This window comes from Enterobacter sp. 50588862, from assembly GCF_001462935.1.
Taxonomy (GTDB): domain Bacteria; phylum Pseudomonadota; class Gammaproteobacteria; order Enterobacterales; family Enterobacteriaceae; genus Enterobacter; species Enterobacter bugandensis.
The window spans coordinates 1-57,671 of record NZ_LNHM01000018.1 but is presented as its reverse complement, the minus strand read 5'-3'; the positions used below and the strand labels follow the sequence as shown (position 1 = coordinate 57,671).

52 protein-coding genes are annotated in these 57,671 nt (G+C 55.0%); 19 read left to right on the top strand and 33 right to left on the bottom strand.

Annotation, left to right across the window (positions count from 1 at the left end; genetic code table 11):
• The first annotated feature begins 11 nt into the window (after nucleotides 1-11).
• Nucleotides 12-947, top strand: a complete 936-nt coding sequence (locus tag APT89_RS06945) for a LysR family transcriptional regulator (protein ID WP_045630889.1) — start codon at nucleotides 12-14, stop codon at nucleotides 945-947.
• Between the two features lie 34 nt (nucleotides 948-981).
• On the opposite strand, the gene gyrB is transcribed toward APT89_RS06945, so the two are convergent.
• From gyrB to dnaA, 4 genes are read right to left on the bottom strand one after another with little or no spacing between them, the layout of a single operon-like run.
• Nucleotides 982-3,393 carry a DNA topoisomerase (ATP-hydrolyzing) subunit B gene (gyrB, locus tag APT89_RS06940; RefSeq protein ID WP_028014934.1) on the bottom strand — a complete coding sequence of 804 codons (2,412 nt, stop codon included), beginning with the start codon at nucleotides 3,391-3,393 and terminating at the stop codon, nucleotides 982-984.
• Between the two features lie 28 nt (nucleotides 3,394-3,421).
• Complete coding sequence (gene recF, locus APT89_RS06935; protein ID WP_041911734.1) at nucleotides 3,422-4,495, bottom strand: DNA replication/repair protein RecF; 1,074 nt, start codon at nucleotides 4,493-4,495, stop codon at nucleotides 3,422-3,424.
• Nucleotides 4,495-5,595 carry a DNA polymerase III subunit beta gene (gene dnaN / locus APT89_RS06930; protein ID WP_008500170.1) on the bottom strand — a complete coding sequence of 367 codons (1,101 nt, stop codon included), beginning with the start codon at nucleotides 5,593-5,595 and terminating at the stop codon, nucleotides 4,495-4,497. Before dnaN ends, recF begins: the two co-directional genes overlap by 1 nt.
• Nucleotides 5,596-5,599: 4 nt before the next feature.
• Entirely contained in the window at nucleotides 5,600-6,994 is a 1,395-nt protein-coding gene (dnaA, locus tag APT89_RS06925; RefSeq protein WP_032644944.1) for a chromosomal replication initiator protein DnaA, read from the bottom strand.
• A gap of 599 nt (nucleotides 6,995-7,593) precedes the next feature.
• Here dnaA and rpmH point away from each other — a divergent pair.
• The 9 genes from rpmH to APT89_RS06885 all read left to right on the top strand — a co-directional run bounded on the left by rpmH (nucleotide 7,594) and on the right by APT89_RS06885 (nucleotide 15,113).
• Nucleotides 7,594-7,734 carry a 50S ribosomal protein L34 gene (rpmH, locus tag APT89_RS06920; protein WP_000831330.1) on the top strand — a complete coding sequence of 47 codons (141 nt, stop codon included), beginning with the start codon at nucleotides 7,594-7,596 and terminating at the stop codon, nucleotides 7,732-7,734.
• A gap of 16 nt (nucleotides 7,735-7,750) precedes the next feature.
• A complete protein-coding gene (gene rnpA / locus APT89_RS06915) occupies nucleotides 7,751-8,110 on the top strand; it encodes a ribonuclease P protein component (protein ID WP_014072458.1) in 360 nt (119 codons plus the stop codon).
• Nucleotides 8,074-8,331 carry a membrane protein insertion efficiency factor YidD gene (gene yidD / locus APT89_RS23215; protein ID WP_001307474.1) on the top strand — a complete coding sequence of 86 codons (258 nt, stop codon included), beginning with the start codon at nucleotides 8,074-8,076 and terminating at the stop codon, nucleotides 8,329-8,331. Before rnpA ends, yidD begins: the two co-directional genes overlap by 37 nt.
• Before the next feature lie 2 nt (nucleotides 8,332-8,333).
• On the top strand, nucleotides 8,334-9,977 hold the full coding sequence (gene yidC, locus APT89_RS06910) for a membrane protein insertase YidC (protein ID WP_060571964.1): 1,644 nt from the start codon (nucleotides 8,334-8,336) through the stop codon (nucleotides 9,975-9,977).
• Between the two features lie 72 nt (nucleotides 9,978-10,049).
• The gene (mnmE, locus tag APT89_RS06905; protein WP_047363221.1) at nucleotides 10,050-11,414 is read left to right on the top strand and encodes a tRNA uridine-5-carboxymethylaminomethyl(34) synthesis GTPase MnmE; all 1,365 of its coding nucleotides are present in this window, start codon (nucleotides 10,050-10,052) and stop codon (nucleotides 11,412-11,414) included.
• Between the two features lie 111 nt (nucleotides 11,415-11,525).
• Nucleotides 11,526-12,701, top strand: a complete 1,176-nt coding sequence (locus APT89_RS06900; protein ID WP_041911736.1) for an MFS transporter — start codon at nucleotides 11,526-11,528, stop codon at nucleotides 12,699-12,701.
• Nucleotides 12,670-13,641 carry an HTH-type transcriptional regulator YidZ gene (gene yidZ / locus APT89_RS06895; RefSeq protein WP_028014928.1) on the top strand — a complete coding sequence of 324 codons (972 nt, stop codon included), beginning with the start codon at nucleotides 12,670-12,672 and terminating at the stop codon, nucleotides 13,639-13,641. Before APT89_RS06900 ends, yidZ begins: the two co-directional genes overlap by 32 nt.
• 122 nt (nucleotides 13,642-13,763) lie before the next feature.
• Nucleotides 13,764-14,510: a 4'-phosphopantetheinyl transferase family protein gene (locus tag APT89_RS06890; RefSeq protein WP_041911737.1), complete on the top strand. Its 747-nt coding sequence runs from the start codon at nucleotides 13,764-13,766 to the stop codon at nucleotides 14,508-14,510.
• A 36-nt stretch (nucleotides 14,511-14,546) separates the two neighbouring features.
• Entirely contained in the window at nucleotides 14,547-15,113 is a 567-nt protein-coding gene (locus tag APT89_RS06885; RefSeq protein WP_003861147.1) for an NADPH-dependent FMN reductase, read from the top strand.
• Between the two features lie 92 nt (nucleotides 15,114-15,205).
• On the opposite strand, the gene adeP is transcribed toward APT89_RS06885, so the two are convergent.
• Nucleotides 15,206-16,543, bottom strand: a complete 1,338-nt coding sequence (adeP, locus tag APT89_RS06880; protein WP_157846186.1) for an adenine permease AdeP — start codon at nucleotides 16,541-16,543, stop codon at nucleotides 15,206-15,208.
• A 165-nt stretch (nucleotides 16,544-16,708) separates the two neighbouring features.
• Here adeP and yieH point away from each other — a divergent pair, with 165 nt between their 5' ends.
• Nucleotides 16,709-17,374: a 6-phosphogluconate phosphatase gene (yieH, locus tag APT89_RS06875; RefSeq protein ID WP_045630884.1), complete on the top strand. Its 666-nt coding sequence runs from the start codon at nucleotides 16,709-16,711 to the stop codon at nucleotides 17,372-17,374.
• Nucleotides 17,375-17,418: 44 nt separating this feature from the next.
• Here the strand turns inward: yieH and phoU are convergent, their stop codons facing one another.
• The 24 genes from phoU to asnC all read right to left on the bottom strand — a co-directional run bounded on the left by phoU (nucleotide 17,419) and on the right by asnC (nucleotide 42,570).
• Nucleotides 17,419-18,144: a phosphate signaling complex protein PhoU gene (phoU, locus tag APT89_RS06870; RefSeq protein WP_003861153.1), complete on the bottom strand. Its 726-nt coding sequence runs from the start codon at nucleotides 18,142-18,144 to the stop codon at nucleotides 17,419-17,421.
• A 26-nt stretch (nucleotides 18,145-18,170) separates the two neighbouring features.
• Nucleotides 18,171-18,944 carry a phosphate ABC transporter ATP-binding protein PstB gene (gene pstB / locus APT89_RS06865; RefSeq protein ID WP_010426574.1) on the bottom strand — a complete coding sequence of 258 codons (774 nt, stop codon included), beginning with the start codon at nucleotides 18,942-18,944 and terminating at the stop codon, nucleotides 18,171-18,173.
• 47 nt (nucleotides 18,945-18,991) lie between these two features.
• Nucleotides 18,992-19,882 carry a phosphate ABC transporter permease PstA gene (gene pstA / locus APT89_RS06860; RefSeq protein WP_014881893.1) on the bottom strand — a complete coding sequence of 297 codons (891 nt, stop codon included), beginning with the start codon at nucleotides 19,880-19,882 and terminating at the stop codon, nucleotides 18,992-18,994.
• Nucleotides 19,882-20,841: a phosphate ABC transporter permease PstC gene (gene pstC, locus APT89_RS06855; protein ID WP_028014924.1), complete on the bottom strand. Its 960-nt coding sequence runs from the start codon at nucleotides 20,839-20,841 to the stop codon at nucleotides 19,882-19,884. The genes pstA and pstC overlap by 1 nt, the downstream gene beginning before the upstream one ends.
• A gap of 81 nt (nucleotides 20,842-20,922) precedes the next feature.
• Complete coding sequence (gene pstS / locus APT89_RS06850; protein ID WP_041911742.1) at nucleotides 20,923-21,963, bottom strand: phosphate ABC transporter substrate-binding protein PstS; 1,041 nt, start codon at nucleotides 21,961-21,963, stop codon at nucleotides 20,923-20,925.
• A gap of 257 nt (nucleotides 21,964-22,220) precedes the next feature.
• On the bottom strand, nucleotides 22,221-23,297 hold the full coding sequence (gene stgD / locus APT89_RS06845) for a fimbrial protein StgD (protein ID WP_082132709.1): 1,077 nt from the start codon (nucleotides 23,295-23,297) through the stop codon (nucleotides 22,221-22,223).
• 4 nt (nucleotides 23,298-23,301) lie between these two features.
• Entirely contained in the window at nucleotides 23,302-25,830 is a 2,529-nt protein-coding gene (locus tag APT89_RS06840; RefSeq protein ID WP_060571962.1) for a fimbria/pilus outer membrane usher protein, read from the bottom strand.
• A gap of 20 nt (nucleotides 25,831-25,850) precedes the next feature.
• Nucleotides 25,851-26,531: a fimbrial chaperone gene (locus APT89_RS06835; RefSeq protein ID WP_406584991.1), complete on the bottom strand. Its 681-nt coding sequence runs from the start codon at nucleotides 26,529-26,531 to the stop codon at nucleotides 25,851-25,853.
• A 74-nt stretch (nucleotides 26,532-26,605) separates the two neighbouring features.
• Nucleotides 26,606-27,187 carry a chaperone-usher fimbrial major subunit gene (locus APT89_RS06830; RefSeq protein ID WP_041911744.1) on the bottom strand — a complete coding sequence of 194 codons (582 nt, stop codon included), beginning with the start codon at nucleotides 27,185-27,187 and terminating at the stop codon, nucleotides 26,606-26,608.
• A gap of 326 nt (nucleotides 27,188-27,513) precedes the next feature.
• A complete protein-coding gene (gene glmS / locus APT89_RS06825) occupies nucleotides 27,514-29,343 on the bottom strand; it encodes a glutamine--fructose-6-phosphate transaminase (isomerizing) (protein ID WP_041911745.1) in 1,830 nt (609 codons plus the stop codon).
• 224 nt (nucleotides 29,344-29,567) lie between these two features.
• Nucleotides 29,568-30,938, bottom strand: a complete 1,371-nt coding sequence (gene glmU, locus APT89_RS06820) for a bifunctional UDP-N-acetylglucosamine diphosphorylase/glucosamine-1-phosphate N-acetyltransferase GlmU (RefSeq protein ID WP_060571960.1) — start codon at nucleotides 30,936-30,938, stop codon at nucleotides 29,568-29,570.
• Nucleotides 30,939-31,076: 138 nt separating this feature from the next.
• Nucleotides 31,077-31,496, bottom strand: coding sequence for a F0F1 ATP synthase subunit epsilon (locus APT89_RS06815; RefSeq protein ID WP_006177560.1), 420 nt, complete (start codon nucleotides 31,494-31,496; stop codon nucleotides 31,077-31,079).
• A 20-nt stretch (nucleotides 31,497-31,516) separates the two neighbouring features.
• Nucleotides 31,517-32,899 (bottom strand): F0F1 ATP synthase subunit beta, encoded by a 1,383-nt coding sequence (gene atpD / locus APT89_RS06810; protein WP_003862362.1) that lies wholly within the window; start codon nucleotides 32,897-32,899, stop codon nucleotides 31,517-31,519.
• A gap of 31 nt (nucleotides 32,900-32,930) precedes the next feature.
• Nucleotides 32,931-33,794: a F0F1 ATP synthase subunit gamma gene (gene atpG / locus APT89_RS06805; protein ID WP_003862364.1), complete on the bottom strand. Its 864-nt coding sequence runs from the start codon at nucleotides 33,792-33,794 to the stop codon at nucleotides 32,931-32,933.
• Between the two features lie 51 nt (nucleotides 33,795-33,845).
• Nucleotides 33,846-35,387 (bottom strand): F0F1 ATP synthase subunit alpha, encoded by a 1,542-nt coding sequence (gene atpA / locus APT89_RS06800; RefSeq protein WP_003862367.1) that lies wholly within the window; start codon nucleotides 35,385-35,387, stop codon nucleotides 33,846-33,848.
• A gap of 12 nt (nucleotides 35,388-35,399) precedes the next feature.
• Entirely contained in the window at nucleotides 35,400-35,933 is a 534-nt protein-coding gene (gene atpH / locus APT89_RS06795) for a F0F1 ATP synthase subunit delta (protein WP_003862369.1), read from the bottom strand.
• 14 nt (nucleotides 35,934-35,947) lie between these two features.
• Nucleotides 35,948-36,418 carry a F0F1 ATP synthase subunit B gene (gene atpF, locus APT89_RS06790; protein WP_003862370.1) on the bottom strand — a complete coding sequence of 157 codons (471 nt, stop codon included), beginning with the start codon at nucleotides 36,416-36,418 and terminating at the stop codon, nucleotides 35,948-35,950.
• Between the two features lie 48 nt (nucleotides 36,419-36,466).
• Nucleotides 36,467-36,706, bottom strand: a complete 240-nt coding sequence (gene atpE / locus APT89_RS06785) for a F0F1 ATP synthase subunit C (RefSeq protein ID WP_000429386.1) — start codon at nucleotides 36,704-36,706, stop codon at nucleotides 36,467-36,469.
• 49 nt (nucleotides 36,707-36,755) lie between these two features.
• Complete coding sequence (gene atpB, locus APT89_RS06780; protein WP_028014916.1) at nucleotides 36,756-37,571, bottom strand: F0F1 ATP synthase subunit A; 816 nt, start codon at nucleotides 37,569-37,571, stop codon at nucleotides 36,756-36,758.
• 8 nt (nucleotides 37,572-37,579) lie between these two features.
• Entirely contained in the window at nucleotides 37,580-37,960 is a 381-nt protein-coding gene (gene atpI / locus APT89_RS06775) for a F0F1 ATP synthase subunit I (protein WP_008500194.1), read from the bottom strand.
• A 616-nt stretch (nucleotides 37,961-38,576) separates the two neighbouring features.
• Nucleotides 38,577-39,200 carry a 16S rRNA (guanine(527)-N(7))-methyltransferase RsmG gene (gene rsmG, locus APT89_RS06770; protein ID WP_041911747.1) on the bottom strand — a complete coding sequence of 208 codons (624 nt, stop codon included), beginning with the start codon at nucleotides 39,198-39,200 and terminating at the stop codon, nucleotides 38,577-38,579.
• Between the two features lie 107 nt (nucleotides 39,201-39,307).
• Entirely contained in the window at nucleotides 39,308-41,197 is a 1,890-nt protein-coding gene (mnmG, locus tag APT89_RS06765) for a tRNA uridine-5-carboxymethylaminomethyl(34) synthesis enzyme MnmG (protein ID WP_041911748.1), read from the bottom strand.
• A gap of 374 nt (nucleotides 41,198-41,571) precedes the next feature.
• Nucleotides 41,572-42,021: an FMN-binding protein MioC gene (gene mioC, locus APT89_RS06760; protein WP_041911749.1), complete on the bottom strand. Its 450-nt coding sequence runs from the start codon at nucleotides 42,019-42,021 to the stop codon at nucleotides 41,572-41,574.
• Between the two features lie 90 nt (nucleotides 42,022-42,111).
• A complete protein-coding gene (gene asnC / locus APT89_RS06755) occupies nucleotides 42,112-42,570 on the bottom strand; it encodes a transcriptional regulator AsnC (protein WP_008500198.1) in 459 nt (152 codons plus the stop codon).
• Nucleotides 42,571-42,721: 151 nt separating this feature from the next.
• Between asnC and asnA the strand changes: the two genes are divergently transcribed.
• Nucleotides 42,722-43,714, top strand: a complete 993-nt coding sequence (gene asnA, locus APT89_RS06750) for an aspartate--ammonia ligase (RefSeq protein WP_041911750.1) — start codon at nucleotides 42,722-42,724, stop codon at nucleotides 43,712-43,714.
• Here the strand turns inward: asnA and viaA are convergent, their stop codons facing one another.
• Both viaA and ravA read right to left on the bottom strand, forming a co-directional pair.
• Nucleotides 43,715-45,166 carry an ATPase RavA stimulator ViaA gene (gene viaA, locus APT89_RS06745; protein ID WP_041911751.1) on the bottom strand — a complete coding sequence of 484 codons (1,452 nt, stop codon included), beginning with the start codon at nucleotides 45,164-45,166 and terminating at the stop codon, nucleotides 43,715-43,717.
• On the bottom strand, nucleotides 45,160-46,656 hold the full coding sequence (gene ravA, locus APT89_RS06740; RefSeq protein WP_045631286.1) for an ATPase RavA: 1,497 nt from the start codon (nucleotides 46,654-46,656) through the stop codon (nucleotides 45,160-45,162). The genes viaA and ravA overlap by 7 nt, the downstream gene beginning before the upstream one ends.
• 221 nt (nucleotides 46,657-46,877) lie before the next feature.
• On the opposite strand from ravA, the gene kup reads away from it, so the two are divergent.
• From kup to rbsR, 7 genes are all read left to right on the top strand, one after another.
• Nucleotides 46,878-48,746, top strand: coding sequence for a low affinity potassium transporter Kup (gene kup, locus APT89_RS06735; protein WP_041911753.1), 1,869 nt, complete (start codon nucleotides 46,878-46,880; stop codon nucleotides 48,744-48,746).
• Between the two features lie 662 nt (nucleotides 48,747-49,408).
• Complete coding sequence (gene rbsD / locus APT89_RS06730; RefSeq protein ID WP_003862392.1) at nucleotides 49,409-49,828, top strand: D-ribose pyranase; 420 nt, start codon at nucleotides 49,409-49,411, stop codon at nucleotides 49,826-49,828.
• 7 nt (nucleotides 49,829-49,835) lie between these two features.
• Nucleotides 49,836-51,341 carry a ribose ABC transporter ATP-binding protein RbsA gene (gene rbsA, locus APT89_RS06725; RefSeq protein ID WP_041911754.1) on the top strand — a complete coding sequence of 502 codons (1,506 nt, stop codon included), beginning with the start codon at nucleotides 49,836-49,838 and terminating at the stop codon, nucleotides 51,339-51,341.
• A 4-nt stretch (nucleotides 51,342-51,345) separates the two neighbouring features.
• On the top strand, nucleotides 51,346-52,311 hold the full coding sequence (gene rbsC, locus APT89_RS06720; protein ID WP_006808742.1) for a ribose ABC transporter permease: 966 nt from the start codon (nucleotides 51,346-51,348) through the stop codon (nucleotides 52,309-52,311).
• A 27-nt stretch (nucleotides 52,312-52,338) separates the two neighbouring features.
• Nucleotides 52,339-53,229, top strand: coding sequence for a ribose ABC transporter substrate-binding protein RbsB (gene rbsB / locus APT89_RS06715; RefSeq protein ID WP_010426610.1), 891 nt, complete (start codon nucleotides 52,339-52,341; stop codon nucleotides 53,227-53,229).
• Between the two features lie 108 nt (nucleotides 53,230-53,337).
• Entirely contained in the window at nucleotides 53,338-54,267 is a 930-nt protein-coding gene (gene rbsK, locus APT89_RS06710) for a ribokinase (RefSeq protein ID WP_041911755.1), read from the top strand.
• A gap of 3 nt (nucleotides 54,268-54,270) precedes the next feature.
• Entirely contained in the window at nucleotides 54,271-55,263 is a 993-nt protein-coding gene (gene rbsR, locus APT89_RS06705; RefSeq protein ID WP_028014905.1) for a ribose operon transcriptional repressor RbsR, read from the top strand.
• Here rbsR and mdtD read toward each other — a convergent pair.
• Complete coding sequence (mdtD, locus tag APT89_RS06700) at nucleotides 55,229-56,662, bottom strand: multidrug transporter subunit MdtD (RefSeq protein ID WP_028014904.1); 1,434 nt, start codon at nucleotides 56,660-56,662, stop codon at nucleotides 55,229-55,231. The two genes, rbsR and mdtD, sit on opposite strands and share 35 nt — an antisense overlap.
• Nucleotides 56,659-57,366, bottom strand: a complete 708-nt coding sequence (locus APT89_RS06695) for a FadR/GntR family transcriptional regulator (protein WP_060571959.1) — start codon at nucleotides 57,364-57,366, stop codon at nucleotides 56,659-56,661. Before APT89_RS06695 ends, mdtD begins: the two co-directional genes overlap by 4 nt.
• Nucleotides 57,367-57,671 lie beyond the last annotated feature (305 nt).

The following is a 57,671-nucleotide window of genomic DNA, read 5'->3' as shown; positions in this document are numbered from 1 at the left end:
GGATACAAACCGTGACCGATACACTGAAAGATATTCCTGTTTTTGTCGCTGCCGTGGAGGCAGGAAGCTTTGCGCAGGCCGCAGTTCGCCTGCACCTGTCGCGCTCTGCGGTGGGTAAAAGCATTGCTCGACTTGAGGAACGTCTGGGAGTGCGGCTGTTTCAGCGCACCACCCGCAGCCAGAGGCTCACCGATAACGGCGCCCTGTTCTACGAGCGCTGCCTGCGCGCGCTGGAGGAGATCAGGAGCGCGGAATCCCTGCTGGAAACGGGGAAACATCAGATCAACGGTCGGCTTCGTGTTGCCATGCCGGTGCTGTTTGGACGCCAGTGCGTCGCGCCGCTGCTGATTGAACTGGCGCAGGAACACCCTGGGCTTGAGCTTGAAATGTCGTTCAGCGACCGCGTGGTGGATCTGGTCGAGGAAGGCTTCGATATGGCGGTACGTAACGGCACGCTGCAGGACAGCAGCGTGCTGGTGGCCAGAAAGCTGGGAGAACACCGCATGGTCCTGTGCGCCTCGCCCGACTATCTGCAAAAAAGAGGTCATCCAGACGCTGTGGATGATTTATCCCGGCACGCGGCCATTAACTATCTGCGCGCAGGCCGCGTGCTATCCTGGCAGCTTATGGACAGCGACGGAACGCCGCGCACGTTTACGCCGCGGTCATCACTCAATATGGATGATTTGCAGGCCATCTGCGACGCGGCGGTGACCGGGCACGGCATTGCCTGGCTCCCCTGCTGGATGGCCATCAAAGAAATTCATCAGGGAAAGCTTGTCCCGCTCTTTAAGCAGGCGCCGGATGTCCATTTTGACGTCCATGCCGTCTGGCAACAGACGCCGTACCTGCCCCTGAGGGTAAGAATGGCCATAGATGCGCTGGCGAGCCGTTTACCGGCGGCGATGTCGCTGGACATTCCTGCGCCCATAAAAAAGCCGCGCTAAAAACGCGGCCAGTTTTCATGCGGGATAGCGACTGTTAAATATCGATATTCGCCGCTTTCAGCGCGTTCTCTTCAATGAACGCACGACGTGGTTCTACCGCATCGCCCATCAGGGTCGTGAACAGCTGGTCGGCAGCAATCGCGTCTTTAACGGTGACGCGCAGCATGCGACGGCTTTCCGGATCCATGGTGGTTTCCCACAGCTGATCCGGGTTCATTTCGCCCAGACCTTTATAACGCTGGATAGACAGACCGCGACGGGATTCTTTCACCAGCCAGTCCAGCGCCTGCTCGAAGCTTGCTACCGGCTGACGACGCTCGCCACGTTCGATGAAGGCATCGTCTTCGATCAGGCCGCGCAGCTTCTCGCCGAGGGTGCAGATACGGCGGTATTCCGGGCCGGTCACGAATTCGTGCTCCAGCGGGTAGTCGGTGTCGACGCCGTGAGTACGCACGCGAACAATCGGCTCAAACTGCTGTGCCGCATTCTGTTGAACGTCGAACTTCCACTGGCTGCCGTGCTGCTCTTTCTCGTTCAGCTCGCTCACCAGGGTATTCACCCAGCGGGTCACGGCCTGCTCGTTGCTCAGATCGGCTTCGGTCAGGGTTGGCTGATAGACCAGCTCCTTCAGCAGCGCTTTTGGATAGCGGCGTTCCATACGGCCAATCATTTTCTGCGTGGCGTTGAACTCGGAGACCAGACGCTCCAGCGGCTCGCCTGCCAGCGCTGGCGCGCTGGAGTTCGCGTGCAGGGTCGCGCCATCAAGGGCGATCGCGATTTGGTACTGATCCATCGCGTCGTCATCTTTAATGTACTGTTCCTGCTTGCCTTTCTTCACTTTGTACAGCGGCGGCTGCGCAATGTAGACGTGGCCACGCTCAACGATTTCAGGCATCTGACGATAGAAGAAGGTCAACAGCAGCGTACGGATGTGCGAGCCGTCGACGTCCGCATCGGTCATGATGATGATGCTGTGATAGCGCAGCTTGTCCGGGTTGTACTCGTCGCGGCCAATGCCGCAGCCGAGCGCGGTGATGAGCGTCGCCACTTCCTGAGAAGAGAGCATCTTGTCGAAGCGCGCTTTCTCAACGTTGAGGATTTTACCCTTCAGCGGCAGGATCGCCTGGTTCTTACGGTTACGGCCCTGCTTCGCAGAACCGCCCGCGGAGTCCCCTTCCACAAGGTACAGTTCAGACAGTGCCGGGTCGCGTTCCTGACAGTCAGCCAGCTTGCCCGGCAGGCCTGCCAGGTCCAGCGCGCCTTTACGACGGGTCATTTCACGGGCTTTACGCGCCGCTTCACGGGCACGTGCCGCATCGATAATTTTGCCCACCACGATTTTCGCATCGTTCGGGTTTTCCAGCAGGTATTCGCTCAGCAGTTCGTTCATCTGCTGCTCAACTGCCGATTTCACCTCAGAAGAAACCAGCTTGTCTTTGGTCTGTGAGGAGAACTTCGGATCCGGCACCTTCACGGAGACCACGGCAATCAGGCCTTCACGGGCGTCGTCACCGGTGGCGCTGACTTTCGCTTTTTTGCTGTAGCCTTCTTTGTCCATGTAGGCGTTCAGGGTACGGGTCATCGCCGCACGGAAGCCCGCAAGGTGAGTACCGCCGTCGCGCTGTGGAATGTTGTTGGTAAAGCAGTAGATGTTTTCCTGGAAACCGTCGTTCCACTGCAGCGCCACTTCCACGCCGATACCGTCTTTTTCGGTGGAGAAATAGAAGATATTTGGGTGAATTGGCGTTTTGTTCTTGTTCAGATACTCAACAAACGCCTTGATACCGCCTTCGTAGTGGAAGTGGTCTTCTTTATTGTCGCGTTTGTCGCGCAGGCGAATAGAGACGCCGGAGTTCAGGAACGACAGTTCACGCAGGCGCTTCGCCAGGATGTCGTACTCGAATTCAGTGACGTTGGTGAAGGTTTCAAGGCTCGGCCAGAAACGCACCATGGTACCGGTTTTATCGGTATCACCGGTAACGGCCAGCGGGGCTTCAGGCACGCCGTGCTGATAGATCTGACGGTGAATTTTGCCTTCGCGCTGAATAACCAGCTCCAGCTTTTGCGACAGGGCGTTTACTACGGAAACGCCTACGCCGTGCAGGCCGCCTGAAACCTTATAGGAGTTATCGTCGAACTTACCGCCTGCGTGCAGTACGGTCATGATCACTTCCGCAGCAGAGACGCCCTCTTCCGGGTGAATACCGGTCGGGATGCCACGGCCGTCATCGGTAACGGAGACGGAGTTGTCCGCATGGATGGTGACCACGATGTCTTTACAGTGACCCGCGAGCGCTTCGTCGATAGCGTTATCTACCACCTCGAATACCATGTGGTGCAGACCGGTGCCGTCATCCGTGTCGCCGATATACATACCCGGGCGCTTACGCACCGCATCCAGCCCTTTCAGGACTTTGATACTGGAGGAGTCATAAGAATTCGACATCAACGTTTCTCGCTCATTTCAACTTGGGTTAATCCGTTATTTTACCCTTTTCCACGGTAAACATCTTCGAATTTTCGTCCGACATGTCCATAACGTGTTCAGCGCTAATGGCGCTGACGAAAACCTGCGACTGCGTGGCTTTTAAGCGGCTGGCAAGCAGCCCGCGCCGCGCGTCGTCAAGTTCCGAGGCAAAATCATCTATCAGGTACAGGCAGCGTCGTCCGCTCTCGCGGGTGAGGAACTCCCCCTGCGCCAGGCGTAGCGCGCACATCAGGAGCTTGAGCTGCCCGCGCGACAGCGTGTCTTCCACCGGCGCACCGTCGGCACGAATGCGGAAATCCGCCTTGTGCGGGCCGTGCGCGGTGTAGGTCAACATCCGATCGCGCTCGAAGCTTCTCTCTAACACCTCGGCATAATCCGTCTCTTTCTCCCAGCCACGCTGGAAGGAGAAGGTGAGAGAGAACTCGGGTAAAAACTGTTTGCAGGTGTCGGCCATATCTTCGGCGATACCCGCGCTGTATTCGGCACGCCAGCGGCTGATCTGTTCCGCAAGAGGGATGAGTTCCATGTCCCACGGACGCAGCTGGGCGTAGCGCGTGACCTGGCGCAACGCGGCGTTACGCTGTTTAAGCAGACGCTTCAGGTTGCTCCAGGCGTTAAAGAAACCGGCTTCATTGTGAAAGCATCCCCAGTCGAGGAACGCTCTTCTGTATTTGGGGCCGCCGTTGAGTAAAGTAAACCCCTCGGGCGTAATCAGCTGCATTGGCATCAGCAGCGCCAGCTCCGCCACCTTGTGGCCATCGGTGCCGTCGATGCGCACCTTGCTGTCGCCCAGCTTGTCTTTGGTCAGGCCGATGGCGGTTTCCCGCTCTGCGCCCTGCAAACGCCCGTGCAGAACAAAGGATTCCTGCTCGTGGCGAATGACGCGACCAATCTGCAAACTGCGAAACGCCCGGCCATGGCCGAGCGTATAGATGGCTTCCAGCACGCTGGTTTTGCCGCTGCCGTTCGCGCCAACCAGGAAGTTAAAGCCGGGGGATAAAGCGAGATCCGCGCTTTCGATATTGCGAAAGTCGCGGATCAACAGACGGGTGAGCGACATTACAGTCTCATTGGCATGACAACATAAGCCGCGCTTTGGCTGGCCGCATCTTCAATCTGTACGCTCGAAACGGAGTCGGTCAGCAGAATACGCACATTCTCGCATTTCAGTGCATTGAGCACATCCAGCACGTAGCTGACGTTGAAGCCGATTTCCATCTCAGCCCCGGCGTAGGTGACGTCCAGAATCTCTTCTGCCTCTTCCTGCTCCGGGTTGTTGGCGGTGATTTTGATCTGGTTTTCACTCACGTACAGGCGTACGCCGCGGAATTTCTCGTTCGAGAGAATGGCCGCGCGGGCAAACGCCTGCTTGAGGCTATCGCAGCCCGCTTCCAGCGTTTTGTCCGGGTTCTTCGGCAATACGCGGCGATAATCCGGGAAACGGCCATCAACCAGCTTCGAAGTGAAGACAAAATCGCCCACGTGGGCACGGATGTTATTGCTGCCAATCTGCACCCGCAGCGGCGTGTCACCGCCGTCGAGCATACGCATCAGTTCAATCACGCCTTTACGCGGCACGATCACCGAATGGTTCGGCAGCGAGTCGCCAATCGGCATGGAACAGACCGCCAGACGGTGGCCGTCGGTCGCCACGGTACGCAGCTCTTCACCTTCGGTTTCGAACAGCATGCCGTTTAAGTAGTAACGAACGTCCTGATGCGCCATGGAGAACTGCGTGGCTTCAATCAGACGCTTCATCGTCGCCTGCGGAAGAGTGAATTCAACTTCACTCTGCCAGTCGTCCAGGTTCGGGAAGTCCGCAGCGGGTAGCGTGGAAAGGGAGAAACGGCTGCGGCCAGAGCGCACCAGCATGCGGTCGCCCTCCAGCTGCACGGCGATTTCAGCGCCTTCCGGCAACCCGCGGCAAATATCAAAGAATTTACGTGCCGGAACCGTGGTCGCGCCCGCGTCGTGCGGCTGCGTCAACGTAACGCGCGCGATCATTTCCATTTCCAGATCTGTACCGGTCAGCGACAGCGTACCGTCCGCGACCTGAAGCAGCAGGTTTCCGAGAATAGGCAGCGTTGGGCGGCCGCCTAATGGGCCACTCACCTGTTGCAGCGGTTTTAATAAATGTTCACGTTCAACGGTAAATTTCATAGCGTCACGATGATAATGTTCTGATTAGATTGGAAAAATCTTCTTTTATGTCGTGGCTTTCTTCGCGTAACTGCTCAATCTTGCGACAAGCGTGCAGCACGGTCGTATGGTCACGGCCACCAAACGCATCGCCGATTTCCGGCAGACTGTGGTTGGTTAACTCCTTTGCCAGCGCCATCGCCATCTGACGCGGACGCGCCACCGAGCGGGAACGACGTTTAGACAGTAAATCTGCCACTTTGATCTTGTAGTACTCAGCCACCGTCTTTTGAATATTGTCGATGGTGACCAGTTTTTCCTGCAATGCCAATAAATCGCGCAGTGCTTCACGCACAAAATCGATGGTGATCGCACGACCGGTGAAGTTGGCATTGGCAATAACGCGGTTCAGCGCCCCTTCCAGCTCACGCACGTTGGAGCGCAGGCGCTTGGCGATGAAGAACGCCACTTCACCCGGCAGGCGGATGTCGTTCTCATCGGCTTTCTTCATCAGGATCGCGACGCGGGTTTCCAGCTCCGGTGGCTCGATCGCCACGGTCAGGCCCCAGCCGAAGCGGGATTTCAGACGATCTTCAACGCCGTTGATCTCTTTAGGATAACGATCCGAGGTCAAAATGATCTGCTGATTGCCTTCCAGCAGGGCGTTGAAGGTGTGGAAAAATTCTTCCTGCGATCGTTCTTTATTGGCAAAGAACTGGATGTCATCGATCAGCAGCGCGTCAACGGAACGGTAGTAGCGTTTAAACTCTTCGATCGCATTGTTTTGCAGGGCTTTTACCATGTCCTGAACGAAGCGCTCGGAGTGCATATACACCACTTTCGCGTTGGGCTTGCGCGCCATAATGCCGTTACCTACCGCATGCAGCAGGTGGGTTTTACCGAGACCCGTGCCGCCATACAGGAACAGCGGGTTGTAAGCACCGCCGGGGTTATCGGCAACCTGACGGGCTGCCGCGCGCGCCAGTTGGTTCGACTTACCTTCAACGAAGTTATCGAACGTGTGTTTCACGTTAACGTTAGAGCGGTAGGTTGGCTCTGCGGGGGCAGGGACGTTATCCCAGCCCTGACGAGCAGGTGCAACGCGAGGCGCCGGAGCCGGAACAGCCTGAGCGGGCGCGGCTACATTTACGGTTTCACGAACGGTTTGGGTGACCGGCTTTGTGCCCACTTCAAAACGCAGCTGTGGGACATCTGACCCGCAAAAATCGTTCAGCAGGCCATTGATGTTATTAAGGTACTTGTCTCTTACCCAATCGAGCACAAAACGGTTTGGCGCATACAAAGCCAGCGTGTTATCGCTCAGCTCCGCCTGCAACGGGCGGATCCACATACTGAATTCTGTGGCTGGTAACTCATCCTGCAATCGGGCAAGACACTGCTGCCAAAGCGAAAGTGACACGGCGGACTCCACTCGAACAATAAAAGAAAACTATTGAATATTCATGATTGTTGGCGCACATCGACATGACCCTGTGTAAAGGGGGACGTGCGAATTGCTATCTGCAATTTATCCTGACCAGGATCCTGGGATCCCGATCGGGACCGCGGATCATAGCGTAAACTGAGCCAGAGATCTTCTGTTTCTCACAGATTCTTCCCGATTTATCCACAGGAAGATCCGAAACGGGGTAAGTGTAAACGATCCTGGCGCGAGTGCCCCGCGATTTAGCCCGCATATTGGAAAATTTAATGAGCAGCGACAATTTATTGCTTAAATGATCTAACGAAGATCCGGGACGATCCTTGCGCTTTGTTGGCGAGGCCGTATAATCCTCGACCCGGCGCGTGATGCTCATCTTCCTGCGTCGTCCGTTGCTCATTTTCCACGCGAAATCGTGCGGAAATACGCGGGAAATAAGGAAAGAGAATTGACTCCGGAGTGTACAATTATTACAATCCGGCCTCTTTAATCACCCACGGCTTCGGCGTCCGTCATTCGAAACTCGGTCGGGCATCCGCAAAAGTCATGAATTTTTTCAAGTTTAGGTAGAAATCGCCATGAAACGCACTTTTCAACCGTCTGTACTGAAGCGCAACCGTTCTCACGGCTTCCGTGCTCGTATGGCTACTAAAAATGGTCGTCAGGTTCTGGCACGTCGTCGTGCTAAAGGCCGCGCTCGTCTGACCGTTTCCAAGTAATAAAGCTAACCCCTGAGTGGTTAAGCTAGCATTTCCCAGGGAGTTACGTTTGTTAACTCCCACTCATTTCACTTTCGTCTTCCAGCAGCCACAACGGGCTGGCACGCCGCAAATCACCATCCTCGGCCGCCAAAATTCGCTGGGGCATCCCCGCATCGGTCTCACAGTCGCTAAGAAAAACGTTAAGCGTGCGCATGAACGCAACCGGATTAAACGTCTGACGCGTGAAAGCTTCCGTTTACGTCAGCACGAACTGCCTTCTATGGATTTCGTGGTGGTGGCTAAAAAGGGGGTTGCCGACCTCGATAACCGTGCTCTCTCGGAAGCGTTGGAAAAATTATGGCGCCGCCACTGTCGCCTGGCTCACGGGTCCTGATAGCCCTCATTCGGGTCTATCAACGCCTGATTAGTCCGCTACTCGGGCCGCACTGCCGTTTCACACCCACATGCTCAAGCTACGGAATTGAGGCATTGCGCAGGTTTGGAGTGATAAAAGGCAGTTGGTTGACGGTGAAACGCGTATTAAAATGCCACCCTTTACACCCCGGTGGAGACGACCCCGTCCCCCCAGGACCTTTTGATACCAGAGAACACTAACGATGGATTCGCAACGCAATCTTCTTATCATCGCTTTGTTGTTCGTGTCTTTCATGATCTGGCAGGCATGGGAGCAGGATAAAAATCCTCAACCCCAGCAACAGACCACGCAGACCACGACCACCGCAGCGGGTAGCGCCGCCGACCAGGGCGTACCGGCCAGTGGCCAGGGGAAACAGATTACGGTTAAGACCGATGTGCTTGAGCTGACTATCAACACCCGTGGTGGTGATGTTGAGCAGGCGCTGCTGTTGACCTACCCGAAAGAGCTGAAGTCTAACGAACCGTTCCAGTTACTGGAAACCACACCGGAGTTCCTGTATCAGGCGCAGAGCGGCCTGACCGGTCGTGATGGCCCGGACAATCCGGCTAACGGTGCGCGTCCACTGTATAACGTCGAGAACGACACCTTTGTACTGGCCGATGGCCAGAACGAACTCGTTATCCCGATGACCTACACCGACGCGGCAGGCAACACCTTCACCAAAACCTTCACCCTGAAACGCGGTGAGTATGCGGTGAACGTGGGCTACAGCGTACAGAACGCCGGTGCGAAACCGCTGGAACTGTCTACCTTCGGTCAGCTGAAGCAGTCCATCAATCTGCCGTCACACCGTGACACCGGAAGCAGCAACTTTGCGCTGCATACCTTCCGTGGCGCGGCGTACTCCACGCCTGATGCGAAGTACGAGAAATACAAATTCGACACCATTGCCGATAACGAAAACCTGAACGTCAGCTCCAAAGGCGGTTGGGTAGCAATGCTGCAGCAGTATTTCGCGACCGCGTGGATCCCGAATAACGACGGTACGAATAACTTCTACACCGCGAACCTGGGCAACGGTATTGCAGCCATCGGCTACAAATCACAGCCTGTTCTGGTTCAGCCGGGTCAAACCGGTAAGCTGGCAAGCACCCTGTGGGTCGGCCCGGAAATTCAGGACAAAATGGCCGCTGTTGCGCCGCACCTGGATCTGACCGTTGATTACGGCTGGTTGTGGTTCATCTCTCAGCCGCTGTTTAAGCTGCTGAAGTTCATCCACAGCTTCCTGGGTAACTGGGGCTTCTCCATCATCGTTATCACCTTCATCGTGCGTGGCATCATGTACCCGCTGACCAAAGCGCAGTACACCTCCATGGCGAAGATGCGCATGCTGCAGCCGAAGATTCAGGCGATGCGTGAGCGTCTGGGCGATGATAAACAGCGTCAGAGCCAGGAGATGATGGCCCTGTATAAGGCAGAGAAAGTGAACCCACTGGGTGGTTGCTTCCCGCTGCTGATTCAGATGCCAATCTTCCTTGCGCTGTACTACATGCTGATGGGTTCCGTTGAGCTGCGCCACGCGCCGTTCGCTCTGTGGATCCATGACCTGTCCGCACAGGACCCGTACTACATCCTGCCGATCCTGATGGGCATGACGATGTTCTTCATCCAGAAGATGTCGCCAACCACCGTGACCGACCCGATGCAGCAGAAGATCATGACCTTTATGCCGGTCATCTTCACCGTGTTCTTCCTGTGGTTCCCGTCAGGTCTGGTGCTGTACTATATCGTCAGCAACCTGGTGACCATCATCCAGCAGCAGCTGATTTACCGTGGTCTGGAAAAACGTGGCCTGCATAGCCGCGAAAAGAAAAAGTCCTGATTCGGTAAGATAACGCTAAAATAAGGGCGGTCGATTGACCGCCTTTTTTATTTGTATTGAACGAGAGCAACCATGAGCCATAACGACACTATCGTCGCCCAGGCAACCCCACCGGGACGCGGTGGTGTAGGCATTCTGCGTATCTCCGGCCTGAAGGCGCGCGAGGTGGCCGAAGCGGTGCTGGGTAAACTGCCAAAGCCGCGCTACGCTGATTACCTGCCGTTTAAAGATGCCGACGGCACGGCGCTGGACCAGGGCATTGCGCTGTGGTTCCCCGGCCCGAACTCCTTTACCGGCGAAGACGTGCTGGAACTTCAGGGCCACGGCGGCCCGGTTATCCTCGACCTGCTGTTAAAACGTATTCTGACCCTGCCGGGCCTGCGCATTGCGAAGCCGGGCGAATTCTCCGAGCGTGCCTTCCTGAACGACAAACTCGACCTGGCACAGGCCGAGGCGATTGCAGACCTGATCGACGCCAGCTCTGAACAGGCGGCCCGCTCCGCCCTGAACTCGCTGCAGGGCGCGTTTTCCGCACGTGTGAATCACCTTGTGGAAGCACTTACTCACCTGCGAATCTATGTCGAAGCGGCTATCGACTTCCCGGACGAGGAAATCGACTTCCTCTCTGACGGTAAAATCGAAGCCCAGCTGAACCAGGTGATGAGCGATCTGGATGCCGTCCGCGCCGAAGCGCGTCAGGGCAGCCTGCTGCGTGAAGGGATGAAGGTCGTCATTGCTGGTCGCCCTAACGCCGGGAAATCGAGCCTGCTGAACGCCCTGGCGGGCCGTGAAGCGGCAATCGTAACCGACATAGCCGGTACCACCCGCGACGTGCTGCGCGAGCACATCCACATCGACGGCATGCCGCTGCACATTATCGATACCGCGGGTCTGCGCGATGCCAGCGACGAGGTTGAGCGCATCGGTATCGAGCGCGCCTGGCAGGAAATCGAGCAGGCCGACCGCGTGCTGTTTATGGTAGATGGCACCACGACCGACGCCGTTGACCCGGCGGAGATCTGGCCGGACTTTATCGCCCGTCTGCCGGCCAAACTGCCTATCACCGTGGTGCGTAACAAAGCGGACGTGACCGGCGAAACGCTGGGCATCAGTGATGTGAATGGTCACTCACTTATTCGCCTTTCGGCACGTACAGGGGAAGGCGTGGAAGCCCTGCGTAACCATCTCAAGCAGAGCATGGGCTTTGATACCAGCATGGAAGGCGGCTTCCTGGCGCGTCGCCGTCACCTGCAGGCGCTGGAAGAGGCGGCACGCCATCTTGACCAGGGTAAAGCGCAGCTTATCGGCGCGTGGGCAGGTGAACTGCTGGCGGAAGAGCTGCGTCTGGCGCAGCAGAATCTGAGCGAGATCACCGGGGAGTTCACGTCGGACGATCTGTTGGGCAGGATTTTCTCGAGCTTCTGTATTGGTAAGTAATTCCCGCTAATCCATGGTGATTTCCTCCTGGGAAATCACCATTGTCCAAATGGCAACTCGCCTTAACCCTTTTCACCCCCTATTCTGCATGCCTGCATTTATGGGGGGTTTATGGCGCGTTTTCTGTTTTGTAGTTTCGCATTAGTTCTGCTTTATCCGTCGGGTATTGATATGTATCTGGTGGGATTACCGCACATCGCCCGCGATCTGGGTGCCAGCGAAGCGCAGCTGCATATCGCGTTTTCGGCCTACCTCGCAGGAATGGCGTCGTCGATGGTCTTTGCCGGGAAGATCGCGGATAAGGCTGGCCGTCAGCCCGTCGCAATTACCGGAGCCATCATCTTTGCCCTGGCCTCTCTTCTCTGCTCACAGGCACAGAACAGTACCTTGTTCCTGGCAGGACGGTTCATCCAGGGCATTGGTGCCGGCGGCTGTTACGTGGTGGCGTTTGCCATTTTGCGCGACACCTTAAGCGCCCAGCGCCGTGCTAAAGTGCTCTCCATGCTGAACGGGATAACCTGCATCATTCCGGTGCTGGCACCGGTTGTAGGCTATCTGATCATGCTGAAATTCCCGTGGCAGAGCTTGTTCTGGACCATGGCTGCAATGGGCGCCCTGGTCTTTGTGTTGTCGATCGCCGTACTGAAAGAGACCCACCCGGGATCGCAGAATCCCAGCCATACCGCGACCATTCATCCGGCAGAGAAACTTCTCAATCGCTTTTTCCTCAGCCGTCTGGCCGTAACCACGTTAAGCGTGGCGGTGATCCTGACGTATGTAAACGTTTCCCCGGTGTTGCTGATGGAGACCATGGGTTTCGATCGCGGTGAGTATTCCACGGTAATGGCATTAACCGCTATGGTCAGTATGGCCGTCTCATTTTCTACCCCCTTCGCGCTGAATCTCTTCCGCCAGCGCACGCTGATGCTGACCTCGCAGGTACTGTTTCTCGCCGCAGGTGTGGTTCTGGCAACCACCAGCTCGCATGCGCTGATGCTGGTGGGCATTACGCTCATCTGTGCCGGGTTCTCGGTTGGCTTTGGCGTGGCGATGAGTCAGGCGCTCGGCCCGTTCTCGCTGCGGGCAGGCGTGGCAAGCTCGGTGCTGGGGATCGCGCAGGTCTGCGGCTCGTCTCTGTGGATATGGCTGGCGGCAGTCATCGGACTTAACGCGCTCAATATGCTGATCGGGATTCTGATTGGCTGTAGCATAGTCTGCATCACCTTACTTATGGTCATCCAGCCCGCGGCACAGTATGAAGAAGCCCATCAGCAGTCTCGATCTTAACCTGTTGCTTTGCCTGCAGCTTTTGCTGCAGGAGCGCAGCGTCACCAAAGCCGCAAAGCGGATGAACGTGACGCCGTCGGCGGTGAGTAAATCGCTGGCCAGGCTGCGCGACTGGTTTGACGACCCTCTGTTTGTCAAAACGCCGTTAGGGCTGCTGCCTACGCCGCTGACGGTCAGCCTGGAGCAGGATTTGGCCGACTGGATGCAGATCGGCAACCAGATCCTCGATAAATCTCACCATGATTCGCCTGGCGGGCTGACGTTTGTGCTGGCCGCCGAAACGCCGCTGATGCTCATCCGCTTTAACGCCCTGCTTGAGCAGGTGAACCAGCGTTATCCGCAGGCCACGGTGAAGATGCGTCACTGGGATTACGACTCGCTGGACGCCATTACGCGCGGGGAAGTGGACGTTGGCTTCACCGGTCGCGAAACCCACCCGCGCTCGCGTGAACTGCTGAAGCTGATGCCGTGGTTTATCGACTACGAAATCCTGTTTAGCGACCGTCCATACGTCTATTTGCGTGAGGACCACCCCGCTTTGCAGGAGGAGTGGAATCTGGAGACCTTCCTGCGCTATCCCCATATCAGTATCTTCTGGGAACGGAGCGACACCTGGGCGCTGGATGAGGTGCTAAAAGAGATGGGGCGGGAGAGAAACATTGCCATGTGTTTGCCGGGCTTTGAGCAGTCGATGTTTATGGCGGCGCAGCCCGGCCATAACTATATCGCCACGGCTCCCCACTACTGTCGCCACTACAATGAACTCCACCAGCGGAAGCTGATCGCGCTTCCTATTCCCATTGACGAAGCGCAGGCTGAAAAGCTGACCGTTCCCTTCACGCTGATCTGGCATAAACGGAACAGCCATAATCCGAAAATCCTCTGGCTGCGGGAGACCATCAAGGCGTTGTACGGTGGCAGCGATCCAATTTTTGCCTAAGAAAATGTAAAGTTCGGCCTTCAGGCTTCTCTTACTCCGATTTACTGATTAAAACAGGAGCCAAGTTAAGCGATAATCATGTAACCGTTTAACCGATTACGACCATTATCAAGGAGCGAAAAATGGCAACGCACTTTGCAAGAGGGATACTTACAGAAGGACGTCTCGTATCGGCCAGACTCTCTTCAGCCTGTCACAGTGAGGCGCTCAAACTCCCCGAACACCGCAGGACGCGGTTTTTAGCCTCGAGAGCACTTCTCGCAGAACTGCTGTTTATGCTGTACGGCACCAGCGAACTGCCGGAGATCGTCACGCAACCAGAAGGCCGCCCGGTCTTTGCTGACCCGGAACTCCCCCGTTTTTCCATTGCCTATACGGGCAATATCATTGGCGTGGCGCTGACCACCGAAGGGGATTGCGGGCTGGATATGGAGCTTCAGCGTGCGACGCGGAGCTTCCACGGTGCTAACGCGCATAACGACTACCCGCTCTCCAGCAATGAAAAGCTGTGGGTACGCAATCAAAACGATCCTGTTGAAGCCAGAGCCCAACTCATTACCCTGCGTCAGAGCATTCGTAAGCTCTGTGGATGTGCGTCTGACGATGCCAGTCTGTTGCAACTGCTGCCAGGATCAGGACGCCTGCGCGCCACGAGAGCCACGCTGGTTGAAGCGCTCAGCGATGCTGAGGACGTGTTGATCTGGTCCATTGCCGTCACCCCGGCCATCGAACGCATGAAAATCTGGGAATTTGACAGCCAACAGGGATGGCGTAGCCTTCCTGATGTGCCCGAGCGCGCCAACGAGCCCGCCGCGCGTCTGATGCGTTTAACCAGTTTACCGGCAGAAAAAGCATTTACCCATAGCTGATCCAATCAGGGTCATCATGATGAAACAGGAGTAATCATGTCTGATACGTTGAAAGTAGTTACGTTACTGGGAAGCCTGCGCAAAGGTTCATTTAACGGAATGGTTGCCCGCACGCTGCCGCAGCTGGCCCCGGCTGGTATGGAAATTAGCGCCCTGCCATCTATTGGCGATATCCCGCTGTATGATGCTGACGTTCAGCAAGAAGAAGGGTTTCCGCAGAGCGTGGAGGCGATAGCCGAGCAGATCCGCCAGGCCGACGGTGTGGTCATTGTTACGCCGGAGTATAACTACTCGGTTCCGGGTGGCCTGAAGAACGCGATTGACTGGTTATCCCGTTTACCGGAGCAGCCGCTGTCTGGCAAACCGGTGCTGATCCAGACCAGCTCAATGGGCGCGATTGGTGGCGCACGCTGCCAGTACCACCTGCGTCAGATCCTGGTGTTCCTGGATGCGATGGTGATGAACAAGCCGGAATTTATGGGCGGTGTGATTCAAAACAAGGTCGACCCGCAGACGGGTGAAGTGGTGGATCAGAGCACGCGTGACCATCTCTCTGGCCAGCTGACCGCGTTCGGGGATTATATTAAGCGGGTGAAGGCGTAAGATAATTGCGGCCTGATGCCCTCACCCTGACCCTCTCCCACGGGGAGAGGGAACAAACACTAAAGCCCTTTTCGAAGAAAAGGGCTTACTGTTTATTTGGCGTCAATAAACACAATCTTCAACACAAACAGCAGCGCAACGATAATCACGCACGGGCTGAGTTCGCGGAAGCGGCCGGTACCGATCTTCATTACGCAGTAAGAGATAAAGCCCAGCGCGATACCTTCGGTGATCGAGAAGCTGAACGGCATCATCACGGCGGTAATAAAGGCCGGCACCGCTTCGGTTAAATCTTCCCACTTCACGCGCGCCAGGCTCGAGGTCATCAGCACGCCCACGTAAATCAGCGCGCCGGCAGCCGCATACGGTGGAACCATACCCGCCAGCGGAGAGAGGAAGATCACCAGCAGGAACAGGATACCCACCACCACCGCCGTCAGGCCGGTACGGCCACCCACAGAAACGCCGGAAGAGGATTCAATGTAAGCGGTAACAGATGAGGTGCCGATGAAAGAACCCGCGACGGAAGAGATGCTGTCCACATACAGCGCCTGCTTCATGCGCGGGAATTTGCCTTTCTCGTCAGCCAGACCCGCTTTGTCCGTCACGCCGATCAGCGTACCGGAGGAGTCAAACAGGTTGACCAGCATGAAGGAGAAGATCACGCCCGCCAGGCCCAGGTTCAGGGAACCCGCCAGGTCAACGTGACCAACAACGGTAGAGACGCTCGGTGGCGCCGAGACGATTCCCTTGTAGTGAACGTCGCCAAGCATCCAGCCCAGAAGCGTCGTCACAATGATAGAAACCAGCACCGCAGCGTGGATGTTGCGCGACGCCAGGATCGCGATGATGAAGAAGCCCAGCACGCCCAGCAGCACACTGTGCGAGGTCAGGTTACCGATGCTCACCAGCGTTTCCGGGTTCGCCACGATCACACCGGCGTTTTTCAGACCCATCATGCCGATGAACAGACCGATACCGCTGGTGATACCCACGCGCAGGCTCACCGGGATATTGGCAATCATCCAGTAGCGGACGCGGAAGATGGTCAGCAGCAGCAGGCCGACCGCACCCCAGAAGATAGCGCCCATACCAACCTGCCACGGCAGGCCCATCGCCTGAACCACCACGAACGCGAAGAACGCATTCAGGCCCATAGCGGGTGCCAGCGCCACAGGCAGGTTAGCGAAAACGCCCATCAGGATGCTGCCAAGGGCCGCGATCAGACAGGTGGTAACAAAGACGGCGCTGGTGTCCATGCCAGCGACGCCCAGAATTTGCGGGTTCACAAAAACGATATAGACCATCGTCAGGAAGGTGGTGAAACCGGCGATCACTTCGGTGCGTGCCGTTGTGCCGTGCTCGCGCAGTTTGAATACGCGCTCAAGCAGACCCTGACCAGATGTCTGGGTTGTGTGTTGTTGACTCATCATCAATTTCCGAACAAGGAGGGAAAATTCGTCGCTATCCTATACCAAAATGCGACAATAGTGGCGGTTACGGGATACTTTTTTCATTGATTATGCTTATACGGCAACGATTGCGTCTCGTAAATGTGTCGTACGTAAACGTTAAACTTGTTAAAAGGGAAGGGCATGTCCGGAATTGAAGCGGTATTTTTCGACTGTGACGGTACGCTGGTCGACAGTGAGGTCATTTGTTCCCGCGCGTATGTCGCCATGTTCCAGGAATTTGGCATTACGCTCGATCTCGAAGAGGTGTTCAAACGCTTTAAGGGCGTGAAGCTGTACGAGATCATCGACATCATTAACGAAGAGCACGGGGTGGATCTGGCGAAAGCGGAGCTGGAACCGGTGTACCGCGCCGAGGTCGCACGCCTCTTTGACTCAGAACTGGAAGTTATTGCCGGGGCTAACGCGCTGCTGGATGCGATGACGGTGCCAATCTGCGTAGTTTCCAACGGTCCGGTCAGCAAAATGCAGCATTCACTGGGCAAGCTTGAAATGCTGCACCACTTTCCGGAAAAACTGTTCAGCGGCTACGATATCCAGCGCTGGAAGCCCGATCCGGCGCTGATGTTCCACGCGGCGAAGGCGATGAACGTCAACGTGGAGAACTGCATTCTGGTGGATGACTCGCCTGCGGGCGCCCAGTCGGGGATTGATGCGGGGATGGAGGTGTTTTACTTCTGTGCCGATCCGCACAACAAGCCGATCGATCATCCAAAAGTGACGACCTTTACCGATCTGGCGCAATTGCCAGAGTTGTGGAAGGCACGCGGGTGGGATATTACGCGTTAAGCTAACGTAGGGCGGGTAAGCGCCAGCGCCACCCGCCACAAACATCACTCTTTCGGATCTTTACCCGCCAGCAGCTTGTCCAGCTCGTCGCCGCCCACGTGACGGAAGTCCTGACCCTTCACGAAGTAGAAAATATATTCGCAAATGTTCTGGCAGCGGTCGCCGATACGCTCGATAGAGCGCGCGCAGAACAGGGCCGTCAACACGCTTGGGATGGTACGGGAATCTTCCATCATGTAGGTCATCAGCTGACGCACAATGCCTTCATACTCCTGGTCGACTTTCTTGTCTTCACGGTAGATACGAACCGCTTCGTCCAGATCCATACGCGCAAAGGCATCCAGCACGTCGTGCAGCATCTGCACGGTGTGGCGGCCCAGCGACTCCAGGCTCACCAGCAGCGGCTGATGCTGCTGGGAAAACTTCTCCAGCGCGGTGCGGCAGATTTTATCCGCCACGTCACCAATACGTTCCAGCTCGGCGATGGTTTTAATGATCGCCATTACCAGACGCAGGTCGCTCGCGGTCGGCTGACGCTTGGCGATAATACGCACGCAGGCTTCGTCGATCGCCACTTCCATCATGTTGACGTTATGGTCGCCTTCGATGACGCGCTTCGCCAGCTCGCTGTCCTGGTTATGCATTGCCGTAATCGCATCAGAAAGCTGCTGCTCGACCATGCCACCCATGGTCATCACCTGCGTGCGAATACTTTCCAGCTCTGCGTTGAACTGGCCTGAAATGTGTTTATTAAGATTGAGGTTGTCCATGGTTTCTCCACATGCACTAAGGCAAATCAACCGTAGCGGCCAGTAATATAATCTTCGGTTTGTTTCTTCGCGGGCCGGGTGAACAGCGCGTCCGTATCGCTGAACTCGATCAACTCGCCCAGGTACATAAACGCCGTGTGATCTGAGCAACGCGCAGCCTGCTGCATGTTGTGGGTCACGATAACCACGGTGTAATCCTGCTTCAGCTCGGTGATCAGCTCTTCAATACGGCCGGTTGAGATCGGGTCCAGCGCTGAACATGGTTCATCCAGCAGCAACACTTCCGGGCGAATGGCGATACCGCGCGCAATGCACAGACGCTGCTGTTGACCACCGGAGAGAGAGTACCCGCTCTGATGAAGTTTATCTTTGGTTTCGTTCCATAATGCGGCCTTGGTCAATGCCCACTGCACGCGCTCGTCCATGTCCGCACGGGAGAGCTTCTCAAACAGGCGAACGCCAAACGCGATGTTGTCATAGATGGACATCGGGAACGGCGTCGGTTTCTGGAACACCATCCCCACTTTGGCACGCAGCAGGGCGATATCCTGGGCCTGGGTCAGAATGTTTTCGCCATCCAGGATAATTTCACCTTCAGCGCGCTGCTCCGGATAGAGCGAATACATTTTGTTAAAGGTACGCAGCAGCGTGGACTTGCCACAGCCAGACGGACCGATGAATGCCGTGACCTGGTTCTTCGCGATATCCAGGTTGATGTTCTTCAGGGCATGGAATTTGCCGTAGTAGAAGTTCAAATCACGAACCTGAATCTTACCCGGGGCAGTATCAACCATACTCATTGACTCATTTCCTCATTCGACGCCGCGAGCTGCCGCGCCGTAAAAAATTAACCGTGTTTCTTCTTCGCGAAAATGACGCGCGCCAGAATGTTCAGCAACAGTACGCAAAGGGTGATGATCAGCACCCCGGCCCAGGCCAGCTGCTGCCATTCCGCGAATGGGCTCATCGCAAATTTAAAGATCGTCACCGGCAGGTTGGCGATCGGCTGCATCATGTCCGTGCTCCAGAACTGGTTGGAGAGGGCAGTAAACAGCAGCGGTGCCGTTTCACCGGCAATACGGGCGATAGCCAGCAGGATACCGGTCATGATCCCGGAGACCGACGCTTTGAGGGTGATCGCAGAAATCATTTTCCATTTCGGCGTACCCAGCGCGTAAGCTGCTTCACGCAGGCTATCCGGCACCAGTTTCAGCATGTTTTCGGTGGTACGAATGACGATAGGCACCTGCAGCAGCGCCAGCGCAATTACGCCTGCCCAGCCGGAGAAGTGTTCCATTTGCGCGACTACAATGGTGTAAACAAACAGGCCCACGACAATCGACGGAGCGGAAAGCAGGATGTCGTTAATGAAGCGAATCACCTCTGCCAGCCAGGATTTACGCCCGTACTCGGCCAGGTAGATGCCGGCCATGATGCCCAGCGGCGTACCGAAAACGGTCGCCCACAGGATCAGCAGGCCGCTGCCCGCCAGGGCGTTCGCCAGACCACCACCCGCCGTATTTGGCGGCGGCGTCATCTCGGTGAACAGCGCCAGAGACATTCCATCAATACCACGGGTGATGGTGGACATCAGGATCCAGATCAGCCAGAACAGGCCGAATGCCATCGTTGCCATGGAAAGCGTCAGCGCAATGCGGTTTTTAAAACGACGCTTCGCCTGCATTTTGCGGCGGGATTCGGCAAGCTGAGCGGTGCTTTGCATTTCGAGAGTTGCCATCAGCGTGCCCCCTCATTTTTCGCGAGACGCAAGATCATCAGCTTGGAAATCGCCAGAACAATGAAGGTGATAACGAACAGAATCAGACCCAGTTCCATCAGCGCTGCGACGTGAAGCCCGGATTCCGCTTCGGCAAATTCGTTTGCCAGCGCGGAGGTAATACTGTTACCCGGCATATAGAGTGAAGCGCTGTCGAGCTGGTAGGTGTTACCGATGATAAAGGTGACCGCCATCGTTTCACCCAGCGCGCGACCTAAGCCCAGCATTACGCCGCCGATCACCCCATTTTTGGTGAACGGAAGGACAATGCGCCAGATAACTTCCCAGGTGGTACAGCCGATGCCGTAGGCCGACTCTTTCATCATCACCGGGGTTTGTTCGAAGACATCGCGCATTACCGCCGCAATGTACGGAATAATCATGATGGCGAGGATCACACCTGCCGCCAGAATACCGATACCGAATGCCGGGCCAGAGAACAGGGCTCCCACAAACGGAACGGCGGAGAGAACATTACCTACCGGCTCCTGGAAGTACGTGGCAAACAGCGGCGCAAAGATAAACAGGCCCCACATGCCGTATACGATACTTGGGATGGCCGCCAGCAGTTCAATGGCAATACCCAGCGGGCGACGCAGCCAGCCCGGCGCCAGTTCCGTCAGGAACAGCGCAATACCGAAGCTTACCGGAACCGCAATCAGCAGGGCGATGAACGAGGTCACCAGCGTACCGTAAATCGGCACCAGCGCACCGTAGATATCGTTCGGCGCGTCCCACTCTTTGGTCCACAGGAAGGAGAAACCGAATTTCTGAATGCTCGGCCAGGAGGAGAAAATCAGAGACACGATAATGCCGCCCAGCAGCAATAGCACAATCAGCGCAGCCAGTTTGACCAGCGCGCCGAAAATCATGTCACCTTTTTTACCCGGAGGGTTAAATGCAGGCTTGGTTGCAGCCATAAATCACTCTTCTGTTAAACGCGTTTACGAAATCGGCGGGTAAGCGCAAGCGCCACCCGCCATTTTCGTCAGAATGCTAAATTAATACAATGCTTTACCGCTGCTGTCTTTCACGTTGGTTTTCCATGCAGCACGAATCTGCTCAACCACGCTGTCTGGCAGGCTGGCGTAATCCAGGTCGTTAGCCTGTTTGCCGCCGTTTTTGTATGCCCAGTCAAAGAACTTCAGCACTTCAGTACCTTGCTCTGGTTTCTTCTGATCTTTGTGAATCAGAATGAACGTTGTAGAAGTGATTGGCCACGCGTTGTCGCCTTTCTGGTTAGTCAGATCCTGTGCGAAGGATTTGCTCCAGTCAGCGCCTTTCGCTGCGTTAGCGAAGTTCTCTTCAGTTGGGCTAACCGGTTTGCCGTCAGCAGAAACCAGTTTGGTGTAAGCCAGGTTGTTCTGCTTAGCGTAAGCGTATTCTACGTAACCGATAGAGCCAGGCAGACGCTGTACGAAGGCAGCGATGCCGTCGTTACCTTTACCGCCCAGACCGGTTGGCCAGTTAACGGTAGAGCCGGAGCCGACTTTCGATTTCCACTCTTCGTTCACTTTTGCCAGGTAGCTGGTGAACACGAAGGAGGTACCGGAACCATCAGCACGACGAACCACAGCAATGTTCTGCGAAGGCAGCTTAACGCCCGGGTTCAGTTTGGTGATGGCTTCGTCATCCCATTTTTTGATTTTGCCCAGGTAGATGTCACCCAGGGTTTTGCCGTCCAGCACCAGCTCGCCTGATTTCAGGCCAGGGATGTTAACGGCCAGCACAACGCCGCCGATCACGGTCGGGAACTGGAACAGGCCTTCCTGATTCAGTTTCTCATCTGACAGCGGAGCGTCAGATGCGCCGAAATCAACGGTATTCGCGGTAATTTGTTTAACGCCACCGGAGGAGCCGATACCCTGATAGTTAACCTTGTTGCCGGTTTCCTTCTGGTAGGTATCCGCCCATTTGGCATACACCGGCGCAGGGAAGGTTGCACCGGCACCTGTCAGGCTTGCTGCTGCGAATACAGAGAAAGCGCTCATGGATAAGGTCGCGGCGACAACAGTTGCGACAGTGGTACGCATAACTTTCATAATGTCTCCTGCAAGGATTTCGTAAATCATTGTTTAAGTGGCTACGATGAGCAAAATAGGACAAACAGGTGACAGATAAATGTACGAAATATGACAGTTTTATGACAATGCATGCCTGCACGTTAACCTCATGAATAAACACATGATTTTATTTTTCACTAAAGCATCATGATGAAAGGAAGTGTGGTTCAGAATGGAAAAAATGACAATGACTGTAATATGTAACAGGGGCGGAAACATTTCGCCCCTGTGTTTATTCAGTTGGCGATCTCCAGCGTGATGGTGGCGTAGGCGTCAAAGGTCCCCGGCCTGGGCTGAGCGCCTGTCGCACTGGCTGGCGCCGCGGAAAACGTCAGCGAGTTGGTTTCTGCCCCCTGATTGTTCGGCCCCCTGTCCATACTCATGCTGCCGCCGTTCACATTCACCGCGCGGTCGGCCTTGTCATAAATGACAATCCCGACATCATCATTACCGTTGACTTTCATCATTGTCGCGCTGGAGTCAACCGGATCGGCATGAAGGGAAGAGTAGACGATATTTTCATCCCTAATTCCGGTGCACTGGACGAGGATGGTTTTGGTCACCTTGTGGCTGGAAACGGGCGTGCCCTGCACCGCAGAAAACGCCGTAGAAGGAATTTTACCAAAATCGATTTCCAGCGACTGCCCCGACGCAATCTCACAGCTTTGCGGTGCGACGATATCACCCGAAATACGGATTTCTGCCAGCTTTTCGGTACTCGCCAAAGAGGATTGTGTGTTTATTCCGCCGTACAGATCCGCGACGATCGTGCCGGGTACCGTGACCTTGCCGATAAAAGGTTTGTTAACCAGAAATGACAGCTTGATCTCCGATCCCGTATCCAGTATCGCCTGGTTGCCTTCTTCGCCATCCGCATAGCAGTACATACCGGAGGTTACGCGATTTGGTTCCGCAGAAAAGGGTACGGGAATAAAGTTACGTCCCAATACATGAATCGAGGAGGCAATACTCAAGTTGTCATTCAGTCTGTAGTAGGTATAACCGTTTCTCGTCGTATCGACGTTCAGAGGCGAAGTGGCCGTATAGTAAATCTCTCGAAAGACGGTGGTATAGCGCGTCAGGCAATTACATTCAACTTTATAGGTCGTGGGGGACGTTAGGGTCTCCAGATCTCTTATCTCCATACCCGCTTTATTTTTATCAGCCGGTATTTGCTGATTATTCACATTCAGATTGTAGAGATAGGTTCCACCTACTGCATGGCAGATCCCATCCCCCGCAAGCGCAGCATTGCTCCATGTACTGAACAAAAGCGTCATTACAACAAACAGCCTTTTCGAACCGAATTTCATTGCGCTATCCCTGTTGGCAAACTGCCGTTGTCTGAACCAGCTCGACACCTGTCGGCTTGTTAATGTGGTAATTCACCGTGCAGCGACTGGCATTTCCCTTTCCCCAGTTCAGTGAAAACGTACCTTCTTCCGGCATACCGGAAAGGTAGACATCGCCGTTATCTCCGACAATGCCGGTCACGCTGCCGGACTCAAGCTCCGCGGACGCCATCGCGCCAAAGGGGACGGGTTGTCCATTCGCCTGACGAACGTTAAACAAGATGCGATAGCCTACGTGCGTAACAAATTCAGCCTTCACCACGGCGCCACGCGTGGGCACCAGGGTAAGGACGCTGTTATCAAGCTCGACGTTGGCTTTGGCGAAGTAATCGCTGTCGAAAGCGACACGGTTTTCATCGTAGGGGTTGAGCTGCGTCTGGACGGTGTAGCCCCGCCAGTCAGTGGCGATGCCACCGGCGTTTTCCAGCTCAAGACCGGCGGCTCCGGGGGCTTTAATCAGCGCGACGGTCTCACCCAGTTCCTGAGAAAAAGTGATCCCTTCGCTGTGCGCCAGAATGCCACCTTTCACACCATAGTTAAGGCGCTCTGATTCCCGGCTATAGTCATAGCTGGCATTCACCGAGCCGTATGTTCCGTCATACCCAAGTCCTGCACTGCCGTTGCTCTCTCGTTCATCAGCATCCCAGGATTGGTGAATGTTATAAGAGAGGTTATGTCCTTCGAGCGCCGTACCGTTTACGCCAACCTGATGCATCCCTTTACCGTGGTTATTTTGCGTCGCGCTATACGAGACGTAGCTGTTGCTGAGCGAGCCGGATAGCGGAACCGATACGGAAAACATGAAGATCTGCTCGCTTTCAGAGGAGGCGTTATCGGCATCCTGGCGGCCGCTGGAAGTGGTGGCAGAATCCGAATAGTTCCAGGAGAGGTTCCAGGAGATAGATCGCCAGCTGTTGCTGTAGCCGAATTGCACCAGTCGTTCGACAGCGTCCGTCTTCCAGTACTGCTGGCGGCTCAACGTCAGATAGAGGTTGCCCATACCTTCGCCGAAAGTTTGGGTCCACGTACCTTCCAGCCTGCTGCGCCGGTTACCGGTTACCCAGAAATCGCTTTGCTTATTCTGGCGTGAAGCCCACTCATTCAGCGTGTAGTACCCTTCCGTCGAGTACCGATAACCCACCAGCCGGAGCGTCGTGTCGGTATCATCAAAGCGTTTTGAATAGAGGAAACGATAGGACTGTCCCTGTTCATTGTCGTTCTCGTCGAACCAGGCGGCTGCGTGGGTGACGTCAAAGGAGAGTGCGCCCAGCGACCCCATATCCTTGCCGACCCCGAGCGCAGCGGCGCGATAATCCTGCGCCAGCTGCATGCCGCCATACAGCGTTAATCCCCACGGCAGACCGCGCAGCAGCTGAGCCTGAAACACGTCCGGCGTGAAGGCATGTTGGTCACGCAACTCACCTGCGCTGATATCCACATCGGTCTGTCCCTCGCGCTTCAGTATGGCTAACGACGCATAGGGCTGCGTGAAGCGTTGTTCGCTGCCGTCCTCTTCTTTGATGGTGACATCCAGATCGCCGCCTGAGTGGGTAGTATTAAGATCGGTCAGCGAAAAGGCGCCCGGCGGAACGGCAGATTGATAAATAACGTATCCATTCTGCCTGACGATGACGGTGGCGTTACTTTTCGCCACGCCGCGAACCACCGGAGCAAACCCGTTCTGGCTGGCGGGAAGCATGTCGTTATCGGTGTAGAGCCGCACGCCGCGAAGCTGCGTGCTGTCAAACACATCGCTGGCGGTAAACGTATCTCCAATCATCACCTGGCTACGAAGCGCGGCAATATTCCGCTCGGCGTAGGTGCTTATAGTGTCATAGGCTGACTGCCCGTTGCTGATATTGAGGATGCTGTAGTTGCGAAGGCGCCATGCCCCCACGTTTATCCCGTTGCGCAGGTTGAGGTAGTAAAACGCCTCGTCATCACCGTCATCGTCGCGAAGCGTTTCAGAGCCTGAAAAATCATAATTCACCATCAATGCGTTAATGCCTTCATCCCAGCGGGAAGGGCTTATCGCATCATGGGCAGCGGCATCAATATAAATCTGCGGGATGGTCAGATTGAGGGCCAGTTCATCCGTATTAAACGTCGAGGTCGCCCCCTCTATCACCGCCGCAGGACGGATACACTGCTTCTCGTCGATCTCTGCCAGCGCCTTTACCGCTTCAACTTTTACGCCAAAGGAGGCCAGGACGCTTTTCGCATCCACAAAACAGGGGGTGATTTCCGCCTTTGCATTATCCTGAACAAACGTCACGACGCGTTGTTCAATACGCTTACCGTTAACAAAAATATCGACCTTGTAATCCCCGGCAGGCAGGCTGTTTGCCCGGTTGAACTGGCTGATGTCCACATCAACGGGGTGATCGATCTCCAGCAAGGCGGGATTAAACAGATCGTTTGCCGCAGACATTTTCGCAGCAGAAAAGAATATCCCTGAGATCATCAGGAGTTTTACGAGCGGTGAGGAGGCCATTTGCCAGGATATCCCGATGATCAGAGGGTAAGCGCAATAGTGTTACTGATGCCGCCGTAGTCATTGACGTAGCGCCAGACCATGTTATGACCGGACGTTCCCGCAGGCAGCGGAAGACGCAGGGTTTCAAACGGGCGGATAATATTCAAAGGCACATCCTTCCCGTCGACCGTCACATTCATAACGTTGATGTGAATGGCGCTGGGGTTATGCACAACCAAAAAACCGCCTTCGGTATGCCAGGTGACTTTTGGCGCGGCGGCTTCCGGTGTGACCTTGAGCGCAGCCGGACGCCAGAAGAGTTTGATGCGCGTTTTGATGGCGATTTCCAGCCGGTTTGGGCTGTTACCCGAAGGCGGAATATTTTTTACGTTCAGCCAAAAGACGGATTCGCGATCGTCAGGCAGTGCCCCTTTGACTTTCATAATCCGCAGAATTTTTTCCTGCTGTGGCTCAAGCCGGGAAACCGGAGGAATAACGGTGAAAGGCGGTGAAGAGCGATCGCGACTTTCGAAGGGATCAACCCATGTCTGAATCAAATAGGGCAGCGTATTATCATTGTTACGAACCGAAATGGTCGCATCGGATTTATCACTGGAATATATAATACGCGTTCCACCAATAATGATGCCCGCGGTTGAAAAACATGAAAAAAAGACCAGCCACAGCGTCATGAGTACGCCGAATAACACTCTTATCACGAAATAATCCTTTATATAAAGAGCCTGGCAGAAAAAGGGCAACCATCAGGCTCAACAGAGTGTGCGGGGTGATATTATTTCAAATATTCAATAGTAAATTGAGAATCAGCGTTAGCCGTACCCGGCGTGACCGTAGCCAGGGTCTGCACATATTTCGCTTTAAACCCTAAATCGGCTTTGCCTGCGGTGATGGGGCTATAAGCAGAATTGCCGTACAGCGGGACAGCAGTATCGTCCTTCAGGTTGTACAGTTTAATCGCTACCCCCGTTGCTGTGACAGCGGTATCCCCACCGGTGAAGGTACCGTCGGTCCCCGTTTCACCTGCAACAGGCGTACCGATGGCAAGATAGCCCTTGCCGATAGTGTCCTTATCTTCCGTACCATCAAAGCGAACGGCAGCCTGAGTGTATGTGGTTGGGCATTTATCCAGTCGGATATGAAAATCTTTTACCGATGCCGTAGAGTCAATACCCGTGAAAGCAGTTTTACCCACCTTACCGATATTCACCGTCTGCCCAGCCGTATCTGAAGTGACTTCACATGTGGTATCCACCACTTCGCCACGGAAGTGTACAATACCGTCAGATGCGATAACCTGATTCGCTAAAAACAGTGAAGATAACGCCAAAATCCCTGTAAAAATATTACGTTTCATAGTACTCCGCCATTAAATTAATAAATCCATCTATTACATTCATGATTTAAATAAATCATGGAACCTGCGTTCGGCCGATATAATACAAATAAAATTAAACTCAGCAAGAAATAAAATTATATTTTTAAAGGAGTTATTATGTAAGGAGGAATAATATAATAAACGAATAAAACACCAGGCCCGAATCAATATTATTTCGTATAAATTTAAGTTTACAATAAGCGTGTATGAGAAGAAAAAACGGGGTTTGTTTTTCAGATTATATTTATATATAAATAAAAAAGCCTTAGCATGGCGCTAAGGCTTTATCGAAAATAAACGGACTATTATTCCACCGTAACCGATTTCGCCAGGTTACGCGGCTGGTCAACGTCGGTGCCTTTGATCAGCGCCACGTGATAGGCCAGCAGTTGCAGCGGAACGGTGTAGAAGATCGGTGCAATCACCTCTTCCACATGTGGCATCTCAATGATGTGCATGTTGTCGTTGCTGACAAAACCGGCATCCTTGTCGGCGAAGACGTACAGGACACCGCCGCGGGCGCGTACTTCTTCGATGTTGGATTTCAGTTTTTCCAGCAGTTCGTTGTTAGGTGCCACAACGATGACCGGCATATCCGCATCAATCAGCGCCAGTGGGCCGTGTTTCAGCTCGCCTGCCGCGTAGGCTTCAGCGTGGATGTAGGAGATCTCTTTCAGCTTCAGTGCGCCTTCCAGCGCGATCGGATACTGATCGCCACGCCCCAGGAACAGCGCGTGATGTTTGTCAGAGAAGTCTTCCGCCAGCGCTTCAATGCGTTTGTCCTGAGACAGCATCTGCTCAATACGGCTCGGCAGCGCCTGGAGACCGTGAACGATGTCGTGCTCAACGGAAGCATCTTCGCCTTTCAGACGCGCCAGCTTCGCCACCAGCATCAGCAGAACGGTCAGCTGAGTGGTAAACGCTTTGGTGGAGGCCACGCCGATTTCGGTACCCGCTTTGGTCATCAGCGCCAGATCGGACTCACGCACCAGGGATGAGCCCGGGACGTTACAGATGGCCAGCGAGCCCAGATAACCCAATTCCTTAGACAGACGCAGCGCTGCCAGCGTATCCGCCGTTTCGCCGGACTGGGAAAGGGTGATCATCAGGCTGTTACGACGCACCGCAGACTTGCGATAGCGGAACTCAGATGCGATTTCCACGTCGCACGGCACACCCGCCAGGGATTCAAACCAGTAGCGAGAGACCATACCGGAGTTATATGAGGTACCGCAGGCTACGATCTGAATATGTTCAACCTTGCCGAGCAGTTCGTTGGCGTTTGCCCCCAGCTCGCTCAGATCCACCTCGCCGTGGCTGATGCGCCCGGTCAGAGTGTTTTTGATAGCGTTCGGCTGCTCGTAGATCTCTTTCTGCATGTAGTGACGGTAAGCGCCTTTGTCGCCCGCGTCGTACTGCAGGTTAGATTCGATCTCCTGACGCTTCACCTGCTCGCCTTTGGTGTCGAAGACGGTCACGCTGCGGCGCGTCACTTCCGCGATATCGCCCTCTTCCAGGAAGATAAAGCGACGGGTGACCGGCAGGAGCGCCAGCTGATCGGAGGCGATAAAATTTTCACCCATGCCCAGACCGATAACCATCGGGCTACCGGAACGCGCGGCCAGCAGGGTAGATGGATCGCGGGAGTCCATGATCACCGTACCATACGCACCGCGCAGCTGAGGGATAGCGCGCAGCACCGCATCACGCAGCGTACCGCCCTTTGCCAGCTCCCAGTGCACCAGGTGAGCAATCACTTCGGTGTCGGTTTCAGAGACGAAGGTATAGCCGCGCGCTTTCAGTTCTTCGCGCAGCGGTTCGTGGTTTTCGATAATGCCGTTATGCACCACCACGATGTGTTCAGACACATGCGGGTGCGCGTTACCTTCAGACGGTTCGCCGTGCGTCGCCCAGCGGGTGTGCGCGATACCGGTACCACCGTGCAGCGGATGTTCTTCCGCAGCCTGGGCCAGCATCTGCACTTTACCGAGACGACGCAGACGGGTCATATGCCCTTCTGCATCCACGACAGCCAGACCGGCAGAGTCGTAACCACGGTATTCCAGACGACGTAAACCTTCGAGAAGGATTTCAGCAATATCACGCTGCGCAACTGCGCCAACAATTCCACACATATTTTAGATTCCGAATTTAGGCATTATGCCTGCGTTGTCGCTGACCTGTATTTACCCTTTCCGGGCGCCCCGAGCCTTGTAGAGAGTGGGGTTATTTTTATGGGTACTGCTTGTGGGGGGAGATATATATTTATCTCCTCTCCCGGGTTTGCCTGATGACGGCTACGCCTTATCAGGCCTACTCCATCGTAGGGCGGGTAAGCGTAGCGCCACCCGCCTTGTTGTTACTTTTTCTTCACCGGGCGTTTCCAGCCCTGCTTGTGTACCTGCGGCACGCGGCTTAACACCAGCTCGTTATCCGCTACGTCGCGCGTGACGGTCGTGCCGGCGGCAATGGTCACGCCGTTACCCACGGTAACCGGTGCCACCAGCTGCGTGTCCGAGCCCACGAACACGTCATCGCCGATGATGGTTTTAAACTTATTGGCGCCGTCATAGTTACAGGTAATGGTTCCTGCACCAATGTTCACGTTATCGCCAATCTCCGCGTCGCCCAGATAGGTTAAATGACCCGCTTTGGAGCCTTTACCCAGACGCGCTTTTTTCATTTCCACGAAGTTGCCCACGTGCGCGCCTTCCAGCAGCTCAGCACCCGGGCGCAGACGCGCAAACGGGCCGATGGTACACGCGGCTTCAAGATGAGCATCTTCCACCACGCTGTACGGGCTGATTTCGCAGTCGTCACCGATGACGCTGTTTTTAATCACGCAGCCGGCGCCAATTTTGACGCGGTTGCCCAGCGTGACGTTGCCTTCAAGAATAACGTTAGTATCGATCTCAACATCGCGCCCGTGAGACACGGTGCCGCGCAAATCGAAACGCGCCGGATCGCGCAGCATGACGCCAGCAAGCAGCAGCTTCTCTGCCTGCTCGGACTGATAAATACGCTCAAGACGGGAAAGCTGCAGGCGGTTATTCACACCGTCCGTTTCGCTGATGCGCGCCGGATGAACGGCGGCGATCTCACGCCCTTCGTGATACGCCATCGCAATGATGTCGGTGATGTAGTACTCACCTTGCGCGTTATTGTTGTCGAGCTGAGAGAGCCAGCGCTTCATGTCCGCACCATTGGCAATCAGGATGCCGGTGTTGATCTCCTGAATTTTGCGCTGTTCATCACTGGCATCTTTATGTTCAACGATACCCGTAACGTTGCCGTTTTCACGCGTGATACGGCCATAGCCCGTTGGATCGTCCAGCACAACGGTCAATAAACCGATGCCGCCCTGCGGCTTGGCTGCACGCAGGCTAGTCAGCGTTTCAACGGAGATCAGTGGAACGTCGCCGTAAAGCATCAGAATATCTTCGTCATCGGCAAAGAACGGCGCAGCCTGTTGCATCGCATGACCGGTACCCAGCTGTTCAGCCTGAAGCACCCAGTTGAGCGCATCATCGCTCAGCGTCTTTTTAAGCAGATCGCCGCCGTGGCCGTAGACCAGGTGAACCTGACGGGCACCCAGTTCATTCGCTGCATCAATGACATGCTGCACCATTGGCTTTCCTGCCAGCGTGTGGAGCACTTTAGGCAGATCGGAATACATGCGGGTACCTTTGCCAGCGGCAAGGATCACCACGCTCATCGCACTGTTTGACATACGCATCCTGACGGTAGTTTGAGTGAGAAGTAAAAACGTTTGATGCCTAAAATTCTACATCTTTTTCATCATGAATTAAGGATGAAAAAAAAAGCCAGCCTGGTATCCAGACTGGCTTTTGTGCTTTTCAAGCCGGTGTTACATCGCTTTTTTGGTCAACTCGATAACGCGCAGTTTCGCGATCGCTTTGGCCAGCTCCGCAGACGCCTGAGCGTAATCCACGTCACCATGAGAGCTGCTAATGTGCTCTTCAGCCTTACGCTTCGATTCCAGGGCTCGCGCTTCGTCGAGATCCTGGCCACGAATAGCGGTATCGGCCAGAACGGTCACACTGCCAGGCTGCACTTCAAGAATGCCGCCGGACAGATAGATAAACTCTTCGTGACCGAACTGTTTAACGATGCGGATCATACCAGGCTTAATGGCGGTGAGCAGCGGTGCGTGACCCGGGAAAATACCCAGTTCACCTTCACTGCCCGTTACCTGGATTTTCTCGACCAGACCAGAGAACATTTGTTGCTCTGCGCTGACGACGTCCAGGTGGTAAGTCATTGCCATATCACCCTCCGATTAAGGCGTTAAAGTTTTTTGGCTTTTTCCACGGCTTCTTCGATGGAACCAACCATGTAGAACGCCTGCTCTGGCAGGTGATCGTATTCGCCTTCCATGATGCCTTTAAAGCCACGGATGGTGTCTTTCAGGGAAACGTATTTACCCGGAGAACCGGTGAATACTTCCGCAACGAAGAACGGCTGGGACAGGAAGCGCTGGATCTTACGCGCACGTGCTACCACCAGTTTGTCTTCTTCAGACAGTTCATCCATACCCAGGATGGCGATGATGTCTTTCAGTTCCTGGTAACGCTGCAGCAGGGACTGTACGCCACGCGCGGTGTCGTAGTGTTCCTGACCAACAACCAGTGGATCCAGCTGACGGCTGGTGGAGTCCAGCGGGTCAACAGCCGGGTAGATACCCAGAGACGCGATCTGACGGCTCAGTACCACGGTTGCGTCTAAGTGCGCAAAGGTGGTTGCTGGAGATGGGTCAGTCAAGTCATCCGCAGGTACGTATACCGCCTGAACGGAGGTGATAGAACCGGTTTTGGTAGAGGTGATACGTTCCTGAAGAACACCCATCTCTTCCGCAAGCGTAGGCTGATAACCTACCGCTGAAGGCATACGACCCAGCAGTGCAGATACTTCAGTACCGGCCAGGGTGTAACGGTAGATGTTATCAACGAACAGCAGAACGTCACGACCTTCGTCACGGAATTTCTCAGCCATTGTCAAGCCGGTCAGCGCAACGCGCAGACGGTTTCCTGGTGGCTCGTTCATCTGGCCGTAAACCAGGGATACTTTGTCCAGAACGTTGGAGTCGGTCATTTCGTGGTAGAAGTCGTTACCCTCACGAGTACGTTCACCTACGCCCGCAAACACGGAGTAACCGGAGTGCTCGATCGCGATGTTACGGATCAGCTCCATCATGTTTACGGTTTTACCTACACCCGCACCACCGAACAGACCAACTTTACCGCCCTTCGCAAACGGACACATCAGGTCGATAACTTTGATGCCGGTTTCCAGCAGTTCCTGAGAGCTGGACAGCTCTTCGTAGGAAGGTGCCGCGCGGTGGATAGCCCAACGCTCTTCTTCACCGATGTCGCCTTTCATGTCGATTGGCTGACCCAATACGTTCATGATACGACCCAGCGTTGCTTTACCTACCGGGACTTCGATCGGGTGCTCAAGGTCTTTGACTTCCAGACCACGACGCAGACCGTCGGAAGAACCCATGGCGATGGTACGCACGATACCGCCGCCGAGCTGCTGCTGAACTTCCAGCACCAGGCTCTCGTTACCATTCTGTACCTCAAGCGCGTCGTACACGCGTGGTACGGCGTCCTGAGGGAACTCGACGTCCACCACGGCGCCGATTACCTGGACAATCTTTCCAGTAGCCATCTTGAATCCTCTACGTAATTCGTAAACCTGGTTAAACCGCGGCGGCCCCCGAGACGATCTCGGTGAGTTCCTGAGTAATGCTGGCCTGACGAGCTTTGTTGTAAACCAACTGCAGCTCTTTAATCAGGCTGCCGCCATTATCGGTCGCGGCTTTCATCGCCACCATTCGTGCGGCCTGCTCGCTGGCCAGGTTTTCTACAACGCCCTGATAAACCTGAGATTCAACGTAACGACGCAGCAGGGTATCCAGCAGCGGTTTCGGATCGGGTTCATACAGGTAATCCCAGGCTTTCTGCTTCAGCTCGTCATCTTCTGATGCCGGTAACGGCAGCATCTGAGTGAGCGTTGGAACCTGAGACATGGTGTTAATGAATTTGTTGCTGACAACGTACAGTCTGTCCAGACGGCCTTCATCGTAGGCCTGCAACATCACTTTAACCGGGCCGATCAGTTCGGACAGGGACGGGTTATCACCCATACCGGTCACCTGAGCGACAATGTTGCCACCAACGGAGTTAAAGAAAGAGACGCCTTTAGAGCCAATCAGTGCCAGATCGCACTGAACGCCTTTATCAGACCAGCCTTTCATATCCGCCAGCAGTTTTTTGAACAGGTTAATGTTCAAGCCGCCACACAGACCACGGTCAGTCGACACCACCAGGTAGCCCACGCGCTTAACGTCGCGTTCTTCCAGGTAAGGGTGCTTATATTCCAGATTACCGTTTGCAAGGTGACCAATCACTTTGCGCATGGTCTCTGCATAAGGACGGCTGGCCGCCATGCGATCCTGCGATTTACGCATTTTGGAAGCGGCGACCATCTCCATCGCTTTAGTGATCTTTTGCGTGTTCTGGACGCTTGCGATCTTACTACGTATCTCTTTTGCGCCGGCCATGAGCTTCTCCTCAATGCCAGGCGGCTTGCCCTGAGACAAGCCGCCGGACGATTACCAGGATTGGGTTGCTTTGAAGGAATCGAGGATAGCTTTCAGCTTGCCTTCGATTTCGTCGTTATAGCCACCGGTCTGGTTGATCTCTTGCATCAGCGGAGCGTGATCACGGTCGACGTAAGCCAGCAGAGCGGCTTCAAAGCTACCGATTTTCGCCAGTTCCACATCTTCGAGGTAACCGCGTTCAGCCGCGAACAGTACCAGGCCCTGCTGAGCAACAGACATTGGAGCGTACTGTTTCTGCTTCAGCAGCTCGGTCACTTTCTGACCGTGGCTCAGCTGTTTACGGGTTGCTTCGTCCAGATCGGATGCGAACTGAGAGAACGCAGCCAGTTCACGATACTGTGCCAGCGCGGTACGGATACCACCGGACAGTTTCTTGATGATCTTGGTCTGAGCAGCACCACCCACACGGGATACAGAGATACCCGGGTTAACCGCCGGACGAATACCGGAGTTAAACAGGTTGGTTTCCAGGAAGATCTGACCATCGGTAATGGAGATTACGTTGGTCGGAACGAACGCAGAAACGTCACCCGCCTGGGTTTCAATGATCGGCAGCGCGGTCAGAGAACCTGTTTTGCCCTTCACTTCACCTTTGGTGAAGTTCTCGACGTATTCCGCGTTAACGCGGGAAGCACGCTCCAGCAGACGAGAGTGGAGGTAGAATACGTCGCCCGGGAATGCTTCACGTCCTGGTGGACGACGGAGCAGCAGGGAAACCTGACGATAAGCAACAGCCTGTTTAGACAGGTCATCGTATACGATCAGCGCATCTTCACCGCGGTCACGGAAGTATTCGCCCATTGCGCAACCGGCGTATGGCGCCAGGTATTGCAGTGCAGCAGATTCAGACGCGGTTGCTACCACAACGATGGTGTTAGACAGTGCGCCGTGCTCTTCCAGTTTACGAACCACGTTAGAAATGGTGGACGCTTTCTGGCCGATAGCCACGTACACACATTTGATGCCGGAGTCACGCTGGTTGATGATGGCGTCGATTGCCATCGCGGTTTTACCGGTCTGACGGTCACCGATGATCAGTTCACGCTGACCACGACCGATTGGGATCATGGCGTCAACGGACTTATAACCAGTCTGCACTGGCTGATCAACGGACTGACGGTCGATAACGCCTGGTGCGATAACTTCGATTGGGGAGAAGCCATCGTGCTCAACCGGACCTTTACCGTCGATTGGCGCACCCAGGGTGTTAACAACGCGACCCAGCAGGCCACGGCCAACCGGCACTTCCAGAATACGGCCAGTACACTTAACCTTCATGCCTTCGGCGAGGTCAGCGTATGGACCCATCACAACTGCACCTACGGAGTCGCGCTCCAGGTTCAGTGCGATAGCGTAACGGTTACCCGGCAGGGAAATCATCTCACCCTGCATACAATCGGCCAGGCCGTGGATGCGGATAACACCGTCACTTACAGAAACAATAGTACCTTCGTTGTGAGCTTCACTCACAACATTGAACTGAGCAATGCGCTGCTTGATCAGTTCGCTGATTTCGGTGGAATTCAGTTGCATGCTCCAGTCCCCTTAAGACTGCAAGACGTCTGCAAGGCGCTCAAGACGGCCGCGTACGCTGCCATCAATGACCATATCACCCGAGCGGATGATTACGCCTGCCATTACAGACTTATCGATTTTGCAATTCAGCTTAACTTTGCGTGACAGACGTTTTTCCATCGCGGCGGTGATTTTCGCAAGCTGTTCGTCACTCAGTTCAGTCGCGGAAGTCACTTCGACTTCTGCAGTTGCTTCACTAAGGGCACGTAAGTGCTCAAACTGCTCGAGAACATCCGGGAGCACACGGAGACGACCATTTTCTGCCATGACCTTAATCAGGTTCTGGCCGTTGGCATCCAGTTGCTCTCCGCACACGGCGATAAACGACGCGGCGAGGGTTTCAGGCGCTAACGCACCGGAAAGCAACTCGGCCATTTGTTCGTTTTTCGTCACCTCAGCGGCAAACGCCAGCATATTCTGCCAGCGATCGACATTTTGGTGTTCGACAGCAAAGTCAAAAGCTGCTTTGGCGTAGGGGCGAGCTACCGTAACAAATTCAGACATCAGCCCCTCCCTCCTTACAGTTCAGCGACAAGTTTGTCCACGATGTCGCTGTTAGCAGCTTCATCCACGGAACGTTCGATGATCTTCTCGGCGCCAGCAACAGCCAGAATCGCAACCTGCTTACGCAGTTCTTCACGAGCACGTTTACGCTCAGCTTCAATTTCAGCCTGAGCCTGTGTCACGATCTTAGTACGTTCCTGTTCTGCTTCAGCTTTGGCTTCGTCCAGGATCTGAGAACGGCGCTTGTTAGCCTGTTCAATGATTACCTGAGCTTCAGCTTTCGCTTTTTTCAGCTGGTCTGTCGCGTTGGCCTGTGCAAGGTCCAAATCTTTCTTAGCGCGTTCTGCGGAAGCCAGACCGTCAGCAATTTCTTTCTGACGTTTTTCGATGGCAGCCATTAAAGGCGGCCATACATACTTCATGCAGAACCAGACAAAGAGAATAAACGCGATGGCCTGGCCGAGGATTGTTGCGTTCATGTTCACAGCACAATACCTCTTAAATTTCTGTGGCTTGGGGTTTTAAAACAACTACTACGCGACAGCAAACATCACGTACAGACCCAGACCTACAGCGATCATTGGGATAGCATCCACCAGACCCATAACGATAAAGAACTGAGTACGCAGCAGAGGAATCAGATCAGGTTGACGCGCTGCGCCTTCCAGGAATTTACCTCCGAGGATGCCGATACCGATCGCAGCACCGATAGCCGCCAGACCCATCATCACAGCGGCAGCCATGTACAGCAGATCCATATTCAGGTTTTCCATGACAGTCTCCAGTTTGTTTCAATTAAAACGTAGTAGTGTTGGTAAAAAATCAGTGCTCTTCAGACGCCATCGACAGATAGACGATCGTCAGAACCATGAAGATAAAGGCTTGCAGCGTAATGATCAGGATGTGGAAAATGGCCCATGGCACATTCAGAACCCACTGTGACCACCACGGCAGAAGACCCGCGATCAGAATGAAAATCAGCTCACCCGCATACATGTTGCCGAACAGTCGCAGACCCAGTGAAACAGGTTTGGACAGCAGGCTAACGCCTTCCAGGATCAGGTTGACCGGAATAAACGCCCAGTGGTTGAACGGCTGCAAGGTAAGCTCTTTCACAAAGCCGCTTACGCCTTTCATTTTGATGCTGTAGAAAAGAATCAGGATAAACACGCCCAGCGCCATAGACAGGGTGATGTTCACGTCCGCAGACGGTACAACACGCAGCGCAGGCAGGCCGAAGATGTGCTCGCCGATGAACGGCAGCAGGTCAATTGGCAGCAGGTCCATCAGGTTCATCAGGAAGACCCAAACGAACACGGTCAGGGCCAGCGGAGCAATCAGCTTGCTCTTACCATGGTACATGTCTTTCACGCTGCCATGGACGAAGCCGATGATCATCTCAACGAACGTCTGGAATTTCCCTGGAACACCGCTGGTCGCTTTTTTAGCAACGCTGCGGAACATGGCCAGGAACAGAAGACCCAAAACCACCGAGAAGAACATGGAGTCGATGTTGATCGTCCAGAAGGTGGCCGGGGGGTTATGTGGATCCACCAGCGAGAATGTACGCAGGTCCAGCTGAAGGTTATTCAGATGGTGACCTATGTAATCCTGCGGCGTCATATTTTCTGAAGCCATGATGCCTTTTACCCTTTGTTATTGATTACAGCTGGAGCCAGAACTTGTACCACCAGCACCAAAACCCACGTTGCTATCAGCGGCATGAATACCACTTTCAAAACCGCCAGCGCCATCACCAGTAGAGCAAAGGTCAGCAACACCTTACACACTTCGCCGAGGGCGAAGGACCAGGCCACGCGGCCTTTGGCGGGTGTATGCGCCTGATGACGCCAGGCAAAAATCATAAACAACACGTTTGGCAGCACGACCGCCAAACCCCCGCACACGGCGGAGATGCCCCAGAAGGGGTCTTTGAGGCTAAACAGCAGTCCACTTGCTATCACAGCCAGAAACTGAATGAACAGAAGCTTACGAGCAACGTTTCTACTCAAGAGCGACACAGACATCACGTTTTTACTCCTGCTCCCTTCGAGGTATGCCGCGTGTCGTATAAAACGTCCTTTAAGGCTCAGAGTCAAGCATCAAAAAGCGGACAAATTATACGGTGCGTACCCGTGATTTCAAACATTAAGTAGCGAAAAGGTGAATAAATGTTTAAATATTTTTCCCCAGCGCTATTTTTTAACTTTCGTAGAAAGCACCGACCTTCGAGCAAAACTGCAAACAGCGCGAAAACGTTGACTACAAAGCGTGCACGAGATCACAAAACACACATTTGCGATAAGGTTGTATTTATCAAAGCCGTAAATCGCCCAAGATTATCCTTCTGAAATTAAACACAAAATATCGCAACTATTTTCAAAACAGCCCCGTACACAATAAAAACCTTTTATTGACATTCTTAATAAATAATTAACATTGCGTTCTGGTTACAGCCTTCCACTTTTAGCAGGCTGATATTTTCATTGTTGACTATCTTCGCGGTGAATAATCGACGTGAGGTTAACCGCAAGAAAATCCCTGGTAAAAAAGCGGTTAAACGCTCTCTGGTAAATCCCGGGTAGTTGTGCTGTTTTTTAACATACTCAGAACAGCACAAATTCCATATTTTTTATTATTTTTTTAAAAATTGTTTGGCTTAATTATCACCAGATGACGTTCACCGTCGAGCTGCGGAACGTTTAATTTCTCGATGGTTTCAACGCTAAAACCGTCCGGAAGCTGTTCAATTTCATCACCGGGCAACTGTCCTTTCAGCGCATAAAAACGGCCATCTTCTGCTGGCAGATGCTTACACCAGCTCACCATGTCATTGAGCGAAGCAAACGCACGGCTGATAACGCCGTCAAACGGCGGCTCTGCCGGAAACTCTTCTACCCTGCTCTGTACGGGCGTGATGTTATCGAGCTTCAGTTCATGCTGAACCTGGCGTAAAAAGCGCACGCGCTTGCCCAGGCTGTCCAGCAGCGTGAAATGGCTCTCGGGTCGGACAATCGACAGCGGAACGCCCGGCAAACCCGGCCCCGTCCCCACGTCGATAAAACGTCCACCTTTCAGGTACGGCGCCACCACGATACTATCGAGAATATGGCGAACCAGCATCTCGTTGGGATCGCGCACAGACGTCAGGTTGTACGCTTTATTCCATTTGTTCAGCATATCGACATACGCCACCAGCTGGTTTTTCTGGTGATCGGTGAGCGAAATACCTGCCTGATCCAGCAGATGAGAGAGTTTGTTGAGCACGGTGAATACCTGTTGAGAGTTTTTTTGCCCGGTGGCTCTGCCGCTTACCGGGCCTACGAATAAGTAGGGCGGGTCAGCGAAGCGCCACCCGCCAAAAGCAATGTCAATTACGCGCTACGGCGCAGCATGCCTTGCTTTTTCAGCCACACCAGCAGGATCGAAATCGCTGCCGGCGTAACGCCCGAGATACGGGAGGCCTGGCCAATCGATACCGGTTTGTGATCGTTCAGCTTAGCGATCACTTCGTTGGAAAGGCCCGTCACCTGACGGTAATCCAGCATTTCCGGCAGCAGCGTGTTTTCGTTGCGCTGCTGTTTTTCGATCTCATCCTGCTGACGCGCGATGTAGCCTTCGTACTTCACCTGAATTTCGACCTGCTCGGCAGCTTCAGCGTCTTCAAGGCCCGGTGCGAACGCGGTCAGTTTGACCAGATTCTCGTAGGTGACTTCAGGACGACGCAGCAGATCTTCGCCGCTGGCTTCACGCGACAGCGGCGCTGTTAAGTGAGCGTTCACTTCGGCAGCGGTTTCCGCCTGTGGGTTTACCCACGTAGTTTTCAGGCGCTGACGTTCCTGTTCAATACGTTCCAGCTTCTCGTTGAAGCGCGCCCAGCGTTCGTCATCCACCAGACCCAGCTCGCGGCCTATCTCGGTCAGACGCAGGTCGGCGTTGTCCTCGCGCAGCATCAGACGATATTCCGCGCGAGAGGTAAACATACGGTACGGTTCTTTGGTGCCCAGCGTGCAGAGATCGTCGACCAAAACGCCCAGATAGGCCTGAGAACGCGCCGGTGCCCAGCCCTCTTTCTCGGTAGAGAAGCGGGCAGCGTTCAGACCGGCAAGCAACCCCTGCGCTGCGGCTTCTTCGTAGCCGGTGGTGCCGTTAATCTGCCCCGCGAAGAACAGGCCGTGGATGAATTTGCTCTCCAGCGTCGGCTTCAGGTCACGTGGGTCGAAGAAATCGTACTCAATAGCGTAGCCAGGGCGAACGATTTTCGCATTCTCCATCCCCTGCATTGAGCGAACAATTTGCATCTGCACGTCGAATGGCAGGCTGGTGGAGATGCCGTTCGGGTAAATTTCGTTCGAGGTCAGTCCTTCCGGCTCCAGGAAGATCTGGTGCTGGTTACGATCGGCAAAGCGCATCACTTTGTCTTCGATCGACGGGCAGTAACGTGGGCCGATCCCTTCGATCACGCCAGCGTACATTGGGCTGCGATCGAGGTTATTGCGGATCACGTCATGGGTTTTTTCGTTGGTATGCGTGATGTAGCACGGTACCTGCTGCGGGTGTTGCGCCGCGTTGCCCATGAACGAGAAAACCGGCATCGGGTTATCGCCGTGCTGTTGGGCCAGTACGCTGAAATCAATGGTGCGCGCATCGATACGCGGCGGCGTGCCGGTTTTCAGACGGCTGACGCGCAGCGGCAGTTCACGCAGACGACGAGACAGCGGAATGGACGGCGGATCGCCAGCACGGCCACCGCTGTAGTTGTCCAGACCTATATGGATTTTGCCGTCCAGGAATGTCCCAACCGTCAGCACCACGGCTTTGGCGCGGAACTTGAGGCCCATCTGGGTCACGGCGCCCACGACGCGATCGTTCTCAACGATAAGATCTTCTACCGCCTGCTGGAAGATCATCAGGTTCGGCTGGTTCTCCAGCGCGGTGCGCACGGCCTGGCGGTAAAGCACGCGGTCTGCCTGCGCACGAGTGGCGCGAACAGCAGGGCCTTTACTCGCGTTTAGTATCCTAAACTGAATGCCCGCATGATCGATCGCTTTCGCCATCAGGCCGCCAAGTGCATCCACTTCTTTTACCAGGTGTCCTTTCCCAATGCCGCCAATCGCCGGATTACAGGACATTTGTCCCAGCGTGTCGATATTGTGTGTCAAAAGCAGGGTCTGCTGACCCATTCGCGCTGCGGCCATTGCGGCCTCAGTGCCTGCATGACCCCCGCCAATGATGATGACGTCAAAAGGATCCTGATAAAACATGGTGGTCTGCCTCGCGTAAAGCGGTATGAAAATGGATTGAAGCCCGGGCCGTGGATTCTACTCAACTTTAGTCTTTCGAGAAAGCATTGGGATCCTGGGCTATTAAAAAGAAGATCTTTTTATTTAGAGATCTGTTCTATTGTGATCTCTTATTAGGATCGCGGACACGTGTGGATAAGTCCGATCCTGCAAATAAGATCATGCAGTTAGGAAGGATCGTTTGCTGTGAATGATCGGTGATCCAGGACCGTATAAGCTGGGATCAGATCGCGACTTTATACACAGGCCAAAAACGACGCTACGGTTGTTCTTTGGATAACTACGGGTTAATACGAGCTTTTAACCAGAGTTATCCACATCTGTTCGCGCGATCTTTAATCGTTTTTGAGTAAATTTTTCCATTCCGCGAGCCAGATCTCGGCTGGATCTTCCGGAATGTCATGATCGAGGATGTTGATCTTGAGCGTTTCACCCAGCTGTTTTGCTCCGCAAGCGGTAACAGCGGCTTCGACCTTCTCTATTGCCCCGCAAAAGGTGTCATATTCACGACTGCCGATCCCCACTGCGCCAAAACGGACGTTTGACAGGTCGGGCTGCTGTTCCAGCAGTTCGTCATATAAAGGTTGCAGGTTATCCGGCAGATCGCCCGCGCCGTGCGTGGAGGTGATCAGCAGCCAGACCCCGTCAGCCGGGAGATCTTCAAGCAGCGGCCCGTGCAGCGTTTGTGTAGAAAAGCCTGCATCTTCCAGCTTTTCAGCCAGATGTTCCGCTACGTATTCCGCACCGCCAAGAGTGCTGCCGCTGATAAGGGTAATGTCCGCCATTGATCGCTCGCTCAGATAAAGAGGGGATCATTGTACGCTGTGAACGAGCTGGGATCTACCTGTGGAAAATGTGGGAATGAATTTGCCCGATCACGGGCGGATGGTACGCATGATCGGGTTTTGCAGGGAGATCAGTGTCTCGGTGGACTGAATTTCATCGATTGTTTGGATCTTGTTGATAAGTACCTGCTGGAGGGCATCGATGGAGCGGCACATTACTTTAATAAAGATGCTGTAATGCCCGGTGGTGTAGTACGCCTCAGTGACTTCATCGAGCGCGTTCAGCTTTGCCAGCGCGGAGGGGTAGTCTTTTGCGCTTTTAAGAATAATGCCGATGAAGCAGCAGACGTCATAACCCAGCTGCTTCGGGCTGACGTCGATGCGCGCACCGGTAATGATCCCTGCCTGCTTCATCTTCTCTACGCGAACGTGAATGGTTCCCGGGCTGACGCCAAACTGTTTCGCCAGTTCGGCATAGGCTGTACGGGCATTGGCCATTAAGGCCTCAAGGATGCCGCGGTCCAGATTGTCGATCTGATAATTTTCCATAGCTTTTTCTTATGAAGATTAATGAATACGTCTATTCTAGCGTCTTATTTTAACGAATCAAAAGTGAAGGTGGCTTTTTGTTGATGGGTTATTGAATTAAGTGTCGGTTCTGTTGCTTAATCATTATCAACAGGACGCAGGAGTAAAAATAATGAAAACCGCTTACATCGCAAAACAACGCCAGATCAGTTTCGTAAAATCCCATTTTTCCCGCCAACTGGAAGAGAAGCTTGGTCTTATTGAAGTTCAGGCGCCGATTCTGAGCCGCGTGGGTGACGGGACGCAGGATAACCTGTCTGGATGCGAAAAAGCGGTACAGGTGAAAGTGAAAACACTGCCAGATGCACAGTTCGAAGTGGTGCATTCCCTGGCGAAGTGGAAGCGTCAAACCCTGGGACAACACGACTTCAGCGCGGGCGAAGGGCTCTACACGCACATGAAAGCCCTTCGCCCCGATGAAGACCGCCTCTCCCCGATTCACTCTGTCTACGTTGACCAGTGGGACTGGGAGCGCGTAATGGGTGACGGCGAGCGTCATGTCGGTACGCTGAAATCCACCGTTGAGGCGATCTACGCCGGAATCAAAGCGACCGAAGCGGCCGTGAGCAAAGAGTTTGGTCTGGTACCGTTCCTGCCGGATACGATCCACTTTGTCCACAGCCAGGAACTGCTGAGCCGCTTCCCGGATCTGGATGCCAAAGGCCGCGAGCGGGCGATCGCCAAAGAGCTGGGCGCGGTATTTCTGATTGGCATCGGCGGCAAACTGTCTGATGGCAAACGTCACGACGTTCGTGCGCCGGATTATGATGACTGGAGCACCGCGGGCGAAAGCGAATATGCCGGTCTGAACGGCGATATTCTGGTCTGGAACCCGGTTCTGGAAGATGCGTTTGAGCTCTCTTCGATGGGGATCCGCGTGGATGCAGAGGCGCTGAAGCGCCAGCTGGCGGTGACCGGTGACGAAGATCGCCTTAAATTAGAGTGGCATCAGGCGCTGTTGCGCGGTGAAATGCCGCAGACCATCGGCGGCGGTATCGGGCAGTCCCGTCTGACCATGCTGCTGCTGCAACTGTCTCACATTGGTCAGGTGCAGTGTGGGGTCTGGCCGCAGCAGGTACGTGAAAGCGTCGATTCTCTTCTTTAATTAACGCCGCCAGCGTCTGAGCAGACGGCTACGCAACCCGGTATCAAAGCGCCAGATATGATCGAAGATGCGCATGATGCCGGGTTTTCCATGTGCGGACATCGCCACGGCATGAAAACGATGCTGGTGCACGCGCTGCAGCTCCTTCACTTTATTTACCACATCTTCCGGCAGCCGCTGGGCAATGAAATCGGAAATCACCACCGCGTCAGCGTCGTACCAGTCGCCGCCCTGCATCCGTTCTACAATGCTGCGAAAACAGCTGGCCAGATCGGTGCCGCCGCGAAAACGCTGGCTTAAAAAGCGGATGGCCTGCTCAATGCCCTGCTGGTTCGTCAGCTCGTAGCCCACGACTTCGCTGGAGAAGAGCATGATAAAGCAGCGACGGCGGTCAGCGAGCGCCACGCGCATCAGCGCCAGACAGAACGCCTTCGCACACTGCTCGTTAAAGCCGCCCATTGAGCCAGACGTATCCACGCAGACAATAAACGGCCCGCGCGGCTGCTCATCAAAGTCCTGATGCACGACCGGGCGCTGGCTGAGCTTCTCTCGCCAGGCTTCGCCGTGCAGCCGATAGGTGAGAAGCTGTTTTTCCACCAGCCGACGGTAAAACTCATACTCCAGTTCGGTCATTCCCAGCGTGCTTAGCTCGGTCGGCAGCAGGCGCAGGATGTCATCGCTTTGCTGGAGTCCGTCGACCTGCTCCGGCACGGTAGCCGGTTCGCGTACAAGGGTGCGGAAGGTTTCCATCGGGGCATCTTTCTTTGGGACCGATTTGGCCTCTCGCGAGCGGCCGAGCTGTTCCGCGAGCTTCATCAGCTCCGGCTGCTGGGTAAGAAAGTCGCCGTACTTCACGATCAGCTGATAATCCCCGCGCCGCAGCTGCCCGGCGCTCATATCCCAGAGGCGACCAGCGGCGTTTTCATTTTCTACCAGCACCTCTTCGAGCTGGCCACTCAGCGTCATGCGTTCCTGGACTTCGCTGAGCAGCTGTTCCCGCTCTTCATCCAGAAGCTGTTGGTTCAGCGTGGTAGCCTGGACGACCAGGCTCAGGCGCCAGCGCTGTAAAAAGAGCGTGTGCAGCGCCGGGGTAAAGGTGGCGTTTTCTGTGACCAGCGTTCTGGCCTGGCTGGCAAACGGAGAGTGGACTTTATCGAGCAGGGTAAGGGTTTGCGGGATCTGGACGATAAACTGTGGCGTCGATAGCCGCTGACACTGCTGATAGGCCGCGACTTCCTCCGTCAGTTCGGGCGGGACTTCTGTCTCCTTAAACCGCTGCCGCAGATTGTCGCGCCAGCGCGGGAGATCGTCCGTCATCGCTTTTTTGAGTTTCGGGAATTTTTCAAAGAAGGCCGCCAGCTGCGGCGATGCCAGAAGGGTAATCACCACCTCCTCGATCAACCCTTCCTCGCTGACGGCCAGCATCATATTGAGCGTGTCCAGCGTTAGCATTGACGCGCCTGTTTGATCTGCGCGCTGACGTCCTGCAGGCTGGCTTCAATGCGACCTAGCCAGTCGCTATGAATAAAGAGGCATTTTTGCTGCTCGCTGAAGCGGGTGTGCTGCTGATGCCATTCGGTATCCAGCGCTTCCAGCTGCTGTTTAATCTCTTCCGGCACGCTGTCCGAGGCGGTGCCGGGAAGCGCAAGACGCGATCCCTGAAGGCTCACGTCGCGGATCACAAGGTGCTGACTGCTGTCCACTTCCATATTCAGCGGCTGCGCGAAACCGATGCCGTTGAGCTTTCCGCGGATCTCCCCGCCCTTATCCAGCCACTGCGCCAGCGGCTCGCGCTCAATCGTAATGTGCACCACCTGCATATCATGCAGCTTGAGGGGCTGCTGGAGCAGCAGTGTCAGCGTCGTGCCGGTCAGATCGGCGGGTAGCTCGTAATGCGGTTTGCGGGCGAACATGCCGCCCAGTCGGTTCACTTTTAGCGCGGTTTTATCGCTTTGCTGCTGCTGGAGCTGAATGCGCCGTTGGGCAATCGCCCCCAGCTGGTTGAGCATCGCCTGCTGCCCCCAGGCGTGCCCGGTCATCAAAACGTCCAGCTGCTGCTGCATCAGGTTCATGCCTTCTGCGTCGTGCCAGAGGCAGTCTTTTAGCAGGATCAGATCGATAGGGGCGACCGCGTCGCGACCGCTGAACAACGCGCTGGCCTGGAGCAGACGGATCGCTTTTTTCCAGCGACGATCCGAGACGTACGGGGCGGAAGGCAGGGAATCAAGCTGCTGGCGCAGCATGAAGATCAGCTCAAAGACGGCGTCGGGCAGCTTAATTTTGCCGATCTCGTCCTGCCACTGATGGTACTCCTCGTCCGTCACCTGCAGTGAAGGTGCCACCGGGTTTTCGTTTTCGTCCTGCTGGCTCACCAGCATTGAACGGAAGTTTGATTTATCCTGGACTTTATCCAGCCACAGGCGGATCAGCATGCGGTCATACAGCGCTTCCAGGCTGCTGTCGGCTTCGGGCAGTTCGTTTGACGCGGCCACCAGCAGGCGCATGGGGATCTTCTCTTCGCTCGCGCCGTTGCGGAAGCGGCGTTCGTTGATTGCCGTCAGCAGGGTATTCAGAATGGCCGGGCCGGCTTTCCAGATCTCATCAAGAAAGACGATTTCCGCTTCCGGGAGATAGCCCGCCGTCAGACGCTCATAGCGCCCTTCATCTTTCAGGGCCTGAATAGAAAGCGGGCCGAAAACTTCTTCTGGCGTGGAGAAGCGCGTCATCAAATATTCAAATGCGCGAGCGTTCTGGAAAGCGAACTTTAGGCGGCGTGCAATCAAACTTTTGGCAATGCCCGGCGGTCCCAGCAGAAATACGCTTTCACCGCTCAATGCCGCCAGCAGGCAAAGGCGAATGGCGTGGCTACGCTCGTAAAGGCCTTTCTCCAGCGCGCTGCTGAGGCGGGAAATTCTTTCTGCTAATAAATGTGAGTGAGCCATAATAGTTTTGCATCCTTTCGCCGTTGTGGCGGCCAATTGAAGCGAGTATAGACGTTTCAGTCAGGGCTGGTAATAGGCTGAAGTGCGGCGCAATTTTCTTTGCGCTACATTAATGCGGTTGCATTTAGGGGTACGATTTTGCAATGAATCGTGCATACTGTGCGCTTTTTGTGGACCAAGGGACAGGAACACATTTGTTATTTAAACGAAAAGACTAGTCTATGAGCACTGATAATAAGCAATCATTACCCGCAATAACGCTTGCGGCGATCGGGGTTGTCTACGGTGATATCGGCACCAGCCCACTTTATACGCTTCGTGAATGTTTGTCCGGCCAGTTTGGCTTTGGTGTTGAGCGCGATGCCGTGTTTGGCTTCCTGTCCCTCATCTTCTGGCTGCTGATCCTGGTCGTTTCCGTTAAATACCTCTCCTTCGTTATGCGTGCAGACAATGCGGGCGAAGGCGGGATCCTGACCCTGATGTCCCTTGCCGGTCGTAATACCTCGGCCAGAATGACGTCTGTGCTGGTGATTATCGGCCTGATAGGTGGCAGCTTCTTCTACGGGGAAGTGGTGATAACACCGGCTATCTCGGTGCTCTCGGCGATTGAAGGGCTGGAGATTATTGCCCCGCAGCTTGATGCCTGGGTTGTCCCGCTGGCAATCATCGTGTTGACGCTGCTGTTCATGATCCAGAAACACGGTACCGGGCTGGTGGGCAAACTGTTTGCGCCGATTATGCTGGCCTGGTTCCTGATCCTGGCGGCGCTCGGTTTGCGCAGCATTATTGCGAACCCGGACGTGCTGCATGCGCTGAACCCTTACTGGGCGGTGCATTTCTTCCTTGAATACAAAGTGGTTTCCTTCGTGGCGCTGGGTGCGGTCGTGCTCTCCATCACCGGTGTGGAGGCGCTCTATGCTGACATGGGGCATTTCGGGAAGCTGCCTATCCGCGTGGCATGGTTTATTGTGGTGCTCCCGTCGCTGGTGCTGAACTACTTCGGTCAGGGCGCGCTGTTGCTCAAGAACCCGGAAGCGATTAAGAACCCATTCTTCCTGCTGGCACCTGACTGGGCGCTGGTGCCTATGCTGATCCTCGCAACGCTGGCGACCGTGATTGCCTCTCAGGCGGTGATTTCCGGGGTGTTCTCTCTGACCCGTCAGGCCGTTCGTCTGGGATATCTCTCGCCAATGCGCATCATCCATACCTCAGAGATGGAGTCGGGCCAGATCTACATCCCGTTCGTTAACTGGCTGCTCTACTTCGCTGTTGTGATCGTGATTGTTAGCTTCGAACACTCCAGTAATCTGGCGGCGGCCTACGGTATTGCCGTGACCGGTACGATGGTGCTGACATCGCTTCTCTCCACCACGGTGGCGTACCGCAACTGGCACTGGAATAAGTTCCTCGTGGGGATGATTCTGGTGGGCTTCCTGTGTATTGACGTTCCGCTGTTCTCTGCGAACCTCGACAAAATTGTCTCCGGTGGCTGGCTGCCGCTGACGCTGGGCCTGTTGATGTTCATTGTCATGACCACATGGAAAAGCGAGCGCTTCCGCCTGCTGCGCCGCATGCATGAGCACGGTAATTCTCTGGAGGCGATGATCGCGTCGCTTGAGAAATCCCCGCCGGTGCGCGTGCCGGGTACCGCGGTTTACATGTCTCGTGCCCTGAATGTAATCCCGTTTGCGCTGATGCATAACCTTAAGCACAACAAAGTGCTGCACGAGCGCGTGATCCTGCTGACGCTGCGCACCGAAGATGCGCCGTACGTTCACAACGTGCGCCGCGTACAGATTGAGCAGCTGTCCCCGACCTTCTGGCGCGTGGTGGCGAGCTACGGCTGGCGCGAAACGCCGAACGTGGAAGAGGTGTTCCACCGCTGCGGTCTGGAAGGGTTAAGCTGCCGGATGATGGAGACGTCGTTCTTTATGTCGCACGAGTCGCTGATCATCGGCAAGCGCCCTTGGTACCTGCGTCTGCGCGGTAAGCTGTATCTGATTCTGCAGCGTAACGCCCTGCGCGCGCCTGACCAGTTTGAGATCCCGCCTAACCGCGTCATTGAGCTGGGGACGCAGGTCGAGATTTAAGTCTCCGTGCGGCCTGATGCCCTCACCCCGTCCCTCTCCCACAGGGCTGAGGAATCCCCACAAAATAATACCTGCACGGACAACCCCCTCTCCCTTGAGGGAGAGGGCTGGGGTGAGGGGGAACATACGGCTGAAGTGGTCATTCCGTTCACTTTATGTTCCTTGCTACTCTGTAAGGACATGGCCGGTGAACGTGCCAGGGCGGCTCAATCGCCGCCGCCCTGGCGACCCGGGCTCCCGGCGGTAAATCGCCGCTTCGCGGTGCCTTCGGCTTATTCCTTCCGGCTTGTCGGGGACGGGCGGAGGTAACATCCCTGTAAAGCCCGCCCTCTCGGCGCATCCATGCGCCTCGCCCCGGCCGGAAGGCAAACGCCTCAGCGATTTACAGCCGGACCAGGACATCGCTGTAAGTTATTCATTTCTCTGAAGCAATGTTCATCGCTTCAGGAAAAAAATTACTGGGGATTCCTCAGCCCACAGGGAGAGGGCGCAAACATCTAAAACGGTAACCTGACGGTTACCGTTTTGCATTTACCTCCCCTCCATTTCACTTAGCGAAACGTTTCGACGTTGATCACAAATCCGTTACGTCATGATGGTTTTCTGAACATTTATGCGGCTACACTATTTTTAGCGAAACGTTTCGCTAGTGGAGCAAGAAAATGAAGAAAGGCACGGTTCTCAACTCAGAAATCTCATCGGTTATTTCCCGTCTTGGGCATACCGATACGCTGGTGGTTTGCGATGCAGGCTTACCGGTTCCGCGCAGCACAACCCGTATCGATATGGCGTTAACGCAGGGCGTGCCCTCGTTTATGCAGGTACTGGAGGTGGTGACGGCGGAGATGCAGGTTGAGGCGGCCATTCTCGCGGCGGAAATCAAACAACATAATCCGCAACTCCACGAAACGTTGCTCAGCCACATTGAGCAACTGCAACAACACCAGGGAAACACCATAGAAATTCGTTACACAACGCACGAACAGTTCAAACAACAAACCGCAGACAGTCAGGCGGTGATTCGCAGCGGGGAGTGTTCCCCGTATGCGAATATCATTCTCTGTGCTGGCGTCACCTTCTGAGGCCATCATGGACGCATTACTGCAACTCAAAGGGATCGATAAGTCGTTCCCGGGCGTAAAAGCCCTCTCCGGTGCGGCGCTTAACGTCTACCCAGGACGCGTGATGGCGCTGGTGGGCGAAAACGGTGCCGGCAAATCCACCATGATGAAAGTGCTGACCGGGATCTACCAGCGCGATGCCGGTTCACTCGTTTGGCTGGGTAAAGAAACCACCTTTAACGGCCCGAAATCCTCTCAGGAAGCGGGCATCGGCATTATTCACCAGGAGCTGAACCTGATCCCGCAGCTGACCATTGCGGAGAACATCTTCCTGGGCCGCGAGTTCGTGAACCGGTTCGGCAAAATCGACTGGAAAACCATGTACGCCGAAGCGGACAAGCTGCTGGCGAAGCTGAACCTGCGCTTTAAGAGCGACCGCCTGGTGGGCGACCTCTCCATCGGCGATCAGCAGATGGTGGAAATCGCGAAGGTGCTGAGCTTCGAGTCGAAGGTCATCATTATGGATGAACCGACCGACGCCCTGACCGATACCGAAACCGAATCCCTGTTCCGCGTGATCCGCGAGCTGAAAGCGCAGGGACGCGGCATTGTCTATATCTCTCACCGCATGAAAGAGATCTTCGAAATTTGCGACGACGTTACCGTCTTCCGCGACGGCCAGTTTATCGCCGAGCGCGAAGTGGCAACGCTGACCGAAGATACGCTGATCGAAATGATGGTGGGACGTAAGCTCGAAGACCAATATCCGCATCTGGACAAAGCGCCGGGCGAGATCCGCCTGAAGGTAGATAACCTTTGCGGCCCAGGCGTAAACGATGTGACCTTTACCCTGCGTCAGGGCGAGATCCTGGGCGTGGCGGGCCTGATGGGCGCGGGCCGTACCGAGCTGATGAAAGTGCTGTACGGCGCACTGCCGCGCACCAGCGGTTACGTTACTCTTGACGGCCATGAAGTGGTGACCCGCTCGCCGCAGGACGGGCTGGCGAACGGCATTGTCTATATCTCCGAAGACCGCAAGCGCGACGGCTTAGTGCTGGGCATGTCGGTGAAAGAGAATATGTCCCTCACCGCGCTGCGCTATTTCAGCCATAGCGGCGGCAGCCTGAAACACAAAGATGAACAGCAGGCGGTCAGCGATTTTATCCGTCTCTTTAATGTTAAAACGCCGTCGATGGAGCAGGCGATTGGCCTGTTGTCCGGCGGGAATCAGCAGAAAGTGGCGATTGCGCGCGGGCTGATGACGCGCCCGAAAGTGTTGATCCTCGATGAGCCAACCCGCGGCGTAGACGTGGGGGCGAAGAAAGAGATCTATCAGCTGATTAACCAGTTTAAGGCCGACGGTCTGAGCATCATTCTGGTCTCTTCCGAGATGCCAGAGGTATTAGGCATGAGCGATCGCATTATCGTCATGCATGAAGGGCATCTCGGCGGTGAATTCACTCGCGAGCAGGCCACCCAGGAAGTTCTGATGGCTGCCGCTGTGGGCAAGCTTAATCGCGTGAATCAGGAGTAAGAAGATGACTACCCAGGCTGTTTCTGGTCGCCGCTATTTCACAAAGGCATGGCTGATGGAACAAAAATCGCTGATTGCCCTGCTGGTGCTGATCGCGATTGTTTCGACCATGAGCCCGAACTTTTTTACCGTCAATAATCTGTTCAACATTCTGCAGCAGACGTCGGTGAACGCCATTATGGCGGTCGGCATGACGCTGGTGATTTTGACCTCGGGTATCGATCTGTCCGTCGGTTCCCTGCTGGCGCTCACCGGTGCGATCGCCGCTTCAATTGTGGGAATTGAGGTCAACGCGCTGGTGGCCGTTGCGGCTGCACTGGCGGCTGGCGCGGCGATTGGTGCCGTTACCGGTGTGATTGTGGCAAAAGGCCGCGTTCAGGCGTTTATCGCCACACTGGTAATGATGCTGCTGCTGCGCGGTGTGACCATGGTTTACACCAACGGTAGCCCGGTGAATACCGGGTTTACGGATAACGCGGATCTGTTTGGCTGGTTCGGTATCGGTCGCCCGCTGGGTGTCCCGACCCCGGTCTGGATCATGGCTATCGTCTTCCTGGCGGCGTGGTACATGCTGCACCATACCCGCCTGGGACGTTATATCTATGCCCTGGGCGGTAACGAAGCGGCCACGCGCCTGTCCGGTATCAGCGTTAATAAAGTCAAAATTATCGTGTACTCCCTGTGCGGCCTGCTGGCGTCACTGGCGGGCATCATCGAAGTGGCGCGCCTCTCTTCCGCGCAGCCGACGGCGGGGACGGGGTACGAGCTGGATGCCATCGCGGCGGTGGTTCTGGGCGGTACGAGCCTTGCGGGCGGTAAAGGTCGCATTGTTGGGACATTGATCGGCGCACTGATCCTCGGTTTCCTGAATAATGGTTTGAATTTGTTAGGTGTTTCCTCCTATTACCAGATGATCGTTAAGGCAGTGGTGATTTTGCTGGCGGTACTGGTAGACAACAAAAAACAGTAACTGACGACACTACAGGACATCTTAGATATGAACATGAAAAAACTGGCTACCCTGGTTTCTGCTGTCGCGCTGAGCGCAACCGTAAGTGCTAACGCCATGGCGAAAGATACCATCGCGCTGGTTGTCTCTACCCTGAACAACCCGTTCTTCGTCTCCCTGAAGGACGGTGCGCAGAAAGAAGCGGACAAACTGGGCTACAACCTGGTGGTGCTGGATTCACAGAACAACCCGGCGAAAGAGCTGGCTAACGTTCAGGACTTAACCGTTCGTGGCACCAAAATTCTGCTGATCAACCCAACCGATTCTGATGCCGTAGGCAACGCCGTGAAGATGGCAAACCAGGCGAAAATTCCGGTGATCACTCTGGACCGTCAGGCAACGAAAGGCGAAGTTGTGAGCCACATTGCGTCTGATAACGTGCTGGGCGGTAAAATTGCTGGTGACTACATCGCGAAGAAAGCCGGTGAAGGCGCGAAAGTTATCGAACTGCAGGGCATTGCCGGGACTTCCGCGGCCCGTGAACGTGGTGAAGGCTTCCAGCAGGCCGTGGCTGCACACAAATTCAACGTGCTGGCCAGCCAGCCGGCAGACTTCGACCGTACTAAGGGTCTGAACGTCATGCAGAACCTGCTGACCGCGCATCCAGATGTGCAGGCGGTATTTGCACAGAACGATGAGATGGCGCTCGGTGCGCTGCGTGCGCTCCAGACCGCAGGTAAATCAGATGTGATGGTTGTCGGATTTGACGGCACGCCGGATGGTGAAAAAGCAGTAAATGATGGCAAACTGGCTGCGACCATCGCTCAGCTGCCTGAGCAGATTGGCGCGACTGGCGTTGAAACTGCCGACAAAGTGCTGAAGGGCGAAAAAGTTCAGGCCAAATACCCTGTTGACCTGAAGCTGGTCATTAAGCAGTAAAGGCGATTCAGGCAGTCGCTGGCTGCCTGAGGGACACCAAATAAAAGAAAAGTGTGGCATACGCCACCGGGTAATACCGGTGGCGCTCTCAGATGGACACCTCAATACATGAAAACCGCAGGCAACCTCGTCGTCCTTGGCAGTATCAATGCCGATCACATTCTTAACCTTGAAACGTTCCCCACTCCGGGCGAAACCGTCACCGGCAATCAGTATCAGGTCGCGTTCGGCGGTAAGGGCGCAAACCAGGCAGTTGCCGCCGGGCGCAGCGGGGCGAATATCGCGTTTATCGCCTGTACGGGTGATGACGATACCGGCGAGCGCGTACGCAAGCAGCTGGCGAGCGACAACATCGATACTGCACCCGTCAGCGTTGTTGAAGGGGAATCTACCGGTGTGGCGCTGATCTTCGTCAATGCGGAAGGTGAGAATGTCATCGGTATTCATGCGGGGGCTAACGCCGCGTTAACGACTGAACGCGTCGAAGCGCAGCGTGGGATCATCGCCGGAGCGGAAGCCCTGCTGATGCAGCTGGAGTCCCCGGTTGAAAGTGTGCTGACCGCCGCGAAAATTGCGCATGAAAATCATACCACTGTCGTACTTAACCCTGCGCCTGCCCGTGTATTATCAGATGAACTGCTGGCGCTGGTAGACATCATTACGCCGAACGAAACCGAAGCGGAAAAGCTGACGGGCATTCGCGTTGAAAATGACAATGATGCCGCGCGTGCGGCGAAAGTGCTGCATGCAAAAGGCATCGGGACCGTTATCATTACTCTTGGTAGCCGCGGGGTGTGGGCTAGCGTCAATGGCGAAGGCCGTCGCGTGCCGGGCTTTAAGGTCAAAGCCATCGATACCATCGCCGCTGGAGACACCTTCAACGGTGCGCTGGCGACGGCATTGCTGGAAGGAAAAGCGATGGATGACGCGATCCGCTTTGCACATGCCGCCGCCGCGATTGCGGTGACGCGCAAAGGCGCACAGCCTTCCGTTCCGTGGCGTAAAGAGATCGATGAATTCTTAAGTCAGCAGGGGTAACGCTTGGCTACGATGAAAGATGTCGCCCGCATGGCGGGCGTTTCTACTTCGACCGTCTCTCACGTTATTAATAACGACCGCTTCGTCAGCGAGGCGATTCGGGAGAAAGTCGAAGCCGCAGTAAAAGATCTCAACTATGCGCCGTCGGCGCTGGCGCGCAGTCTGAAGCTTAACCAGACGCGCACCATCGGCATGCTGATCACGGCCAGTACCAATCCTTTCTATTCTGAACTTGTTCGTGGCGTAGAGCGCAGCTGCTTCGAGCGTGGCTACAGTCTGGTGCTGTGCAATACTGAAGGCGACGAGCAGCGCATGAACCGCAACCTGGAAACGCTGATGCAAAAACGCGTCGACGGGCTGCTGCTGCTCTGTACCGAAACGCATCAACCTTCAAAAGAGATCATTCAGCGCTATCCTTCTATTCCCACGGTAATGATGGACTGGGCGCCGTTCGACGGGACCAGCGATCTGATTCAGGATAACTCGCTGCTGGGTGGCGATATGGCGACGCAGCACCTGATTGATAAAGGCCATACCCGCATTGCCTGCATTACCGGCCCGCTGGATAAAACCCCGGCGCGCTTGCGTCTGGAAGGCTATCTTTCGGCAATGGAGCGGGCAGGGCTTGCCATTCCTGATGGCTATCGCATCACCGGCGATTTCGAGTTTAACGGCGGTTTCGAGGCAATGCAGACGCTGCTGGCGCAAGAGCCTCGCCCGCAGGCGGTGTTTATCGGCAACGATGCGATGGCGTTTGGTGCCTATCAGGCGCTGTATCAGGCGGGACTGCGCGTTCCGGACGATATGGCGATCGTCGGTTACGATGATATCGAACTGGCGCGCTACATGACGCCGCCGCTGACCACGATCCATCAGCCGAAGGATGAACTAGGTGAGCTGGCCATCGACGTATTGATCCACCGTATGGCGCAGCCCACGCTGCAACAGCAACGTTTGCAGCTTACTCCTGTTCTGATGGAACGCGGTTCGGTTTAGCTTTCTCTTTGTGACGCTCTTTAATCAGGTTCCGGCCATCTTTCGGTTTTAACAACATAAAGACCAGCGCCGACACCACGGTAAGCGCGCCCATGGTGATAAAGGTATAGTGGAACTGCTCAACGGTATTCGTGCCGTCAAACCCTTCATAAAACCGCAGCACCGCCGCGCTCACGGCTACCCCGAGGCTGATCGACAGCTGTTGGGTCACCGCCAGGACGCTGTTGCCGCTGCTCGCGTTCTCGTCGGTCAGGTCCGCAAGGGTGATGGTGTTCATCGACGTGAACTGCGTTGACATCGCCATTCCCAGCACAAACAGCGGCAGGATCAACATCCAGACCGGTAACGCCGCGGATTGCAGTGAGAACTGCGCAATCATCAGACCGATAAAGACCGTCACGCCAACCAGCGTTTTACGATAGCCAAACCAGCGTAGTACCTGCGTGACCGTTGATTTCGCCAGAATGGAACCCATTGCCGTGGGCGCCATCATGCAGCCGGCAATCAGCGCCGGGTAGCCGAACCCCACCTGCAGCATCAATGGCATCAGGAACGGTACGCAGCCCGTGCCCAGACGTGAGGCAATATTGCCCGCGATCCCGACGGAAAAGGTTCGGGTGTTAAAGAGAGATAAAGAGATAAGCGGTGTCGGGTGACGACGCGCATGGCGTATATAAAGAAGGAACAGCAGAATACCACTGAGGATGACGGCGAGCGCCAGCCACGTTTCAACGAGCTTCTCGCCAATGAGCTCCATGCCACTGGAGAACAGCACCAGGCTCAGTCCAAACAAGAAAAAGCCGCCCATATCGAAGCTGCGCCTTGGCGTGGTGAAGTTCGGCATATATTTGCGGGCATAGATCAGCCCTGCCACGCCAATCGGAATATTAATCAGGAAAATCCAGTGCCAGCTTGCCCAGGTAACCAGCACACCCCCGAGGACCGGGCCAAGTATTGGGCCGACCAGCCCTGGCATGGTGACAAAGTTGAGTACGGGGAGCAGTTCGCTGCGTGGGTAGGCACGCAGCAAAGCGAGGCGCGCCACCGGCATCATCATCGCGCCGCCTATTCCCTGCAGTACGCGAAAGATAACCAGCTCCGTTAATGAAGTGGAGAGCGCGCAGGCCAGTGAACCGAGCGTAAACAGCGTTACGGCCAGCATGAAAACTCTGCGGGTACCGAAGCGATCGGCCAGCCAGCCACTTACCGGGATCAACATCGCCACCGTGAGGGTGTAGCTGATGATGGCGGACTGCATTGCCAGCGGGGAGCGGTTAAGGCTTTGCGCAATGGCGGGAAGCGCCGTATTGAGGATGGTGGCATCCAGTGCCTGCATAAAGAACGCCATGGCTGCAATCCACGGCAATCCGGCCATGCTGCGCGCTTTTTTCTCTGTCATTTATTTACCTGCTGGTGGGTTGGTGCGGTCAGCAATGCCTGACATGCAGTCAGGGCTCGCTGCCCGTCGCTCTCCTGAATGGCATCTACTATCGCCTGATGCAAATCCAGCTTTACCACTTCGTCTTGTGTAATAGAGGTAAAGTAGGTGTGGTACACCGAATGGAATAACGAAGCAAAGGAAGTGAGGAACGGATTGGCGCTCATCATATAGATATGTTCATGCCAGGCCATATCGACCTCAATCCATCGTTCCCGGTTGAAGTGTTTTTTCAGGAACACCATCTCTTCCATGAGTGCGTTAAGCTGCGCTTTCTGCTCTGCTGTCCCGAGCGTGGCGGAAAGCAGGCATGCCTGAGGTTCAAGGCTGCTGCGCATTACAAGAAAGTGATCGACGACCTGATGGAAGTTGTCTTCGGTCATCCACCAGGAGAGCAGCTCCTGATCGAGAAAATTCCAGTTATTCTGTGGCATCACGCGCGTGCCAATACGAGGGCGTGGAAGCACCATGCCTTTTGCCGTCAGGGTTTTCACCGCCTCGCGAACCGCGGTACGGCTTACTCCAAACTGCTCACCCAGCTCCAATTCACCCGGCAGGATGCTCCCCGGGGCATATTTACCCGCTAAAATCCGCTGCGCCAGCTTTTCTGCCAGCACATAGGACAGATTTTTTTGGGCGGCCAGCTGTTGTGCGCTTAATGGCATCGCTTTTATTCCTTAATGTTTCATGCTGTTAATTATGCCACCTCGAATGTGATTGTGGTTGCAGATACATCAAATAGAACAATTTGTAGCTTGATATCACCTCTGTTGGTGAAAAAAAACACGGTCAGAAACTTTTTTTGAATTTCCTCTTGTCACTTAAGAATAACGCCCTATAATGCGCCTCCACTGACACGGAACAACGGCACACACGCCGCCGGGTCAGCAGAGAAAAGCGAAACAAACGCTTGACTCTGAAGCGGGAAAGCGTAATATGCACACCCCGCGCCGCAGCGAAAACGAAGCGG

Coding starts and splice junctions, on each gene's coding strand:
- gyrB (WP_028014934.1), bottom strand. CDS start 3,393: ATGTCGAATTCTTATGACTCCTCCAGTATCAAAGTCCTGAAAGGGCTG.
- recF (WP_041911734.1), bottom strand. CDS start 4,495: ATGTCGCTCACCCGTCTGTTGATCCGCGACTTTCGCAATATCGAAAGC.
- dnaN (WP_008500170.1), bottom strand. CDS start 5,595: ATGAAATTTACCGTTGAACGTGAACATTTATTAAAACCGCTGCAACAG.
- rpmH (WP_000831330.1), top strand. CDS start 7,594: ATGAAACGCACTTTTCAACCGTCTGTACTGAAGCGCAACCGTTCTCAC.
- yidD (WP_001307474.1), top strand. CDS start 8,074: ATGGCGCCGCCACTGTCGCCTGGCTCACGGGTCCTGATAGCCCTCATT.
- yidC (WP_060571964.1), top strand. CDS start 8,334: ATGGATTCGCAACGCAATCTTCTTATCATCGCTTTGTTGTTCGTGTCT.
- mnmE (WP_047363221.1), top strand. CDS start 10,050: ATGAGCCATAACGACACTATCGTCGCCCAGGCAACCCCACCGGGACGC.
- APT89_RS06900 (WP_041911736.1), top strand. CDS start 11,526: ATGGCGCGTTTTCTGTTTTGTAGTTTCGCATTAGTTCTGCTTTATCCG.
- yidZ (WP_028014928.1), top strand. CDS start 12,670: ATGAAGAAGCCCATCAGCAGTCTCGATCTTAACCTGTTGCTTTGCCTG.
- APT89_RS06890 (WP_041911737.1), top strand. CDS start 13,764: ATGGCAACGCACTTTGCAAGAGGGATACTTACAGAAGGACGTCTCGTA.
- APT89_RS06885 (WP_003861147.1), top strand. CDS start 14,547: ATGTCTGATACGTTGAAAGTAGTTACGTTACTGGGAAGCCTGCGCAAA.
- adeP (WP_157846186.1), bottom strand. CDS start 16,543: ATGAGTCAACAACACACAACCCAGACATCTGGTCAGGGTCTGCTTGAG.
- yieH (WP_045630884.1), top strand. CDS start 16,709: ATGTCCGGAATTGAAGCGGTATTTTTCGACTGTGACGGTACGCTGGTC.
- phoU (WP_003861153.1), bottom strand. CDS start 18,144: ATGGACAACCTCAATCTTAATAAACACATTTCAGGCCAGTTCAACGCA.
- pstB (WP_010426574.1), bottom strand. CDS start 18,944: ATGAGTATGGTTGATACTGCCCCGGGTAAGATTCAGGTTCGTGATTTG.
- pstA (WP_014881893.1), bottom strand. CDS start 19,882: ATGGCAACTCTCGAAATGCAAAGCACCGCTCAGCTTGCCGAATCCCGC.
- pstC (WP_028014924.1), bottom strand. CDS start 20,841: ATGGCTGCAACCAAGCCTGCATTTAACCCTCCGGGTAAAAAAGGTGAC.
- pstS (WP_041911742.1), bottom strand. CDS start 21,963: ATGAAAGTTATGCGTACCACTGTCGCAACTGTTGTCGCCGCGACCTTA.
- stgD (WP_082132709.1), bottom strand. CDS start 23,297: ATGAAATTCGGTTCGAAAAGGCTGTTTGTTGTAATGACGCTTTTGTTC.
- APT89_RS06840 (WP_060571962.1), bottom strand. CDS start 25,830: ATGGCCTCCTCACCGCTCGTAAAACTCCTGATGATCTCAGGGATATTC.
- APT89_RS06830 (WP_041911744.1), bottom strand. CDS start 27,187: ATGAAACGTAATATTTTTACAGGGATTTTGGCGTTATCTTCACTGTTT.
- glmS (WP_041911745.1), bottom strand. CDS start 29,343: ATGTGTGGAATTGTTGGCGCAGTTGCGCAGCGTGATATTGCTGAAATC.
- glmU (WP_060571960.1), bottom strand. CDS start 30,938: ATGTCAAACAGTGCGATGAGCGTGGTGATCCTTGCCGCTGGCAAAGGT.
- APT89_RS06815 (WP_006177560.1), bottom strand. CDS start 31,496: ATGGCAATGACTTACCACCTGGACGTCGTCAGCGCAGAGCAACAAATG.
- atpD (WP_003862362.1), bottom strand. CDS start 32,899: ATGGCTACTGGAAAGATTGTCCAGGTAATCGGCGCCGTGGTGGACGTC.
- atpG (WP_003862364.1), bottom strand. CDS start 33,794: ATGGCCGGCGCAAAAGAGATACGTAGTAAGATCGCAAGCGTCCAGAAC.
- atpA (WP_003862367.1), bottom strand. CDS start 35,387: ATGCAACTGAATTCCACCGAAATCAGCGAACTGATCAAGCAGCGCATT.
- atpH (WP_003862369.1), bottom strand. CDS start 35,933: ATGTCTGAATTTGTTACGGTAGCTCGCCCCTACGCCAAAGCAGCTTTT.
- atpE (WP_000429386.1), bottom strand. CDS start 36,706: ATGGAAAACCTGAATATGGATCTGCTGTACATGGCTGCCGCTGTGATG.
- atpB (WP_028014916.1), bottom strand. CDS start 37,571: ATGGCTTCAGAAAATATGACGCCGCAGGATTACATAGGTCACCATCTG.
- atpI (WP_008500194.1), bottom strand. CDS start 37,960: ATGTCTGTGTCGCTCTTGAGTAGAAACGTTGCTCGTAAGCTTCTGTTC.
- mnmG (WP_041911748.1), bottom strand. CDS start 41,197: ATGTTTTATCAGGATCCTTTTGACGTCATCATCATTGGCGGGGGTCAT.
- mioC (WP_041911749.1), bottom strand. CDS start 42,021: ATGGCGGACATTACCCTTATCAGCGGCAGCACTCTTGGCGGTGCGGAA.
- asnC (WP_008500198.1), bottom strand. CDS start 42,570: ATGGAAAATTATCAGATCGACAATCTGGACCGCGGCATCCTTGAGGCC.
- asnA (WP_041911750.1), top strand. CDS start 42,722: ATGAAAACCGCTTACATCGCAAAACAACGCCAGATCAGTTTCGTAAAA.
- viaA (WP_041911751.1), bottom strand. CDS start 45,166: ATGCTAACGCTGGACACGCTCAATATGATGCTGGCCGTCAGCGAGGAA.
- ravA (WP_045631286.1), bottom strand. CDS start 46,656: ATGGCTCACTCACATTTATTAGCAGAAAGAATTTCCCGCCTCAGCAGC.
- kup (WP_041911753.1), top strand. CDS start 46,878: ATGAGCACTGATAATAAGCAATCATTACCCGCAATAACGCTTGCGGCG.
- rbsD (WP_003862392.1), top strand. CDS start 49,409: ATGAAGAAAGGCACGGTTCTCAACTCAGAAATCTCATCGGTTATTTCC.
- rbsA (WP_041911754.1), top strand. CDS start 49,836: ATGGACGCATTACTGCAACTCAAAGGGATCGATAAGTCGTTCCCGGGC.
- rbsC (WP_006808742.1), top strand. CDS start 51,346: ATGACTACCCAGGCTGTTTCTGGTCGCCGCTATTTCACAAAGGCATGG.
- rbsB (WP_010426610.1), top strand. CDS start 52,339: ATGAACATGAAAAAACTGGCTACCCTGGTTTCTGCTGTCGCGCTGAGC.
- rbsK (WP_041911755.1), top strand. CDS start 53,338: ATGAAAACCGCAGGCAACCTCGTCGTCCTTGGCAGTATCAATGCCGAT.
- mdtD (WP_028014904.1), bottom strand. CDS start 56,662: ATGACAGAGAAAAAAGCGCGCAGCATGGCCGGATTGCCGTGGATTGCA.
- APT89_RS06695 (WP_060571959.1), bottom strand. CDS start 57,366: ATGCCATTAAGCGCACAACAGCTGGCCGCCCAAAAAAATCTGTCCTAT.